Below are 57,671 nucleotides of genomic sequence, written 5' to 3'. Positions count from 1 at the left end.
CGCCCGGTGCTGATGAAGTCGTTCAAGCCGGCGTTCCTGGGACGGCTGAAAGTGGTGCCGTACTACCCGATCTCCGACGAGGTGCTGGCGCAGATCATCGCGCTGAAGCTGCGTCGCATCCGCGACCGCGTCGCGGCCAACCACAAGGCGGCGTTCGAGTGGGACGAAAGCCTGGTCGAGGCGGTGCTGCAGCGTTGCACCGAGGTCGATTCCGGCGCGCGCAACGTCGATCACATCCTCAATGGGACCTTGCTTCCGGAGATCGCCGAGTCGGTGCTCGCACGCATGGCCGAAGGCGGCAAGATCGAGCGGATCAAGATCGGCGCGGCCAAGAGCGGGGAGTTCAAGTACAAGATCGCCTGAGCGCGTCCAGCATCGCTCGGGCCGGCGAGACGCAGCGCGCGGCCGGTGCGGGCGCACAGGGTGCAGCGGGGTCGGGGCGGGAGGCCCCGGCTGCGCCGTCGCGGTGCCCGCGTGGGACCGTCCAGTGGCCCCAAAGGGACCGCCGGGTGGCCGCGGGACGTCCAATTCCGCCGCGTCGCGACAGCCGCTGCGGGCGGAGCTATGATCGACAGGCAAAGGAAGATCCGGCTCCGCGCGGGCCGGAACGCATGCAGGGGCAGTTCCCGAACCACCGCCGGCGCGGCTGCGACGGCGGGAACGCACGGCCCAAGGAGATTGCAGGAGGCAACGCCATGGACGTCCTGACCACGTTACTCAGCGCGCTGAGCGCGCCCCGCCAACACGAACGCCTGATGCGGCTGCACACGTCGCTGGGCCCGGACGCGTTGGTCGCCGAAAGCCTGGACGGCCGCGAATCGCTCGACGACGGCGGCCTGCGTTTCGAACTCACCGCCTTGTCGGTGAACGCCCACCTCGACCTGGCCGCGCTGCTCGGCGAGCCGGTGCGGCTGGATCTGATGTCGGCCGATGCGGTCGACGACCTGCGCAGTTTCCACGGCCACGTCACCGCGTTCGAGCGCATCGGCAGCAACGGCGGCCTGGCCCGCTACCGCCTGATCGTCGAGCCCTGGCTCGCGTTCCTGCGCCAGCGCGTGGACTCGTTCGTGTTCCAGGACATGAGCGTGGTCGAGATCGTCGAATCGGTGTTCGCCGACTACGCCGACCAGGGCCGGCTGGCGCCGGACTGGCGTTGGGACCTCAAGGATCCGGCGGTCTACCGCAAGCGCAGCCTGACCACCCAATACGAAGAATCCGACTACGACTTCCTGCACCGCCTGTTGGCCGAGGAAGGCATCCACTACCACGTCGAACACAGCGACGAGGCGGGGCAGGCGCAGCCGGGCGCGGACGGAACCGGCGGCGAAGCCGCCGCCGACGAATCCAGCCTGGGCCGGCACACCCTGGTGCTGGCCGATCACAACGACGCCTTCGCCGACCTCGGTTCGATCCGCTTCCACCGCAAGGACGTGACCGAACCCGGCGACAGCGTCCAGCAATGGTCGAGCGCGCGGCGCTGGCAGACCGCGCGCCTCCAGCGCGGCAGCTGGGACTATCGCAGCCTCGACCTGCGTCCGGCCGAAGCCCTCGGCACCGGCTACGGCGACGTCGCGCCGCAGGACCAGGACATCGCCGGCCCCTACGCCTATCCTGATCGCGCCACCGGCGAGCGCTACGCGCGCCAGCACCTGGAAGCGCTGCAGGTCGAGGCCGACAGCGTGCGCGGCGAAGGCAGCTGGCGCCGGCTGCGGCCGGGCGGCCGCTTTGTGCTGACCCAGCACCACGCCTATCCGGACGCCGACAGCGGCCGCTTCACCTGCCTGCGCGTGCACCACCGCGCGCGCAACAACCTCGGCGCCGACGTGCTCGACCTGGCCGAGAAGCAACTCGGTCCGGCGACGTTGGCGGTGCCGACGCTGCCCGAGCCGCTGAGCGGCCTGGCCACGCCGTCGCACGACGGTTTCGCGCCCGACCTGGGTGAGGCCGGCGCGAGCGTCGGCAACGACAAGCCCGGCGGCGAAGGTTTCTATCTCAACCGGTTCGAAGCGTTGCCGGCGGCGGTGCCTTACCGCAGCCGCACCCGCGACGGCCACGGCCTGCGCCTGCACCCCAAGCCGACCGTGCACGGCACCCAGACCGCGATCGTGGTCAGCGACGGCGCGCCGCTGCAGACCGACCGCGATCACCGGATCAAGGTCCAGTTCCCCTGGCAGCGCGGCGCCGACGCCAGCAATCGCCTGGCCCATCCCTGCGGCGACGACAACGCGCCGGGCCGGGCCCAGGCCTGGACCTGGGTGCGCGTCGCCGGCCCGTGGGCGGGCGACAACTGGGGCGGGGTGATGCTGCCGCGCAAGGGCCAGGAAGTGGTGGTCGCGTTCCTGGAAGGCGACATCGACCGCCCGGTGGTGATCGGCGCGGTCTACAACGGCCGCGGCCAGGCCGATGCCGCCCACAACGGCGTCGCCGGCGGCGCCGGCGGGGCCACCGGCAACGCCGCGGCCTGGTTCGACGGCAACGAGCACGCCTCGGTGTTCACCGGCTTCAAGAGCCAGGTCCTGGCCGACAGCCAGGGCGGCAGCGGCGGCTACCAGCAGCTGCGGCTCGACGACACGCCGGGCCAGGGCCGGGTCCAGGCCAACACCACCCAACACCTGAGCGCGCTCGCGCTGGGCCACCTCAAGGGCGGCGTCGACAACCTGCGCGGCGCCGAGCGCGGCTTCGGCGCCGAACTCAGCACCCAGGCCGGCGGCGCCCTGCGCGCCGGCGCCGGCCTGCTGCTGACCACCGAACCCGGCCAGCAGCACCTGACCGCTACCGGCGCCCAGGCCCAGCTCGGCCAGGGCGAGCAACTGATCCAGGGCCTGGCCAAGGCGGCCGCGACCCAGCAGGCGACGCTGCCGGACGACCCCGAGGAACTCGCCGCCCAGACCGCGCTGCAGACCACCCAGGACACCATGGCGGCGACCCAGACCGGCACCGCGCCCGGCGACGGCATCGGCGGCGGCGACGGCAGCGCGCCGGGCTGGGACCGGCCGCTGTGGCTGGCGAGCAGCCCCAAGGGCGTGGTCAGCGTGACCGCGAAGAACCAGGTCTGGGTGTCCGGCACCCAGACCGTGCTCAGCGCCGACCAGGACCTGCAATGGCTGAGCCAGGCCGAAAGCGTGGCCGCGGTGGCCGGCGGCATCGCCTTGTTCACCCTCGGCGCCGCCGCGCCGGCCGGCAAGCCCAACCAGGAGCGCGGCATCGCCCTGCACGCCGCCAAGGGCGCGGTGACCCTGCGCGCGCACAAGGAACTAGCGCGCGCGGCGGCGCAGACCAGCGTGCTGATCGCCAGCACCCAGGCCGACGTGGAGATCGCCGCGCCGAACAAACGCCTGCTGGCGACCGCGGCGGGCGCGTATCTCAAGCTCGAGGGCGGCGATATCGAGCTGGGGGCGCCGGGAACGATCGAGTTCAAGAGCAGTCGGCGGGATTGGACGGGGCCGGCTTCGGCCAGTACGCAAGCGAAGTTGCCGAGCGCGGGTTACAAGGGATGCGATTACAAAATGCAGACCGCGGCCCAGGGGGGCGCGGCCCTTGTCTGAGCGAGAATCCATGCAGTCGGGACTGCGCGGGCAACTGCTCGACCTGACCTTGCGCTCGCCCGATAGTTCGATCTATCTGCTGGTGGACACCACGCTCGGCGATCCGCTGGCCAATGTCGCTACGCGCGCGACCGCGGTGGCGGTGCCGATACGGCATCCGGATCTGAAACACGATCACCATCCGTACCTGTTGCGATTGGGCGAGATCGGTCGGGATCCGGCGATCGATACGTCGCTTGCGTTGGGCCTGGCGCAAGCGCTGCGCTCGCCGGAGAGTCTGGCGCTGGGGCGCTCCATCTGCCTGTGGCTGGTTTCCGATTCGGGCATCGACGTTGTGGCCCGTCACCTGGCTGCGCGGGCGAGGGTTCGGGTCGGGAGCGAAACCAAACTGTTCCGCTTCTGGGACCCCCGCGTCATGGATGCGCTCGAACACTTGCTTCGCCCGATGCAGGCCGGCAGTTTGCTCGGGCCCGTGTCGAGCTGCCTGTGGCTGACGCGAAGCGGCAGCCTGGCGACCTTGCGGGCCGTCGATGCGAAGAGCGACGAGGCCGTTGTCGATGGCCTGCGATTGGACCAGCGGCAACTCGATCATCTCGCCCGCGTCGAGCTCATCAACCGTGCGCTCGATGTGCTGCAGGACATGGCGCGCCCGGTGTTGGGGGCCGAAGTTCGAACGGTATTGGGCGGGCTCATCGAAAAGGGCGCGCGCGAATGGACGTTGCGAACCGATCGGGAGTTGGTGACTTACGCGATGTATGGAGTTCTGGTCCATCAAGGATTCGATCGCGAGCCCGAAGTGGCCGAAGCCATGGAGCAGGCCAGGCGCGCCGGAATGTCGCCGATCGACGCGCTCGAGCAGTTCGACGAGAGTTACTGGCAGGCGCTGGCCGGTAAAGCGGATGGGTGCGCCGAAGCAGCAAGAACCGCTTAAGGAGAAGAGCACATGGCAGACACAGGGATCAGTGCCGCACGTCGCGGAGCAGCCGCCAACACCACCGGGGCGAAGGCCGGAGCGCCTTGCCCCAACTGCGTCAAGCAAGGGCTGGCGATTCTGCCGGTGGTGTCCGGCATCATGCCCAATTCCGAAACCACGCCCAGCTTTTTGCCGCTGTCGTCCGCGTTGTTGTCGCTTACCGATCCGATCGTCGCCAATGAGCTGGCGGCGCTTGCCAAAGGCCTGACCAGCAAGGATCTGAGCGCCCACTGGTACTTCATGCGTGCCCTGCCAGCCGGCTATCTCTACGTTTACAAGCCCAATGGGTCGTCGGGGCAATGGGATGTGTACTTGGTCGACCGCTCGGGCTTGTTGCGGAGCGTCGCTCCGAACGACAAGACGCTTTCGCCGGCCGATGCCGCGCCGCTCGACCAGCCGGCCGCCTGCAGCCGTTCCGAACACAACAATCTGGCGCTGCAGTATTTCGTCGTCGATCCGGGCAAGCATCCGGAGATATGGCTCGCTTTCAGTCGGCATCGTTGGACGACGAAGGTCATGGATGCGTATGGCCGCAACGAAGGGAACATCCGCGGCCAGCGGATGACCAGGCTCGACGTCACGGCGGCCGCAGCTGGAAAGCTCGGCAATTACGAGGGCAGCCCGGTGCCGCACGGCATGAAGATGACGGCGGGTATCGGTGGCTATGTGGCCGATTACGCATCGTCGGCGACCCGCGCCAAGATCAACGGCACGCAGGTCGAGCGACTCTACGATCGTGGCGACAGCATGACCATGGTGCCCAGAAAACCGACGGGCGCCGCCGCGGCGCTGGCCGAGGAAATGCGCAAGAGCTCGCAGAATACCGAGGCCAAGCTGGGCGCGGTGGTGCTCCTGCACGACGTCGTCGGCGTCACCCAGCAGCTCAACGCATACCGCAACAAGGTGGCGGCCGAGGCTTGCGTGGTGTCGGGCATGGGCGATCCGGTGCAGACGCGCAAGCGCGCGATCGCCGACATCATCGAGGGCATCCGCGCGAACGCGGAAACCAATCCCGGCCCGTGGTGGGACCGCAACTACGGGCCGGAACGGTATCTCAAGCACATCAACGAATCGGACTGGTCGGCCGCGAAACAATCGTCCGCGCAGTTCAAGTCGCTGTTGGAAAAAGTGAAAACAGTCAGCGCCGACTATTGCGCGGTCAAGGAGTCGGAAGCCTGGAAGCTCGTCAATCGGCTCGACTTCGACGAGACCGATCACGAATCCGCGCTGGACCACGGACGGATGGTGGCGCATTGCGTGGCCGGATCGGGGCGGACCAAGCTCGAACGGGATTTGGTCTGGTATCCGGCGCTGGAGATGGATCCGACCAATCGCGACAACTGGCTGATGCGCGCGCTCAGCGGCGATCACAAGGCGTTCCTGGAGTACCTCGCGGGAAACCCCGGCGATCAGGACGAAGCCTTCGATACGGTACAAGAAGCGCAAGAGCTGTCCGGCAGCTATATCGGAAAAGGCCTGACGCAGATCAACGCGATCAGGGTCGGCATCCGCAACCAGCGGGCGGCCAACGAGGCATTGGCGACGGTCATCGAAACCAGCGCGGGCATCTTGTACAACCTGCGCCGGGACAATCCCAAGGCCTACCGGAAATTGCTGCGCTCGGTGACGCTGGCCCTGATCACGCGAGACGACGTGATCCCGCAGCCGGTCGTGGTCAAGGGCGCCTGGAGCCGCATTTCCGCCAAGATCATGGAAGTGGCGACCGGGGCACCGCGGATCAGCGCGAGGGCGCCTCTCGGCCTGGTCCCCAATGCGGGACGCGGACCGTACCTGGCGACCAAGGGCAATCTGGGCGCTACCGGTTGGGGCCTGTCGGAAGGGCTTGAGGGCGCGGTCGTCATGGAGGCGCCCACCAGCAAATCCGGGCAGGCGCAGACCGTGGCCTGGGTGGTGCACAAGCTGGAAGACGGCGAGCAGCTCAACCGCGCCACGCTGCGCAGGCTGGGCTTGGACGAATTGGACCTGACGACCGCGGCGGGGAATGCCGACAACCCGTTCCAGCGCAACCACCTGAAGGTCGTCGGACAGAAGATCACCATAGGAATGAGCGCGGGCGCGCTGTTCTTCCAGGGGAATGCCCTGGTCGGCGCGATGTGCGATTACTTCGGGGCGGACAAGGAGGATCGCGACGGCGGCGCGCTTGCCGACGCCAGCGTCGGTGTCGGCGTCGCGATCATCGCCGGCATCGGGGCCGCCATCGATTTGAAGATCGCGGTCCAGTCGATGCGCGGATTGGGCGAGGCGGCGACAAGCGTCGCTGAGCGCCAAGCCGCGCGGTGGGGCTTGGTGGCGGGCATCATCGAGGGGCTTTATGCCATCGGCAAAGGCGCGTCGAAAGTCAACGAAGGCGACGTCGATTCCGGCATGTGGACGATGGCCTCGGGGGCGGCGTTGATCGCGGGCAGCCTGGCGGCCTATGGCGCGACTACAGGCACGGTGCTTGGAATCGGCGTATCCCTGGGGCCGGTCGGCTGGGCGCTGTTGATCATCGGCTTCCTCGGACTGGCGCTCTATTGCGCCTGGCAGGCGTTCGGCACCGACGAAGAAAACATGCTGCCGGTGGAGTACTGGCTCGACAACGGAATTTTTGGCAAAGGCGAACACAAGACCGGCAAGATCGCAAAAAACAGCCCTTACTATTCGGCGAAGAGCAAGTCGGTTCAGCCGTTCGCTTCGTTGCAGGACGAGATCTACGGCCTGCAGAAGGTCACCCTGGTGGCGCAAGCGCGCTTTGGGGTGACCAAGGATCGCGGCAACTACAGCCTGCACTTCCGCTATAACGTGACGCTGCCCCGTTATGCCAAGGGCAGCCGTCTGGAGCTGAATTTCACCGCTATCTACAAGGGAAAGCGGATCTCGGTGGGCGGAGTGGTCTGCGAAGACGGAAAAGACAGGTTCTCCCGCTCCGACATCAGCAGTAAATTCACCGGCATGCGCGAAGATCCCTCGATGAGGATCGACAAGTCCGGCGTGATGGAACTCAGCGGTTACTTTTCGACATTGCAGGACGAGGTGTGGGTCGAAAAGCTGATCGAATGGCTTTCCGGCACCGAGGCCAATCCGGACGCACAATACGCCGATGCGATGGAATTGAGCGGTACCTATTGGCCCGATAAGTCCAACCTGCCAGCCCTGTCCTCGACGTTCGAATATCCGCCGAAAAAGTGACGGATGAGCTCGATCCTGCCTTTTCAGCGGTTGCCGGAGAGAAACGGTCTGTGGGGGGTGATTCTTCCTCGCCTGGGCGAGGGGGAGCGAGGGCCGCTCGGTCCGGCCGGGCAGATCGCGCGGATCGACCCGGCCGCGGTCCGGTTCGTGCGCGTCCAGCGCGTGGGATGGCGCGGCGCGGGCTGGGTGCTTGGAGCGGGAGGCGGCTTGATGGCGGCGCTGATGTTCGCGCCGTTGATGTGGTCGTTTCTCCACGCGGGGCAGCGGCTCGGCCCGCTCGTTGCAGCGGGCATGTGCGCGATACTCCTGTTGCCCGTACTCGCGGGAGCGCTGACGGCCTATCGGGCCCTCACGCTCGAGTTGCCGCCGCCGGTGGTTCTGAGCCGGCGTCTCAGGCGCTTCTACCAATGGCGCGGAAACAAGCATGGCTGGGTTTCGGTGGCCGCCGACACGGGTATCGCGGTGATCCACGCTGCGGCCGTGGTGACGCAGGCGGGCGGCGACATGGGATACCGTCTGCATGTGGTCGAACTCGACGCCGGCAGCCGCACGATCTGCGAACAAATCGCGATATCCGAGGTGGTCGGCGACCCCGACGAGTTGGCCCAGCTTTGGGATTTCCTGTGCCGCTATCTCGATGAAGCGCCCGAGCGCTTGCCCTCGGTTCGCAATGCCGACCTCCAGGGAGAGGCCGCATGGCTCGCCCGGGCGGATCGGTATCTGTTCAGCAGCCTGGTCGACGACGAGCACCGGTTGGTTCCAGGCCGGTTCAATGCGTTCCGCTTCTATTTCGCGGCAGTGCTTGAGTACTGGTACTTGCGTTGCGGCGCCTGGATCGAGGGCAAGGCATCCACACCCGCCTATCCGCCGGACTTGGCCGATGCCATGCGCTGGGACGGCGCCAATCCCTACGCGCGCGAGGCCGCGAGCCCGGCCCAGCAGGCCGCATCGCGCGGAGATCTCGACCACTTTCGCCGCCGATGGCGCATCGTCGCTGTTCTGTCGACTTTGCTGTATGGCGGAATATTCGTCGGAATGGTCGCTATCGGATGGTTGGTCTTCGTATAGCCTAGGCGCCGGGGCCGACCCACTCCGCGAACCGAAGAGAGCCGCATGTCCTACTTCCCGTCCTTGCGTCCCGATTGCCGTTTGAAGGGATATGGCTGGCTTCTCATGCCGATGCTGATCGTCGCGTCGGGCTGTTCCAGGGCCAGCGGCGATGCCGGGCCCGACTGGCGCAGCATCGATGCCAGCATGAAGAGCTCGCCGCAAGTGGACATCGCCTCGGTGGCGCCGCACGAGAATGGTTGGGCCGCGTGGACGCGATCGCCTGTCTATGCCGTGGATATCCCGAAGGGACTGGCGGTGCCGCCCGACAGCAAGAAGTGGGTGAGGATGCATGTCGATTGTCGCGAATCGTCCGCGGATGTCGCGTTCATCGAGGCGCGCTTGGTGGCGCCTTCCGGGTCCATCTTGCAGACGGTGAAGAAAGGCGAGGCCGGCGCCGAAGACTATCCGTCGGCGGGCCGGATTCCTTATGCGATCAGCCCGCCCGCGATGATCTGCGCCGCCGCGGCGGCTCGGTGCCGGGGCGATGCCCTGACCTGGCCGCTGGAGCGCGGCGAGCAAGCGGCGTTCGTACCGTCCTGCCGGCGGCTTTGACCACGGCATGAGCCTCCCGGCCGGACGTCGGACCTAGTCGGCCTCGGGCCTTCGGCAACCAGGGCCGCGCGACGCCTGGGCCGTTGCGACCTGTTCGGGGACGCTTCAAGCGTGTCGTCGATGAATCCGGTGCGACGCTGACGCAATCCGCACGTCGTTTGCTTGCATTCGCGAGCGCAGAGCCGGGGCGCCTCGCGCCGCCGCGCAGTCTTTTGTCCGAGGGCTGGGCGATATGCCTGGTCGTGGAGACGCTCACTTCATCCCACTTGCCGGCCTACCGGGGCGATCGCTCCGGCTGGCGATGAGTCTTGGCTGCGGCTTGAGGGAGGCTTGACTGTGTATCTTAAGATATATATCGTAAGACCTATCTTAAGATAGGTCAGGTGTCTCCATGCGCCGTTTCTTCGAGTTCGACCCCAGCCGCGCCTTCGGCCGCGGCGACTTCTTCGGTTTCGAGTGCTTCACCCGTCACCTCGAAGCCCACGCCGGCGGTCATCCGCGCGGCGGCGGCCGCGGCGGGCGTCGCGGCGGTTTCGCCGGCGGGCCCGGCGGGGCGGGATTCCCGGGCGGTTTCCCCGGCGGCTTCGACGACGGCGAGGGCTTCGCGCGCGGGCGCAAGTTCAGTTCCGACGACCTGCAGTTGCTGCTGCTGGCCCTGCTCGAGGACAAGCCCAGCCATGGTTACGAGTTGATCAAGGCGCTGGAGACGCGTTCGAACGGCTTCTATAGCCCGAGCCCGGGCATGGTCTATCCGGCGCTGACCTACCTGGAGGAGCTGGGCTACGTCACCGTCGAGCTGGAAGGCAACCGCAAGCGCTACGCGCTGGACGCGCCGGGTGCCGAACATCTGGCCGCGAACCGCGAGCGGGTCGACCTGATGCTGGCCAAGCTCAGCCACATCGCGCGCAAGATGGATTCGGTGCGGCGCGCGCTGGCCGGCGAGGATCCGGCCGATCCGTCCGAGGGAGGCTGGTTGCCGGAACTGATCCAGGCGCGGCGCGCGCTCAAGACCGCGCTGTTCCGCCGCGACGACGTGCCCGCCGACGAGCAGCGCCGCATCGCCGCGATCCTGCAGCGCGCCACCCGCGAGATCGAGGGCGGCGGCGACTGATCGCCGCCTGGCCGCTCAGCCGTCTCGCCGGCCCGCGGCGTGCGCCGCATCGGATTCAACACACCTCCGATTCAACACACCTCCGATCCGACGCATCCGATTCAAAAGATTCGATTCAAAAGATTCGATTCAAAAGATCCGGTTCCACCGATCCGACTCAACACAGCCAGCCCGCCGCGCCCGGCACCCGGTCCGCGCAGCCCGCCGCCATCGCATCCGACAACCGCGAACGCCGCCGCGCGCGGCGCTCGCACGAATTCCAGGACTTCCCATGCAAGACACATCCAGCGAACTGGCGGTCGTGCGCGTCCGCCACCCATTGAAACTGCGGCTGTTGCGGGTCGACCGGGTGGAACCGGTGACGCCGCATCTGCTGCGCGTCGTCCTGAGCGGCGAGGACCTCGCCGACTTCGTTTCGGCTTCGTTCGACGATCACGTCAAGGTGCTGTTCCCCGCGCCCGGCCAGGAGCGCCCGACGATGCCGACGTTGGGTCCGGCCGGCTTCGTCTTCGCCGACGGCGTCGAGCGTCCGGCGGTGCGCGACTTCACTCCGCGCCGTTTCGATCCGGTCGCGCGCGAGCTCGAACTGGAGTTCGCCCTGCACGAGGCCGGCCCGGCCAGCGACTGGGCGCGTCAGGCCCGGGCCGGCCACTGCCTCGGCGTCGGCGGGCCGCGCGGATCGCGGGTGGTGCCGGCCGGATTCGCCTGGCACCTGCTGATCGGCGACGACACCGCCTTGCCGGCGATCGCGCGCCGCCTGCAGGAACTGCCGGCTGCGGCGCGCGCGATCGCCGTGCTCGAAGTCGAAGACGCGAGCGCGCGCATCGACTTCGCCAGCGCGGCCGCGCTGCAGACTCACTGGTGTTATCGCAACGGGGCCGATCCGGCCGGCGATCCGCCGCTGCTGCGCGCGGTGCGCGAGTTGCAGTGGCCGCACGATCGCGACGCCGGCTATGTCTGGGCCGCGGGCGAAACCAGTGCGATCCGCGCGGTGCGCCAGCATCTGCTGAGCGAGCGCGGAGTCGACAAGGCGCGCCTGCATGCGGCCGGTTACTGGAAGCGCGGCGCGCCGGGCGCGCACGAGCCGCTGGACGACTGACCCGCCGACGGGCGCCGCGTGCGGCGGCCGTCGCGGCGAACCAACCGACGATTCCTCCCCCATCGACGCGGTCGCCGCGACCGCAAGGCCCCATCCCCCATGTACTCGATCGATCCCACGCGCGAGCGCCGCCTGCTGTGGCTGCTCATGCTGACCCAGTTCACCCTGATCATGGACTTCATGGTGATGATGCCGCTGGGCCCGCAGATCATGCGCGCCCTGCACATCTCGCCGGCGCAGTTCGCCGCCGCGGTCTCGGCCTATTCGATCTGCGGCGGCCTGTCGGGCCTGCTCGCGGCCACCTACATCGACCGCTTCGACCGGCGCAAGCTGCTGCTGGCGATGTACGCGTTGTTCGCCCTGTCGAACCTGGCCTGCGCGCTGGCCGGCAGCTACGAGCTGCTGCTGGCCTCGCGCGCGTTCGCCGGCGTCAGCGGCGGCGTGCTGGGCTCGATCATCATGGCGATCATCGCCGACGTGATCCCGGCCCAGCGCCGCGGCGCCGCCACCGGCACGGTGATGACCGCGTTCGCGGTGGCCTCGGTGATCGGCGTGCCGGTCGGCATCCTGCTCGGCGCGCATTCGCGGTGGTCGGCGCCGTTCTGGCTGCTGGTGGCCTTGTCGCTGCTGATCTGGCTGGCCGGCGCGCGGGTCGTGCCGCCGCTGGACCAGCACCTGTCGCGCCAGCGCGAGCCGCTGGCGCGTGCGTTGCCGAACCTGATCGGGCTGTTCGCCAACGCGCGCCACCTCAACGCCTTCGCCCTGACGCTGATGCTGACCACCTCGCAGATGCTGGTGATTCCCTTCATCTCGCCGATGCTGGTCGCCAACCACGGCATCGAACCTTCGCAGCTGTCGTGGATGTACATGGCCGGCGGCGTGGCGGCGTTCTTCACCTCTCGCCTGATCGGGCGCCTGGCCGATCGCCACGGCAAGCAGCGGGTGTATCGCATCGCGGTGGCGGTGTCGCTGTTGCCGGTGCTGTTCGTGACCCACCTGCCGGCGGTCGGATTCCTCGCGATGCTGTTGTTCTTCCCGTTCTTCATGGTCTCGATGAACGGCCGCATGGTGCCGCTGCAGGCGCTGCAGACCACGGTGCCGCAGCCGCAGCAGCGCGGCGCCTTCCTCAGCGCGAACAGCGCAGTGATGTCGCTGGGCACCGGTCTGGGCGCGTGGTTGGGCGGGCTGATGCTGAGCACCGATGCGAGCGGACACATCGCCGGTTACGGCACGGTGGGCTGGGTCGCCGCGGGTTTGGCGCTGTGTTCGGCGCTGTGGGTGGGACGCGTGAGCGCGGCCGATGCGCCGGCGGTGGCGACAGCGACGGAGCCTGCGCAGGCGGACGCGCGCGGCGACGCGGCCTGAGATCGACGCCGCCGCTTCGATCCGTCCGACGATCCCTTCGATCCCGCAAGGCGCCGACGCATTGGCCTGCGTCGGCGCCGTTTTGCGTAGTGAAACCTAATCACCGAGCGAACGACCGAAGGCGCCTCGTCTTCGCGCCGCCGCTTGCGCGCCGAGCTACGCAACCAGGAGACCGACCGTGTCCGATCCCAATCCCAAAGTCCCCAAACCGTCGTTCGCGGATCGGATCAAGGGCTTCGCCGAATCCTTCGCCAAGCATTCGGCGAACGAGTTCGATCTGTCGGGCACCGGGCAGGATTTATCCCACAGCGCGCCCGAACCCCCGACTGCGAAGCCCTCGTTCGCGTTCAAGCCCATGGCGCCGCAACCGGTGCCCGTGCCGACGTTCTCGATGCCGTCGTTCGGCGCGTCCCATCACGGCCCGACCGGTCGCCCGGCGCCGCTGCCGCCGATGTCCGCGCCGTCGTCGTCTTCCTCCGGCACCGGCGGCATCGAACTCGATCCGCTGACGGCCGCGGCGATCATGCACGACGGCTACAAGGACAAGAGCACGCGCGACCTCAACGGCTGGACCCGGGTCGGCGACGAGGAACTGCGCGCGTTGCCGCAGCCGCTGAACCCCGACGATTTCCACCGCCATCCCAGCGGCATGCGCGCGGACCTGTATCGCAAGGGCGACGCCTATACGCTGGAATTCCGCGGCACCCAAGTGGCGGCCGACTGGCCGCACAACATCAGCCAGGCCACCGGCTACGGCAGCGGCCAGTACGACGCCGCGGTGGAGTTGACCGAACAGGTGAAGGCGTCGCTGCCGGACGGCCTGAAGTTCGTCGTCGGCCATTCCAAGGGCGGCGGCCAGGCCTATGTGAGCGGGCAGGCCAACGGCGTCGATAGCGTCATCGCCAACCCGGCGTGGCCGCATGTCGCGACGTTGGAAAAATACGGCGTGGTCATGGACGCGTCCGAGTTGCGGCCGAAGAACACCACCTTGCACGTGAACGGCGAGCCCTTGACCGCGCTGCAACAACTCGGCGCGACGTCGCTGGTGCAGCCGCACGGCCCGATGATCGACTTCCAGCCGCCGCCGCACGTCCCGCGCCAGTCGCCGCTGCTGCGCCACTATGTCGAGGGGATGGAGCCGGACATGGACATGGCCAAGAACATCATCAGCGGCCTGGACCGCATGGGCTACCAGACCTTCATCCACGGCGCCAAGGTGTTGGAGAACGCGTGCGCGGACCAGCGCGCCGGCGAGCTGGCGACGCTGGCCAAGAGCCAGCACATGCCGCAGGTGGACGCGATCGTCAAGGGCGAGAAAGGCGGCGGCTTCCTGGTCTGCGGCGACGTGCACGACTCCAGCGCGCAGAGGATCCATTTCGGAGGCGCGGTGCCGGAAGGCGAACTGGCGCGCGACACCTGCAAGCGGATCAACGATGCGCTGCAGGCGAACCCGACGCAGACGCAGGGCGGCGCGCCGCAGCAGGCGCAGACGGGACCGGGTTTCGCGCGCTGAGCGAACGCGGCGGGAGCCGCGGCGAAGGCAAGCGCCGGTCCGCGGACCTTCGCGCGCCGCGAACGCATCGGTGCCACAATCGGGACCGCCAGAACGCTAAGGAGAGCTGTGATGGGTGATCCCAACCGCGTCGCGAATCCGCCGCCGCCGCCGAATCAGGTGCCGCCCGAGCCGAACCCGGCCGGCATCCTCGGCCCGGGCCGCGCCACGGCCGGGGTCGATCCGCCGATTCCTCCGCTGGCCGGATCGGGACAGGGCACCGCGCTCGGCGGCCTGTTCATCAACGACCGACTGTTCACCTATCGCTTCGAACGCGACCTGTTGCCGGTGCCGGGCGGTCACGTGGTGTCCACCGGCGCCGCGCTGACCGGCCTGGACGGCGCGACCACCCGGCTGGAAGCGGGCAGCAGCACCGGCCGGTACACGCTGGCGGTATCCGGCGATCCGCGCATCGGTTCGGCGGTCGGCGCGCTGCGCATCGGCGACGGCGTCGATTCGGCGACCCTGGGCGGCGCGATCAATCCCGCCACCGGCGCCAACATGGTGTTCGGCGGCCTGCAGTTCGATCGCGACTCCATCGCCGCGCGCTATGGCTGGGACCGCAACGGCAGCACCGTCGGCGTCGACGGCCGCCTCGGCCTGTCCGGCGGGACCGCGCTGACCGGCGCGTACGAATACGCCAGCGCCGCCGACCGCCACCGCGTCTCGCTCGGCTACGAAGGCGGCAACGCCGGACCGAACCTCGGCACCGGCGCGGCCTGGGCGCCGAACGGGGTCAATTTCAACGCGTTCGCCAATGTGCCGGTCGGCGGCGGCGAACATCCGTGGCGGCTCGGCGCCAGCGGCGCCTACGACACCGGCACGCGCCAGGGCAACGCGCTGGCGACCCTGACGGCGCCCAATTTCCTCGCGCCGAACCTCAACCTGGATCTGGCGGCCGGCGCGGACATCCGCGACGGCCGGATCGCGGGGCCGCAAGTCGATGCGCGCTTGCGCTATGCGCCGCCCGATGCTGGCGGCGCCAATGCCTTCATCCGTTTCCAGGGCAACCAGGACCGCGAGGCCGTCACCTTCGGCCTCAGTTTCCCCCTCGGCGGCGACGCGCCGCGCTCGCGTCCTTCCGGCGAAGGTCTGCCGGGCTTGCAGGTGCCGCCGCCGCCGGATCGGCGCAGCGCGAACGAACCGCAGACGCGCGGACTGGATGCGGCGCCGGGCGAACCGCGGATCGGCCCGCCGGCGCCGGCGGACGGCGGCGCGCGCCGTCCGGGCGATCTCTCTTCGCTGCTGCACGACCTGGGCAACGGCGACCGCACCGCGCTGGCGGCCGCGGCCGCCCTGGGGCCGGGCCAGGAACTGCGCCGCGCGGCCGTCGCCGAAGCCGACCGCCAGCAGGCGCAGCACGCCACGGCCGCGCCGACCCAGACGGCGCAGGCGCCGGAGCAACCGGACGCGCCAACGCGCGGCGCGCGTTCGCTGGGGTGAACCTGCGGCGCGCCCGGCTGGCCGCGTCGCGCGCATGGTTCGCGGGCGCGGATCGGACGGGATGCGTCGGCAGCCTTCGATAAAGGCAGCGTTCGCAGCGCGTCGAACCGACGCAGCCCCGCCGCGCGGAGCTGCGTCGGCCGCCTCGCGCGGCCCCGATCAGTTCACGTCGATCGCCCGCGGCGACTTGCCCAGCGGGCCGTAGCCGCTCAGGCCGAAATCGCTGACCGTGCGGCGCACGCCGGTGGCCGGATCGACCTGCAACAACTGGCCTTTGCCATCGCTGCCGCTGTCGCCGTCGACCACGTAGATGACCTGCTGGTCGCGCGACCAGCGGATCGCGACCGGCCGCGTGCCGAGCGGGCCCTGCGCCTGCGCGCCGAGATCGCTGATCAGGTGACGATAGCCCGAGGCCGGATCGACCTTGACCACGGCGCCGCGTCCGTCGCTGCCGGCGTGGGCGACCAGCACATGGATGCTGCCGTCGCTGCCGGCGATGACCGAGTTCGGAGCGCTGTCGCGGCTCGGATCGACCCAGCCCTGCAGCACATCGCCGAAGTCGCTGAGCACCGAGCGGCCCTTGTTGATCGGATCGATGGCCAGCAGCGCGCCTTGTCCGTTGGTGCCGGTGGTCATGTCGGTCACCAGCATCTTGCCGCCGAGGCCGAGCGCGCCCGGCCGCCAGGTCAGGGCGACGGCCTGCGCGGCGCGCGCGCCGCGGCCGTCGCCGAGGTCGGAGAACACGCTCCGGCGGCCGTTGCCGTCGAGCTTGAAGATCGCCGCGCGGCCGTCGGTGCCCGCGCGCCGGTCGAGCACGAAGAAGCCGCTGAGCGGCCCCAGCAGCACCGGCGGCACGTAGATCACGCCCTCGGGCTGGCTGCCCAGCGGGCCGCGCGAGGCGTCGCCGAAATCGCTCATCACCGTGCGCTTGCCGTTGGCCAGGTCGATCTCGAACACCGCGCCGCGGCCGCCGGTGCCGGCTTTGGCGTCGGTGGCGACCCAGCGGTCGTCGCCGCCCCACAAGCCGGTCGAGACGCGGGCCAGGCCGCTCGGCGTCGCGCCGAGCGTGCCCTGGGCGATGTTGCCGAAATCCGACAGCGTGCGCCGATAGCCGCTGACCGCGTCGATGGCGTACAGCGCGCCGCGGCCGGTCGCGCCGCCCGCCTGGTCGAGCACGATCAGGGCGCCGGGCGCGGGATAGGTCGATTGGGCGTTGGCAACGGCGGCGGTGCCGAGCAGTACCGCGAACAGCAGGTGTCTTGCGCGCATGGACGATCTCCGTGGGGTGAGGGCTGCGGCACCGCCGCGCCCGCCGCGGACGCGCAAGCGCGAGCGGCGTGCCAGGGAGAAACTCACCACGGTCGCGCCGGCGATGCCGTGATCCATCGCGTGCGGTGAGCGAACGATAGAAGCGGTGAGCGCGAAGCGCGGCCGCGCGCAACGCCGCAGCGTGAAACCGGTCGCGCCGGTTTATCGAATTCGGGCCGTCGGGGTTCGGTCGACGAAGTTCGGTCGTCGTTGTTGGATCATCGGCGCGCGGTCATCGACGCCGGTTGGCGATGTCGGATCGCGGCGTCGGAGTCTCACGCCCGAAGCGCACGCGCGCTCCGCGATCGCCGTCGCCGGGCGCGCGAACAACGCGCAAACAAAAAGCGGAGCCCAGGACTGGACTCCGCTTCCCGTCGCGATCCTGTCCGCTCGTGGCGAGCGTTCAGATCTCCACGATCGGACCGCCCGGATCCGGCGCCGGCGGGCAGCCCGCGCTCTGGCTGCAGACCGCGATCAGGCGCCAGGCGCCGCCGCGGCACTGGTAGTAGTAACCGGGATCGCGCGGATGATCGTAGGGCACCAGGAACATATGGCCCTCGGCCGACGCCGTGCATTCATAGGTCGGCTCGGCCGCGGCCGGCGCGGCGGCGATCATGAGTCCGACGAAAAAAGCCGACGCGGCCCCTTTGCCAATCCATCCCTTCATGCGGTATTCCTCCGTTGAAAGCCGCCGCGGCTCATTCCCTTTGCGGGGTCATGACGACGCGCGTCCTTGCGGTACCGCGATGCGCGCGCGTTCCGGAAGCGGCGGTGGCTTCCGGACATCCTGGCAGGCGACGCTAGCACATGATGCGGCGCGTCATGGGATGCGTACTGAGCCTCACTATCGAGCGCAGGCCTGTCTCGGATTTCGGCACGAATGTTCGGCCGCCGCCACGCGCCGCACGCCGCGGCGTTCGCGCGCGCAAGGCGCTGGAAATGCGCGTGGTCCGGCATCGGCGCGGCTCATGCGACGCAGTCGCGGCGCGGCAATTTGCGGTCGCGACCCGGCACGAAACCTCCTTGCGCTTCGCGATTCGGCCCGCGCTGTCGCATTGACTTGCCGGCGAGGCCGGTGCAAGGCTGAAACGGTGTCTGGAACGGCACGGACGGGACGAAACACCGACGCGGCGATCTCGCCGCTCCGTCCATCGGGGTTTTCAGGCGCGTGCGCAAGTGTCCTCGCAACGTACCCGAACGCAAAAGGAGGGCGTGCTGTTAACGATAGCGATCTGGTCGCGATGGCGGATCCATTTCCATAGCGACTTTCATCCGCACGGGGTGCGGCACGATCCGGTGCCGCCGAATCGTTGAATTCCGATAATGCTCCACAAGGAGGAATCGTCATGGCAATGGACAAGCAGGCCGCGGATCTGACGATCGCGTGGCGTAATCAGGCCGGCGCCGATCACCCGGCCGGGCCGTTGTTCTCGAGCGGCGAGTTCGCGCAGGCGGATTTGGTGTTCGACAGCGTGGACGGCTGCACCGCGTCGCTCTGCACGGGATCGTGCACGGTCATGTGCTGCATCCTGGGTTGATATGGCGTCTGTAGCGGACGCACGCGGTTTCGAAGCATCGCTGGGCTGCCTGACCTCGTCCGCGCTGGACGATCTGGCAGCCCAGCTTCGTTCCAGCCCCGGCCTGGGCGAGCGCGAAGCCGAGCGGGTGCTGCAGGCGACCGGCGAATCGCTGACCACGGTGGTGCACGCCAAGGTCGGGCGCCTGCTGTTGCTGGAGCTCAACGCCGCGCGCGTGACCGGCCGGCTGGGCGAGGACGGCAGCGCGCAGGAACGTTGGCAGCGTTTCATCGAACTGGCGTCGCAACGCGAGTTCTGGGACGGGCTGCATCCGCACTATCCGACCCTGCTGCCGCGGGTGCGGCGGATCGTCGAGCATCGCTGCGCGGCGTCGCTGTCGTTCGCCCGGCGCTGGAGCGAAGACCGATCGCGCCTGGCCGAACTGTGCGCGGGCGAACCCGGCGAATTGCAGTCGCTGCGTTTCGGCGCGGGCGACAGTCATTGCCAGGGACTGACCGTGGCCGTGGTGGCCTGCGAAGGCGGCCAGGTGGTGTACAAGCCGCGCTCGCTGGCGATCGACATCGCGTTGCGCGGATTCCTGCGGACGCTCGAACACGCGCACGGCGCAGCGTTGCCGATCGCGGTGCCGCGAGTGGTGGATCGCGGCGGGCACGGCTGGAGCGAATTCGTCGCCCATCGCCATGCGGCCGGCGAAGACGAATTGCGCAGCTTCTACCTGGGCATCGGCCACTGGCTGGCGGTGATGCGCCTGCTCGGCGGCACCGACCTGCACGCCGAGAATCTGATCGCGCACGGCGGTCGCCCGGTGGTGGTGGATTGCGAAACCCTGTTCACGCCGAGACTGCCGACGCTCGCGTCGGGGCTGGGCGATGGCCACGACCGCGCCGTCGACCTGGTCTCCGGCACCGTACTCAACATCGGCCTGCTGCCCACGCGCGGCGCCGGCCTGGGCTGGCGCGGCGTCGACAATTCCGCGGCCGGCATGCTGCCGGGCCAGCAGCCGATGATGAGCCTGCCGGGCATCGTCGACGCGGGATCGGACCGGGCACGGTTGGGCCAGCAACTGGTGGCCGCGCCGGTCGCGCAGAACCACCCCAGCGCCGAGCCGGTGCTGCATCGTTATTGGCCGCAGGTGTTGCAAGGCTTCGATGCGTCGACCTCGACGCTGCAGCGAATGGATGCGGACGGCACGCTGCGCGCGACGCTGGCGGCCTTCGCCGATTGCCAGGTGCGGGTGGTGCCGCGCGCCAGCGAGGCCTATGCCGAGATCGGCCGCATGCTGTGGCATCCGGTGTCGTTGCACGACGAGGCCAAGGCGCGACGCACCGCGCACGAACTGCTGGCCAAGATGGCCGCCAACGTCTCCATCGCGCCCGACGATCCGCACGTGATCGACGCCGAGATCGACGACTTGCTCGACGGCGACATTCCGCTGTTTTCCACCCGGGTCGGCGAGGGACGCCTGCACGGGCCGCGCGGCACCCGGTGGCTGGCGCCGGGCGATCTGGCGGAGCAATCCTGGCGCCGCTGGAAAGCGGCGGATTTCGAGATGGAGCGGCGCTTCATCGGCGCCTCGCTGATCAGCGCCTACGCCAACGACGGCTGGATGCCCGATATGCCGCAACTGCGGGTCGAGCCGCGCGTCGAGGATCTCGACCGGCGCCGGCGCGAGCAGGCCGCGCGCATCGTCGGCCGCATGATCGACAACGCCATATTCGGCGACGACGGCACGGTAGCCTGGGTCGCGCCGGGTTTCACCGCCGCCGGCTGGGCGGTGCAGCCGCTGGGCGTCGACGTCTACAACGGCGTGTCCGGCATGGCCTTGCTGGCCGGCGCGTACCTGCGCGAGGTCGCGGCCGGACGCGCGGACCGGCTCGACGGAGTCGAGCCCTTGTTCGCCGCCAGCGTGCGCACGCTGGCCTTCGCCGAGACCCGGCGCGCCGAGCAGCGACGCGGACGGCTGAAGCTGCGGCCGCGCACGCCCGGCGCGTACGTCGGCCTGGGCTCGCAGATCTGGACCTGGCTGCAACTCGCGCGTTGGGGACTCGATGACGGCGACGGCCTGGCCCGCGCGCGCGCCCTGGCCGAGGAACTGCCGGAGTCCGCCGCGGCCGACGAGGTCAACGATGTGCTGATGGGAACGGCGGGCGCGATCGCGCCGCTGTTGATGCTGGCGCGCGCCAGCGGCGACGCCGGCTACGCCGATCTGGCCAGCGACCTGGGCCGGCGCCTGGTCGAGCGCGGGCGACGCGAGGACGGCCGCCTGTTCTGGACCCACGAGCGCTGGCCGCAAGGCCTGGGCGGGTTCGCGCACGGCGCCAGCGGCATGGGCTGGGCGTTGACGCGGCTCGCGCGCGAGACCGGTCGCGGCGAGCATCACGACGCCGCGCAGGCCGCGTTCGCGTTCGAAGACGCCTTGTTCGATACGCAGGAGGGCAACTGGCGCGACCTGCGCATGCTGCCCGGGGTGACCGCCTCGACCGCGTGGTGCCACGGCGCGACCGGCATCGGTTTGGCGCGCGCGGACCTGGACCGGCGATACCTGCAACCGCGCACGCGCGAAACCTTGCGCGCCGCCGCCGCGGCCACCTGGCGCGCAGGCTTGGGCTGGAACCATTGCGCCTGCCACGGCGATGCCGGCAACGGCGAATTGCTGGCGCATGCGATCGATGCCGGGGTCGGCCCCGAGGGCGTGAGCAAGACCGACCTGCTCGCCGCGCTGGTGACCGGCCTGGAACGGCACGGGGCCTATTCGGGCGGCCCGCGCGAGGTGTTCTCGCCGGCGCTGTTGCCCGGCATCGGCGGCATCGCCTATCAGTTGCTGCGCGCGCACGCGGACAGCGATTTGCCGACGATCCTGGTGCCGGCGGTCGACTAGCGCCGCCAACGCGGCCGGCGGCCGCCGAGCGCACGGACGCGTCCGCGTCCGCGCGCGCGACGCATCACCAGATCTTGATCCGCTGCTCCGGCGCCAGATACAGCGCCTCGCCCGGCTTGGCGCCCCAGGCGTCGTACCACGCGTCGATGTTGCGCACGGTCTGCGCGCGCTGCGCGGCCGGGGCGTGGCCGTCGGTGAGGATGCGCTGGCGCAGGGCGGCGTCGCGGATCTTGCTGCGCCAGGTCTGGCCGAACGCGAGGAAGAAGCGCTGGTCGCCGCTGAGGCCGTCGATCACCGGCGCATCCTTGCCGCCGAGCGACTTGCGGTAGGCCATGTAGGCGATGGTCAGGCCGGAGACGTCGGCGATGTTCTCGCCGGAGGTCAGCTTGCCGTTGACGTGCAGGCCCGGCAGCGGCTCGTAGGCGCTGTACTGCGCGGCGAGCTTCTGCGTGGCTTCGGCGAAGTGCTTGCTGTCTTCCGGCGTCCACCAGTTGTGCAGTTTGCCCTGGCCGTCGAATTCGGCGCCGGTGTCGTCGAAACCGTGGCTGATCTCGTGGCCGATCACCGCGCCGATCGCGCCGTAGTTCGCGGCCGGGTCGGCGTCGGGATCGAAGAACGGCTTGTCGAGGATCGCCGCGGGGAAGTTCATCGCGTTCTGCAGCGGCAGCTGCACCGCATTGACGGTCTGCGGGGTCATCCACCATTCGCCGGCGTCGACCGGCTGGCCGAGCTTGCCGATCTGGTGGCGGTATTCCTGCAGTTCCGCACGCAGGCGGTTGCCGAGCGCGTCGTCGGCGCGGATCTCCAGCTTGGCGTAATCGCGCCAGCGCTCGGGATAGCCGACGCCGACCCGCATCGACTTGGCCTTCTCGCGCGCCTTGGCCTTGGTCTGCGCCGACATCCACGCCAGCGAGTCCACGCGTTCGTCGAACGCGGCGAGGATGTTGTGCACCATCTCCTCGACCTTGGCCTTGGACGAGGCCGGGAAGTATTTCTCCGCGTACAGCTTGCCGACCGCGTCGCCGAGCGCGGCGCTGGTCGCGTCGAGCGCGCGCTTGCCGCGCTCGCGCGCCTGCGGGGTGCCGGCCAGGGTGGTGCCGTGGAAACCGAACGCCAGATCGGTATAGGCCTTGGGCAGTTCGCCGGGGCCGCGCAGGGGTTCGTTCCAGGCGGCGTGGTCGAGCGCGTGGAAGGTCAGGTAGTCCTGCCACGCCGGCAGCGGTTCGCTGCCGACCAGGCGGGCGATGCCGGCGATCGCGCCGGGCTGCCAGGCGACGACGGTTTTCTGCGCCGACAGTCCGGCCGCGTCGAAGAACGCGGTCCAGTCGATGCCCGGCGCGCGCTGCGCGAACGCGGCGGCCGGCCACGGGTTGTTCGACTTGTGCACGTTCTGCGAATCGATCACCGGCGCGTGCGCCTTGGCGATCTTGGTTTCCAGCGCGAGGATCGCCTTGGCCTTGGTGTCGGCGTCGGCGACGCCGGCCTGCTTCAACAGCGCGGCGATGTAGGTTTCGTAGGCGGCGCGGGTCGCTGCCATGTCCTTGTCCTGCGACAGGTAGTACTCGCGGTCGGGCATGCCCAGGCCGCCCTGCATCAAGGTGGCGACGTAGGCCGCCTCGTCCAGGCTCTTGGCGACGAACACGCCGAACAGGTTGTCGGTGTGGAAGTTGGTCGCGTTGAGCGGATCGGTATCGGCGCGCACGCCGGCGCCGAGCACGCGCGAGAGGTCGGCGCGCGAGGCGATGGCCTTGATCGAATCCAGTTGCGGTTGCAGCGACTGAAGGCCGCGCTTCTCGATCCCGGCCTCGTCCATGTAGGCGGCGTGGAAGTCGGCGATGCGGCGCGCGTCGCTGCCGTCGGCGGGCTTGCTCGCGGCCAATTGCGCGATCAGTTCGGCGTTGCGCTTCTCCGCGGTTTCCAGCAGCACGGTGAACGCGCCGTAGTTGGAGCGGTCGGCGGGAATCTCGAAGTTCTTGCGCCAGCCGCCGTTGGCGAAGGCGTCGAAGTCGTCGCCGGGCTTCACCGACTTGTCCATGCCGGCGAGATCGACGCCCGACACCGGCGTCGCCGCTGCGGCGGGCGCCGCGGCCGCGGGCTTGGCGGGCTCGGGCGCGGACGCTTCGTTGCCGGCCGGCTTGCACGCGGCGAGGCCGCCGGCGAGCGCCAGCGCCAAGCCGAAGGAGAGGAGGTTGGGACGCAGGGACATGGGCGTGATTCCGTGGCGGAAGCATAGGGACGCGGCCGACGGGCGCTTGCCGGCGTCTCGCCGCCGCCGGTGCGGGCGGCGCTGGACCGGCGGTCGGCGCGCGGCCGGTCGCGGGGAACGGGGAACGAGGAGCGGGCCGACAGGCGACGGCCTTCGAATAGCCGGCGCATTGTGCGCCAGCCGGTCCCGGGGCTGGAAGTGCGTGAAGTCCGCGGGCCTTTTGCCGGCGCGCGCGCGACCGGCGGCCGGCGGCGCGGTGGCGGCCGCGATGGCGGCCGCCACGGTCGTGGCATGACGACGCGGTAGCGCTGCCGCGCAGGCGACGATCATGGGCGCCGCGGCGAAACCGACAGACCCGGCAAAACGCGGGCCTGCCGATCCCCGTCCCGATGTCGCGGCGGTGCGAGGATCGGCGAACGTCGCCGCGGAGCGCCGGCGAGGGGACGTTCGGGAGCGTCGGGTCGACTTCGACCCATCGCGCCCGCGAGCCGCGCGTTCAGTCGCCGTCGGAATCCTGCGACAGATCGCAGAAGCCGCCCTGGGCATCGCACAGGTTCGGATACCACTTGCTGGCGGTGCCCTTCTCGATCTCCGGCCGCATCTCGGAGATCACGCTGTCGACCAGCTTCTTGATGTTGTCCGCTTGGGTCAGGTCGAGCTTGCAGTCCTGGCCGTCGTTCTTCTTCTTCATGTAGCGGGCTTCGATCTCGGCGCTGTACTTGATGTGGCTGCCGCGATGGATCGGCAGTGGCGTGGCCATCGCGCTCTGGGTGACGGCGTCGGATGGCAGCGCGATCAGGTTGGCCGCGCTGTCGGAACTCCAGACCTGGTTGAGCGGGGTCTTGTACGCATCGGGCAGCGCCCGCACCTGCGCCATCGGAAACACGTGATGGGCCTGCATCTTGTCGTTGACGCTCAGGCCGAGCAAAGACCTGCGCCGGTCGCCGTTGGTCATGAGGTTGGGATAGCTCTGCAGGCCCGCGTTCTGCTCGGAATCGCCGAGCGGGCCGACGTGCGCGCGCGGGTGCGGCGAGGCGGCTTCGCGGTCGAGGGCCGCTCGTTCGGCTTCGAGCAGGTTCAACGGCGAGGGATCGCCGGTGGCGGGCCAGTCTGCGCAGTTCACTTGCGCCGAGGCGGTCGCGCACGCCATCGACAGGGCGAGCGCGGCCAGCGCGGTGGCGGTCTTGCGGGGTGGGGGAATGAGGCGCATGTGATCTCCTTTCACATAGGGTCGATGGCGAGCCGGGGCATCGGCTCTGGCGGCGGACCGGCATCGATTTACGCTTGCGGCGCATGCATCGCGGCGCCGATCGCAGGATGCGATCGGTCCGCGGTCATGCATTGCATTGCGTCGTGCTGCGCATGCGCCGCGATGCGCGATGCCGTCCGGCCATTCGTTATCGGCAAGCGCGCGGGAAATGGCAACGACGTAGTTCACTCATTGGCGATCGGCATCATGAAGATCGTGACTGTCATGACGTGGCGCGCGGATTCAGGCACGCAGGCGATGTTCGCTTCGCGTTGTCTTCATCGAGCTGAAGACGCGGTGGCCCACGCGAGGGTCGCGACATCGCGGTGCGCAACCATGGCCTCGCTTCACCTTGCAACGCGGGGCGTCGGTCTGCAGACGCGCGCCCGCAGTCAGGTCCGTCAATTCGTTGCGATGAGCAAACGCGGCGCGCGGCGCTCAACGCGCGGCGCGCGGGCGATTCGTGCGCGGTTGCGCTTGCCGCAGGCGCATCGGCTCGTACGGCGTCCAGTCCACGCACATCAAGGTGAAGTCCTGGTCGGCCGGCACCAGCGTCGGGCCTTGAGTGGCGGCGAAGGTGCGCACGGTGTAGACGATGTTGGCGTCGTAGTCCGGGCCAACGGTGTCGGAGTACTGGCTGGGCTTGATGCTGGGCTGCATGGAGATGCTTGAGGCCTGCGCGGCGCCGTCGCTGAGGCTGGCGTTGCAGATGCCTTGGGTGAACGAGTAAGTGTAAACCCCGGATTCCTCGTCGATCTCCGAGTCCAGCGGATAGCCGACGCTGACCCGGTAGACGCCGGGAGCGACGCGTACGGAAGACGAGCCGGCGTAGCAGTCCGCGCCGTAGCGATAGGCCCGCAGCGAGCCGTCGGCATTGATGTACGCGGCGCATTTGGCGTGCGCGAGCGGCGCGGCGATGGTCGCGGCGACAAGAACGGCGAGCGCGGCCCGGGCGCGAAGTCCGCGGCCGGTGCGTCGCGTCGATGGCGTCGATGGAGTGTTCATGCGCGTGAGGCTCCTCGCCGAAGCGGCGGCAGCGCCGGCTCGCCGGCCGATGCCCGCCATCAGTTGATGCAGAGCATCGAGAAATCTAGGTCGGCCGGGACCAGGGTCGGGCCCGTGCCGGCGGCGAAGGTGCGCACCGTGTAGGTGACGCGGCCGTTGTGCGTCGACGGGACCGGCTGCGGCGACATGGGCGGCTTGAAGTCCGGAACCATTTTCACGCTGGCCGCGCCGGCGTGCTCGCTGCCGGCGCTGATCGTGCAGATGCCGGGGTGGAACGTGCGGATCGGCGCGCCGGTGGCCGGATCGGTGTCGTCCATGAGCGGATAACTCACTCCGACCGTATAGACCCCGGTGGCGATGCGCGTGGGCCAGCCGATCCAGCAGTCGCCTTCGCCGCGTACCGCCTGGACGGTGCCGTCGGCGTTGATATAAGCGTTGCAGGTGCCGTATGCGGACGCGAGCGCCGGCATCAGCGCGGCCAGTGCGAGGCCGCATGCGGCGTAGCGGCGAAGCGCGGCGGCGGTGTCGCGCTTCGGCCCGGGTGCGGCGTGCGTGGTTTTCATGCGCGCGGATCTCCCATCGATATCGCCGCATCGACGGCGTCGGCGCGGCCACCAAGGTGCGCGGCGATCATGGTCGCGGGCGTTGCCCGTGTCTGTGATCGAGCGCCTCGTTGTCCGCGGCGGATTGCGCGTTCTGGGAGGCCGCTCGCCGTTTCTCGGCGCGTGCCGATACGACAACGCAGCCGCGGCGATATCAGTCCGGCACGACCTGATGGATCTCGAACCAGTCGTCGAACTCGTTGTCCTGCGCGGTCGGGAAATCCGCGGGCAGGTCGGTCAGCAGCTCGCCGCCGGTGGCGTTGTCCGCCGGCAACACGTGGCGGTCGTACATCGGCGTCGGCAGCGCGGGCAGGCGCAGGTCCGAGGAAAACGACGCCACCGGCTGGATCGGATAGCTGTCCATGTTCTTCAGCGCCTGCAGCGGCGTTCGATCGACGGGCTTGTCGATGCGCACCGCGCGCCAGTCGATGCGGATGAATTCCGGCGCGTAGGCGTACAGGTGCGCGTCGTCGGTCTCGGACGGATCGGACAACGGGTTCTTCGACGCGCGCACGCAGTAGTACACGCCGTACCAGTGATCGCGCTGGGCCTGTTCCTCGTAGCGGCGGCAGGCGTCGAGGTAGTTGTCGATGTATTGCTCGACGGTGGCGTGGTTGGGATTGGCGATGGTGGTCAGCGGCACCAGGTTGCGCCAGGTGTCGCCGCGCCCGTGCCAGCGGCCGTTGACCAGATGGCCGCGGATCCAGCCCGGCGGGCGGTCGCCGACGAAGGTGTCGGGCGGGCCGCCGGCGAGCACGCGGTCCCACGGCGCGCCGCCCACCGACGGATAGTTGGTCTGCTGCGCGTCGGGCATCTTGAGGTCCGGTCCCAGCACCGCCGCCGCCCAGCTCGCGCCGAAGTCGGCGATCTGGCGCCGGGCGAGCGCGCCTGCGCCGGCGCGGATGTTGAGGAAGATCGGCGTGTTCGGGCTCCAGCGCTTGCGGTCGTAGACGATGCGGCTCATGGCGTCACCTGGGGTGTGTGCGATCGGCCCGGCGGGCGATCGGTGCGGCGCTACCTGCGCGGGAAACGGCGCGCGGCCCGCGTCGTCCCGCGCAGCGTCGCGGAGCGAGGGCGCCGCGGCGGGGCGCCGGATGGGCCGGCACAGGGAAAACGCGCGCGGCGTCGCGGCGTGAAAGCGGCCGGGTCCGGCGCCGCCGGTGTCGGGCGCGGGCGGCGGGGCGATGGGCGCCGCTCGCGGCGGGGTGACAGCGCGAAGCCCGCCACTACAATGCCGCATCGCACCCCCGGAACGCCGCAATGGAACCCCACGTCGATCCTGCCGCGGCACCCGGCCCCGGCGCCGTTTCCACGCTTGCGGCGACGTCGCTGAGAGCGCCGCCGGCGCGCATCGCGGCCTGGCTGTTCGCCGCGGCGGCGCTGTTCCTGGTGCTGAAGTTCGGCCTGCTCAGCGCGCTGCTGTCGGGGTTGCTGGTGTTCCAGCTGGTGCATACGCTCGCGCGCCTGGCCGACCGGCGGATCAAGGGGCAGTGGGCGCGGCTGTTCGCGGTGATGCTGATCGCGGCGCTGGTGGTCGGCGGCCTGACCCTGGCGACCCTGGGCCTGATCGCGTTCTTCCGCGCCGACACCGGCGGCGAGCAGGCGCTGCTGGCGCGGCTGATGGACGTCATCGACGCCTCGCGCGCGCAGGTGCCGGCCTGGGCCCAGCCCTACCTGCCGGAAGACCTCAGCGACCTGCAGCGCGCGCTGAGCGCGTGGCTGGACGAGCACCGCGGCGAGTTGAGCCTGGTCGGCGCCGAAGCGGTGCAGCTGGGCGCGCGGCTGGTGATCGGCATGGTGCTCGGCGCGATGATCGCGCTGCAGGACGAACTGCAGCCGCTCAAGCTCGGTCCGCTGGGCTCGGAAATGCTGGCGCGCGCCGCGCGCCTGTCCGACGCGTTCCGCCGGGTGGTGTTCGCGCAGATCAAGATCTCCGCGCTCAACACCGCGTTCACCGCGGCCTTCCTGCTGATCGTGCTGCCGTTGTTCGGCGTGCACCTGCCGATGGCCAAGACCCTGGTGGTGCTGACCTTCGTGGTCGGGCTGCTGCCGGTGGTCGGCAACCTGATCTCCAACACCCTGATCACCGTGGCCGGTCTGTCGGTGTCGGTCTACGTCGCCGCGGCGGCGCTGCTGTATCTGGTGCTGATCCACAAACTCGAATACTTCCTCAACGCGCGCATCGTCGGCGGCGAGATCCAGGCGCGCGCATGGGAGCTGCTGCTGGCGATGCTGATGATGGAAGCCTTGTTCGGCATGCCGGGGCTGGTGGCCGCGCCGATCTACTACGCCTACCTCAAGCGCGAACTGGTCGAGCAAGGCTGGATCTGAGGCCGCGCGGGCCGCGCCCGCGCCGTTGATCTGCGACGCGGCACCGAACAGCCGGGCCGCGCGGCTCGCGCCTGCGCGCGCAGGCGGTTGCATCCGAAACGAACCGATGCGCGTTGGGTCCATCGCGCGGCGACGCGTGCGCGGCCGACGTCATCGCGGTCCGCGCAGCGTGCGCGGGAGCGCTGCGAATCGCCAAGGCGTTCAGTTTCTGTTTCGCAAAAACGCCTTGTATCGAGTGGGGTGTCGCGGAGAAAAAACGTTCTGGATATTAGACGGGTCGCATTTTCTGTGACCTACGTCGCTGGTACGCGCGGCCCGGTCGGCGGCGCCAGTTCATCGCGTTGCGCCGGCCGCACGATCCGTGCGGCGCGGCCGCAAGGAGAAGCAGTGAATCCGAAAGCGCTCATCGCAGCGAGGGCGGTGCGGACCGGCGCGGCCGCGCCGCGCGCATTCGCGGACGAATCGGCGGGAGGTCGGATGTTGGCGGCGGCGCGTTCGCGCGCGAGCGGCGACGATCATCCGCATCCGCGCTCGGCACAGACGCGGACCCGGCTCGACGACGCGCAGTGGCGGGCCATCGCCGCGCGCCTGCCGCCGACGTTGACCCGGCGCGCGCAACGCAACGCCCCTCGCTATCGGCGCTTCGTCGAGGACGTGCTGCAGGTCGCCGCCGGCGACCTGCGCTGGCGCGAACTGGAGCCGAACGCGGGCAGCTGGCGCACGGTGTACATGCGTTTCCTGCGCTGGTGCGAGGACGGCGTGTGGGACGGCGTGATCGATGCGTTGCAGGCCGAGCCGGAGCTGGCCCGGGCGCTGCGCCGGCGCGTGGACGAGCATCGGCGCGCGAGCGGACGGCGCCGGCAGACCGCGGCGCCGAAGACCGACGCCGCCGCGCGCGCGCACCGACGCGGCGACCGCGCGCGCTGACGCGCGGGCCGGCGCGTTCATGTACCGCCGCGCAAGCCGGCGCATCCACGCGCCGCCGCGCAAGCCGGCGCATCCACGCGCCGCCGCGCAGCGCGGCGCGAAATGTTACCCGGAATACATTTGCATCCCGATGGTGGGGAGCGAGCGGAGCCGGCGCGTTTCTAATGAGGACGACGCGCGCTTCGCCGGCGCGAGTGGTCCGGGCCGCGCACGCGGCACCGTCCCGACCAACGCCGACGCGCGCCGCGATGCGCGGCCGCGGCGCGGACCCAATCCCCTGGAGATCAGCAATGAAGCGTGCTTCCGCAATCGCGTTCGCCCTCGCCCTGGCCGTGCCCGGCGCGTGTTTCGCCGCCGACGGCACCGTCCACTTCGAAGGCTCGGTGATCGCGCCGACCTGCGTGCTCACCAACGGGCCGTCGCCGGCCGACATCCGGGTCAAGCTGCCCGCGGTCGCGGTGTCGGCGCTGTCGGCCGCCGGCGAAGTCGCCGGCCGCACGCCCTTCATCATCCGCGTCGCCGACTGCGATGCCAGCACCACCCAGATCCAGACCTTCTTCGAGCCGGGTCCGACCATCAACACCAGCAACAACAACCTGACCCTGCAGGGCGGCGCCGGCACCGCCGGCAACGTCGAGCTGCAGGTGCTCAACGCCGATTACTCGCAGGTGCTGCTCGGCAATCCGCTGGCGCTGCAGAACAGCCAGCAGGTCGCGGTCGATACCGGCGGCGCCGCGCTGCGCTATTACGCGCAGTATTTCGCGACCGGCGCGGCGACCGCCGGCTCGGCGAACAGCAGCGTCACCTTCACCATGATCTACCAGTAAGTCCCCCATCCCATCTGCGTGCCGCCGACGACGGCCGGAGCGACGCTCCGGCCGCGACGGGCGCGGCATGTCCGGAACAACCCGAGGAGTTGGCGGTATGCGACAAGATTGGAAGAAGCAGACGGCGCTGTGCGTGGCCACCCTGGCCGCGCTGTCGGCCGGCGCGGCGCAGGCGCAGCAGGGCGACCCGCTGTATCGGTATCAGTGGCACCTGATGAACTACGGCCAGGCGGTGATCGGCGATACCCGGCCGGTCTCGGGCATCGACATCGGCATCGACGACCTGCACGACTACAACATCCGCGGCAAGGGCGTGATCGTCGGCGTGCTGGATCGCGGCATCGAGATCGCCCACCCCGACATCGCCGCGAACATGGTCCCCAACGGGTCGTGGAACTTCATCAACCAGACCCACGACACCACCCCGACCAACGGACAAGCGCATGGCATGGCCGTCGGCGGCATCATCGGCGCGGTCGGCTGGAACGGCATCGGCGTGCGCGGCGTGGCGCCGAGCGCGCGGCTTAAGAGCTTCAACTTCCTCGATGCCGGCGGTTCCAACGACCAGGTCCGCTATGCGTGGTGGGATGGCGCGCTGGCCAAGGACCAGGACGTGTCCAACAACAGCTGGGGGCCGGGCTTTCCGATCTTCCTGCCGACGATCTCCGAGAACGAGCTGGCGGCCTGGGAGAACCCGATGTCGGCCACCCGCGGCGGACGCGGCGTGGTGTACGTCAAGGCGGCGGGCAACAGCTTCAGCTACGTGGGCGGGTCGTCGTTCCGCAACGGCGAAAACCTGTGCGCCGCGAACCGCCCGGCGGTCGGCTGCAGCCAGTCGATCTTCGCCAGGGAATCCAACTTCTTCAACGTCATCACCGTGGCCGCGGTCAATGCCGCCGGCAGGCGCTCCAGCTACTCCACGCCCGGCGCGTCGATCTGGGTCTCGGGCCTGGGCGGCGAGTACGGCTGGGAACGCGCGACCCTGGCTGCCCAGCAGACCACGCCGGAGGACCAGGCGGCGCTGGCGCGGTTGTCGGCGGTGAACTTCGACCCTGCGATCATGACCACCGACCTGTCCGGCTGCGCCCTGGGCTACAACACCAATCAGGTCCGGCCGGCGACGACGTGGTCGCACGACAACGTCAACCGCCTGGAGTCCGACCAGTCGGCGATCGACAACACCTGCAACTACGCCGCGACCATGAACGGCACCTCGGCCGCGTCGCCGACCGTCAGCGGCGTGGTCGCGTTGATGCTGCAGGCCAATCCCAAGCTGAGCTTCCGCGACGTCAAGTACATCCTCGCCACCACCGCGCGCCAGATCGATCCGCAACAGGCGCCGGTCGTCGACGCCGCCGGCAACGTGCTCGCGGCGGGCTGGACGGTCAACGCCGCTGGACGTCCCTTCAGCGCCTGGTACGGCTTCGGCCTGGCCGACGCGACGATGGCGGTGACCCGCGCCACCGGCTTCAAATCGCTCGGGACGTTGCTCGACAGCGGCTGGCAGCGCGCGGCGCTGGCCCAGGCGCAGCCGATCGGCAACACCGCGGCGCCGGCGCGCGCGACCATCCGCATCGCCGGCGGCGCCGCGCGCATCGAAGGCGTGCAGATCGGCTTCGACACCAGCGCGCCGGCCCGCAACGCGTATCCGTATGTCGCCACGACCGTGCGGATCACCTTGATCTCGCCGAGCGGAACGCGCGCGATCGTGCTGCCGCCGGGATCGCTGCCGGTCAACGACGGCGGCACCCTGAGCGCGTCGCTGGCGTCGGTCAACGCCTTCCTCGACGAACCCGGCAACGGCGACTGGACGCTGGAAGTCGCCGACACCGCGTTGGCGGCGGGTGCCGCCGCCAACGCCAACCTGTCTTCGTTCAAGATCCGAGTCCTGGGGCGCTGAACATGAAAATCCAAACCCAAACCTTGTACGGCGCGCTGCTGGCCGTCGCGTTCGCACCGGCCCTGGCCCAGAACGCCGCCTCGCCGGCCGAACTGACCCAGGCGGCGACCGGCCCGGCGTTCACGGTCGGCTCGACCGAGTTCCGCCTGGCGCCTTCGGCGGTGGTGCGCCCGGCCGACCCCAGCGCCGCTAGCGCGGGCATCGGCCTGCCCACCGCCGGCTACACCGTGGACCTGCCGGCGAAAGCCACGGCCGCGCGCGCGCAGGCGCAGTCGACCAGCAACCCAGGCGGGCTGGTCGCCGCGGCGCCCGCGGGCGGCGGCGAGAATCTCGCCGTCGCGGTGTCCGCTTCGGGCGGCACGGTGATCGTCAAGCCCGAGCTCGACGTCTACATCACCCACATCGGCGTGGTCGATGCCCTGGTCAAGGACAGCGGCGGCACGCTGCTGTACTCCTCCGACATCGGCGGCAAGGCGACCATCGGCTTCGGCTCGGTGGATCAGGCGATGGCGGCGCGCGAGCGGATCCTGGGTCGCGCGGGCGTCAAGGACGTGGCCCCGGTCTTGCTCGAACAGCGCCAGGTCGCCTGGTAAGGCGCCTTCCGCGGCGCCGGCCGTAAGCCCGGCGCCGCGATGAAGGCAAGGCGTTCGCGGCGCGCCGGCGACGGCCCGCGCATCGGTCGTGGTGCGCGGGTTCTCGACGGCGCGGCGCGTGCGCGCGGCGAAGAGATCGATCGAAATGCATTCTCCGATCCCAATGCATGGCCCGCTCGAAAAGCCGGGCGAAGCGCGGGCCGCGGCGCGCGCGCCGGCCGACGATGAGGCCGGATTCGTGCGCTTGAGCGAACACGAGTGGGCTCAGTTCGTCGAGGTCGCCCGCACCCTGATCCAACTGCGCCCGGCCGAAGAGGACAACACCCGCCGCTTCGTCGAGGCGGTGTTGACGGTGATGTCCGGCCGGCGCTTCTGGGCGCAGCTGCCGAGCGAACGCTTCGGCAAATGGTATCTGCACCATCACCGCAACCTGCGCTGGCTGGAACGCGGGGTGTGGCTGGCGCTGGCGCAGCGCGGCGCGTTCGGGTCCGAACGTTCGCGGCAGATGATCGGGTTCGTCGAGCGCCAGCGCGCGAGCCTGCAGCGCCAGCGCGCGCGCAGGCGGGCGCGGCTGTTGTCGAAGGACGGTTGAATCGCGGCGCCCGCGCGGGACACGGCGCGGGACAACGGCGGTTGCGGCGTGCCGGCGTTGTCGCGACCGCGCTGCCAGGCCTCGCGACATCGAGCGTATGCGTTGAGCGCGGCGGCGAGAGCCGCCGGCGTTCAGCACGGCAGGTTGCACGAACTCGCGCAGTACGCGGCCTTCTGCGCGCGCGAGTAGAACGTCGACACGCAAAAGCCGTTCGCGACCCAGGCGCCGCAGCGACTGTGCTTGTCGTGGCAGGCCGGCATCGGATTGGGCAACTGCAGCCCGGGATAGCCGCCTTCGGCCGCGTCGGCGTCCGCGCGCGCCGTGTTCGCGGCGTGCGCCCTCGCGCCGCGCCGGGACATGCCCGCTTCGGCCGGGCCGATGCGATACGCCTGCCGATAACCGGAAGCGGTCGTGGACACGCCGACGATCCAGGCGCCGTTCGGGCTCATCGCCGCGGGCAGGTTGGTGTGGCCGCCGAGCGTGCCGAGATCGCGCATGTCGTCCTCCGGCGTCCACGAGAACGCGATCTGCGCGCCCTGCGCGGTCTCGGTCATGCCGAGGATGCGGCCGTCGTCGGCGATCTGGCGCGCGTAGGCCTGGCTGCCGCCGAGCAGGCCGAGGTCGAGGCCGTCCTCGTGCGCCGGCGCATCGGCCGGCGCCCAGACGAAGCTGCGCGCGCGGCCGTCGCTGGCGATGTAGTTGCCGGCGACCAAGCCGGCGGCGTTGATGTCGGCGGCGAACACCTGCTGGCCCTGCGCGGCTTCGCGCGGCAGGCCGCGCAGCAGCGCCGGCGCGGCCAGCGTCGGCAGCCAGCGCACCGCGGCCATGTCGCCGGCCGCATCCTCGCAGGTACCGGCGATGTGGCCGGACGCGGCCACCGCGACGGCGATGCAGCCGCCGCCGCTGGCGATGCCGGGCAGCATCGCGACGCCGTATCCGCCCAGCGCGTTCGGCGTCCAGCGCACCGCGACCGTACCGCCCTGGCGCAGATCGCAACTGCCGACCGCGACCGGCGCGGGCGCCGGGTCCAGCGCCATGACCCGGCATTGGGTCACCGGCGACAGCAGCGGCGGCAGCATTCCGGGCACCGGCAACGCGGTGGCGGCGGTGCGGTCGCTTTTCCAGATCACCGGGAAGTCGCGGCCGCCGGGACTGGTGCTGACGCCGACGACGGCGCCGGCCGGGTTGATCGCCGTCGCCATCGCGCGGTCGTCGCCGATGCGGCCGTTCAACAGTTGCGGCGCGGCCGCCGGCAGCGACGGCGTGCGCCACGCCACCGGCCGCCGTTCGCCGGCGTCGCCGAGTTCGCAATTGCCGGCGATCTGCCCGTCGCGGGCGATGCCCAGCGCTTCGCAGACGCCGTCGAGTTGCAGTCCGCGCAGCGGCAACGCCACGACGCTGCCGGCGGCCCAATAGGTCGGCAGGAAATCGCCGGCGGCGTTGCGGCATTGGCCGGCGGCCGCGCCGCTGTCGTTGACGCTGGCGGCGGTGCAGGCGCCGCCGCCGAGACCGCCCAGCGCGGTCGGCGCGGCCTGCGCGGCGGGGATGGCTAGCGCGGCCAGCAGCGCGGTTTGCAGGAACGGATGCGAGGCGAATCGGCGCATGGACGTTGCTCCAGCGAAGCGGTTGCGGGAGACGAAACGGGGCGGTGCCCGCGGGTGCTGCGGAACGATCCTAGTCGGCGTCTGTGCGGGCGCTCGAAAGCGCATCACAAGGTGAGGGTGGGTGAGGGCGCGAAGGCGGGCCGCGCTCGGCGACGTGTTCGCGCCGTGACGGTTGCTCGCGTACGAGGCGCGGCTTCGTCGCGGTGCGGCAACGCGGATGCGCACGCATGACGCGCCCGCTTCGCGCGCAGCGTCGAAACCGACGCGATCCGCCATGCGTTGTGCTCGCGCTCAGCAGGCGGCGCCGCGCCCGGCCGTCGCCGCATCTGCGAACGATTCAGCCTCGCCGGGGCTTTTTCGCGCCGCGCTAACGCCGGCCGCTCCAGTTTGTAGCGGTACGCATTCGAACGCGCCCTACGGCGGGCGCCCACTACGGCTTCGACCGGTTCATTCAAGGAGAAACGGCATGACCATGCGCATTGCAGGCATCGCAGCTCTGGCGTTCGCGTTGGCCGGCGCTTTCGCCGCCCAACCGGCCCGCGCCGCTGGCGCCGAGACCAAGTGCCACATGACCTTCGACACTTCGGGCTGGGCGGTCATCTACAAGCACATCAACGGCAGCGGCCGCGTCACCTGCGACAACGGCGAGACCGCCAAGGTCAAGATCCACGTCCGCGGCGCCGGCCTGACCGCGGGCAAGTACAGCATCGAGAACGGCAAGGGCGAGTTCACCAAGCTCAACAGCATCAGCGAGATCTACGGCACCTACGTCACCGCCGGCGCCAACGCGGGCGTGGTCAAGAGCGCGGAAGGCCTGGTCATGACCAAGGGCCAGGTGTCGCTGGCGGTGAGCGGCACCGGCCGCGGCTTCAATCTCGGCGTCGATGTGAGCGGCTTCGAGATCGTGCGCGCCAAGTAAATCCGGCGCGCATCTCCGGCGACGCGGCCGCGCTGGCTGCCTCGCCGATCGCAGCAACCAGGGCGCCGCGAGGCGCCCTGGTCGTTTGCGGTGTGCGAGCGCGGGATCGCGCTCGGCGCGCGCCGTCGCGCCTTGCGTCGGATCGCCGTCGTTGCGCGGTGGGCGCCGGCCGGCCGCGGCGAATACTGTATCCGCGCCGGCCGTGCGCTGGCGCGCGTTTGTTTCAACGCCCGCGTCCGCGGCTGGCGCGCACGGCGATATTGCCCAGCAACATCGCCGGGTGCCCAGCCCAATCGCCTTCACGCCGCGAGCGTGCGCGCGTCACGCATCGGCGCGAAAAGCGCCGAAGTGGCGGCCCGGCGCGCGCGCGCGGCCTTGCGCTCGCCTAGGATCGGAGCGCCTCCAGCGCGCCCGGGACAGCGTCGCCGGAGGAAGGCGGGAACCGCCATCGCGAATCCTTCCGGTGTGTTCGTGCGCCGCACAGCGTTGCGGCGCGCGGCTGCGTCGTGTCCCGCCTGTGTGGGGTGTCCTCCACCCCGCAAGGAGAAGAGCCATGAAACAGCTGATGCGGGTCGCCGCATTCCTGGTCGCGTCCCTGTTCGCCGGCGGCGCCTGGGCGCAGAACTGGCAATTGGTCTGGAGCGACGAGTTCAACGGTTCGATCGGGCCGGACTGGGTGTTCGAGACCGGCAACGGATCGGGCGGCTGGGGCAACAACGAACTCGAATACTATCGGCGCGAGAACGCCGGCATCGAGAACAACGCGCTGGTGATCACCGCCAAGCGCGAGGACTTCGGCGGCTTCCGCTACACCTCGTCGCGGATGAAGACCCAGGGCATCCGCAACTTCCGCTACGGCAAGATCGAAGCGCGCATGCGGCTGCCGTCGTTCATGGGCGCGTGGCCGGCGTTCTGGGCGCTGGGCTCGAACCTGCCGCAGGTCGGCTGGCCCGATTCGGGTGAGATCGACATCATGGAGCACGTCAACAACGAAGACCGCACCTACGGGACGATCCACTGGCGCGACCACAACGGCAACTACGCCCAGTACGGCGGCAACACGCCGGTCAACGTCGCCGACTGGCACGTCTACGCGATCGAGTGGGACGCCAACGCGATCCGCTGGTACGTCGACGGCAACAAGTTCCACGAGGCCAGCATCCAGGGCAGCGTCAACGGCACCGAGGAATTCCACCGCGACTTCTTCTTGCTGCTGAACTTCGCCATCGGCGGCAACTGGCCCGGCTTCAACGTCGACGAGAGCAAGCTGCCGGCGAAGATGCACGTGGACTACGTGCGCGTGTACAGCGGCGGCGGCAGCAACCCGGGCCCGAGCACGACGCTGGAAGCGGAGAACTTCAGCGCGCAGAACGGCGTGCAGGTCGAGGCGTGCTCGGAAGGCGGCTACAACGTCGGCTGGATCGAGGCCGGCGATTGGATGGCCTACAACAACGTCAACTTCCCCAGCAGCGGCAGCTACCGGATCGAGTACCGCGTCGCCAGCCCCGGCGGCGGCGCGCTGTCGGCGGATCTCAACGCCGGCGCCACCGTGCTCGGACAGTTGAACGTGCCGGCGACCGGCGGTTGGCAGAACTGGACCACGGTGTCGCACACGGTCAACGTCAACGCCGGCACCTACAACTTCGGCGTGTTCGTCCAGCAGGGCGGCTGGAACATCAACTGGATCCGCATCACCAAGCTGTAAGCGCGACGCGCTAGCGCAGCCAGCGCAACGGGCGCCGCCGAGGCGGCGCCCGTTGTCGCGCGCGCGGATCAATCCCGGGGAACGCGGCGGACGAAATACAGCAGTCACGGGAACGGCGGATGAGGCAGGTGCGCATCGCCCTGAGTCGGCTGCATCGGGGCTCAAGCCCCCCGGAACGCCCTGCGTGCGTTATCGTAACTTTTGTGGTTACATGTAGTTTCCGGCCCGGGCCGAAACTCCTGCACGCGCATGAATACCCCCGATTCCGCGTTTTCCGATGCCGCCGCCGTGGCCGGCTATGCCGAACGCACCGCGCGCCTGGTTCCCGGCCTACGCGACCTGCAGCGCATGGCCGCGCTGCTGCTGGCCGAGCGCGCGCCGGCCCAGGCGCGGGTGATGGTGCTCGGCGCCGGCGGCGGGCTGGAGCTGAAGGTGTTCGCCCAGGCGCAGCCGCAGTGGCGCTTCGACGGCATCGATCCGTCGGCGGAAATGCTGCGGCTGGCGCGCGCGGCGCTGGGGCCGCTGGCCGCGCGCGTGGCGTGGCACGAAGGCTATGTCGACACCGCGCCGACCGGGCCGTTCGACGCGGCGGCCTGCCTGCTGACCCTGCATTTCCTGGCCGAGGACGAACGCCGCCGCACCGTCGCCGAAGTCCATCGCCGGCTCGCGCCGGGCGCGCCGTTCGTCGTCGCCCACCACAGCTTCCCCAACCAGGACCCGGCGATGGACCGCTGGCTGGCGCGCAACGCCGCGTTCGCGATCGCCAACGGCGTCGCCCCGGCGCAGGCGCTGGGCGGCATCGAGGCGTTCAAGCAGCGCCTGCCGGTGTTGCCGCCGGCCGTCGACGAAGCGATCTTGCGCGAGGCCGGTTTCGCCGACGTCGAGTTGTTCTATGCCGGGCTCACGTTCAAGGGCTGGGTCGGCTACAAGGCCTGAGTACACGAGGTAGCAGCCGAACGCCGCAACCGGCCTCGGGTATCCTGCATCGCGACACGCACGAGGCCGGGAGCCGCGCGATGCACAAGCCAGCGCCCGCCAGCGGGCCCGATGCGCACGCCGTTGCGGCGGATGCAGCGTTCGCACAAGGACAGGCATGAATCCGAAACCCGAGCGCGCGCGCCCGGCGCCGTGGATCGCGCCGCTGGCGTACGGCGTTTTCGGCCTGGTCGCGGCCGGCGCGCTGGCGTTCGCGCTGGCGCTGGCGCCGTTCCAGGCGCGGCACCTGCTGGCGAACCTGTCGATGTCGCCGACCATCGAGGCCAGCGACAGCTTCCTGGTTTCGCGCCTGGCCTACCTGCGTTCGCCGCCGCGGCGGGGCGACGTCGTCGTCTTCGTCGTCGCCCCGCGCGCCAACGGCAAGCGCTACTACGCCGCGCGCATCGTCGGCGTGCCCGGCGACCGGGTGCAGATGATCGCCAGCCGCCTGCATCTCAACGGCCGCGCGGTCGCGCGCGAGCCGGTGGCGCCGCCGGGTTCGCCCGAAGCCGATTCGCCGGGCTATCGCAACAGCTTCCGCGAGCGCCTGCCCGACGGCGCGAGCTACGAAATCTACGACGCGTTCGACGATGCCCCCGGCGACGACACCGCGGCCTATCCGGTCCCGCACGGCTGCTACTTCGTGCTCGGCGACAACCGCGACAACGCGGTCGACAGCCGCGATGCGCGCACCATCGGCTGCGTGCCGCGCGAGGCCATCGTCGGCCAGGCGACCTACATCTACGATGCGGTCTGGCGGCCGCGGGTGGGGCGCAAGATCCGCTGAGCGGCGGATGCGCCTCGCGCATCGCGCCGCTCCGGCCGGCGCGCGCTGCACCGGCCGAAGCGGGAATCACAGGGTCATGCGCCAGGCCCGGTGCGGGTTGGGCACTTCGGTGAAATCGCAGGCGTATTGCTTGAGCCCGCTGCCGTTGTGGCCGGGCGCGGCGTCGACATAGCGCGAGATCACGCACAGGTTGCTGTAGTTGCTCTTGATCACCCGCCGGTCGTATGGCGCGCCGTTGTTGAGCAGCACCCATTGCTGGGTGATCGAGCCGTTACAGGTCGCCTGCTGCAGGCCGATGCCGGCCGCGGTGGAGACCGATTGCAGGTCCAGGCACAGGCCGCTCTTGACGTTGACCAGCCGCGCGATCGCCGCGGCGTTGTCGCCCTGGCGCGAGGACACGCCGATCATCTGGGTCTCCCATTGCTGGCTGGGGTCGCCGCCGCAGGTCCACAGATACACGGTGGCGCCCGGCGCGGTCGAACCGCCCGCGGCGCTGAAGCAGTAGCCGCCGATGTTGGCCTGGGGGCTGGCCATCGCGATGACGGTGGAAGCACCCGCGACCGCGTCCTGGCCGAGGCCGGCGCAGGCGAGCAGGGTGGTGGCCAGGGCGAGCGCGGCGCGGCGCGCGCAGAATCCGTCGGTCATGTCGGTCTCCGTTGACAGTGAGTGAGGCGGCGGCCTGGCGGCGCGCCGCTGTTTTCTCACTCGGGAAACGGCATGGGAACGGCTCATGCGCGCGGGCGCGGGACTGGGATCGGCGACGTCGGCGCGGCGCGCTTCGATGGTGCGCGCATCGATTGTGCGTGCTTCGACGGGACATGCGTCGATGCGGCGCGCCGCGATGCGGATCGCCTCGTTGCCGGTGCGGCGTATCGGAGTTAAGGCGCGGCGGATGGTTCTTCGCGGCGGTTGGGGTTTACCCAGCGCCTTCGGGGAGGCGCGCAATTATCTTGATCTCGAAGTCGAACCCGGCCAGCCAGTTCACTCCGATCGCGGTCCAGTTCGGATACGGCGGCTCGCCCATGACCTGCAGGCGCACCTGCTGGATCGTGTCGAATTGTCGCTGCGGATCGGTGTGGAAGGTGGTGACGTCGACGATATCGTCGAACGTGCAGCCGGCGGCGGCGAGCACCGCGGTGAGGTTGTCGAAGGCCAGTCGCACCTGCGCGGCGAAGTCGGGCTCTGGCGAGCCGTCCTCGCGACTGCCGACCTGGCCGGAGACGAACAGGAAGCCGCCGCTGCGGATCGCCGGCGAGTAGCGGTGCTGGCGATAGAGGTCGTGGCGGGTGGCGGGAAAGACGGCGTCGCGTCGGGACATGCTGCGGTTCCAGTGGGGGAGGGGCGCTGCGCGGGGCTTGCCAGCAGGCTGCAGCGCGGCCACTGTAATTCGTGCGATCCGCGGCGATAATCGTCGCCGGAACCAATTGACTCATGCATCCCATGCACGAACGCAACGGCAGCGAACTGCAGCAGATCGAAGCCTTCGCCGCGGTCGCCGAACACGGCGGCTTCGCCGCGGCGGCGCGCGCGCTCGGCCGCGACGCCTCGGTGGTGTCGCGGCGCATCGATGCGCTGGAGGCGCGGCTGGGCGTGCGCCTGCTCGCGCGCACCACCCGGCGCGTGGCCTTGACCGAGGTCGGCGCGACCTACCTGCAGCGGGTGCAGGCGATCCTGGGCGAACTGTCGGCGGCCGACATCGAGGCGCGCGAAGCCGCGGCAGCGCCGCAGGGCCTGCTGCGGCTGGCGTTGCCGGCGGCGTTCGCGCAGCGCTGGATCGCGCCGTGGCTGCCGCGGTTCCTGGCCGCTTATCCGAAGCTGCGGCTGGAGCTGTCGCACAGCGATCGTTTCATCGATCTGGTCGCCGACGGTTTCGACGCGGCGGTGCGCATCGGCGAGCTCGCCGACAGCCGGCTGGTCGCGCGGCGCCTGGCCGGGTTCGAGACGATGCTGTGCGCGGCGCCGTCCTACCTCGCCCGCGCCGGCCATCCGCAGCGGCCGGACGAACTCCAGCGCCACGCCTGCCTGGGCATGCCCAAGGCGCGGTTCTGGCCGGAGTGGAAGCTGATCAAGGGCAAGCAGCGCAGCGTCCAGCGCATCGACGCGGCGATCGTCTCCGACGACGGCGAGGGCCTGTTGGCCGCGTGCATCGAGGGCGCCGGCATCCTGCCCGCGCCGCAGTGGCTGGTCGGGTGCGAACTCGCGCAGGGACGGCTGACGCGGGTGCTGCCGCAGTGGCGCATGGACTACGACGGCGCGATCCACGTGGTGCTGCCGCCGGGACGGCTGGTGCCGGCGAAGACGCGCGCGTTCGTGGACTGGCTGGCGCGCGAGTTCGAGCCGCAACCGCCGTGGTTGCGCGCGCCGCGCGCGCGCGGACGACGCAAGGCGTGAGCCTGCGCGCGCGGCGCGCCGCCGCGCGGGTGCCGCGCCGGTCGCGCGGCCGCTGGCGTCGCGGTGTTTACCCGTCGACCGCGCGCCATCGCGCCCGTGCCGACGATCCGGCGCGCGTGAAGCGCGTGAAGCGCGAGTAGCGCGAGTAGCGCGGCAGGAGCGGGTCGCGACCGAGGCCGATCAGGGCGGCCGCCCGCGAATCGGCGCCGGTCCTGCGCCCGCGCGCGGCGGCCGCACGCGCCGCGATAAAACGACGGCTTCGTCGCCCGCGCCGATGCGCCGGCGACGAAGCCGCGGCGGCTCAGCGCTTGGACACGCCGCTGCCGATGCCGGTCACCGACGAGGCCGGGCGGCCGTTCTTGGTCGGCGCCGACTTGTAGTAGACCTTGCTGCCCGCGCCGGTGATCTCCACGCGCTTGACCGAGTCCACCTGGACGGTGTTGCCGGCGCCGTCGACGGTGACCGAGGTCAGCGGGCCGGACACGGTGATGCGGTTGTTGGAGCCGACGATCTGCAACTGGCCGCCGGTGCCGACGAAGCTGCGCTCGATGTTGGTGCCTTCGATCGAGATGTTGCCGTCGGATTCCTCGACGGTTCCGGTGTCGCCGATGCCGGCGGCATGCGACGGGCCGGCAAGGCCCAGGGACAGCAGCAGGGCCAGCGAAGCGATCTGGTTCTTCATGAATTCCTTCCTTGATTGGGTTGCGGCGCATCGCGCGGCCGTGCGATGCACGGTCTTGGGGGACAGGGGAAGCGCGGATGCCCGGCGATTCTAGCCAGCCGGCGACGACGGGTTTGCGACCGGCGTTGCGCCGCCGCCGCAACCGTTAAGCCAAGAGCGCGGCGGCGCGCCCTCCGACAGAGCCCGTCGTGGAAGCGGCCCTGGCCGGCCGTGGAAGGGGCCCAAGCCCAACGGCTGTTGTGGGAGGGCCTTCAGGCCCGACGCTTTCGTACCCGCTCGCCGCGCGCCCTCACCTCGCACCCGCCATCAATGCGCCTGCGGCTTCCCCTCGCCGCGATGCCGCAGCCCCGCCAGCTTCTGCGCCACGCGCCGCACCAGCAGGTAGAACAGCGGGATGTAGAACACCGCCAGCACCGTCGCGGTCAGCGTGCCGCCGACCACCGCGGTGCCGATCTCGATGCGGCTGTTGGCGCCGCCGCCGGTCGACAGCGCCAGCGGCAGCGCGCCGAAGATGAAGGCGAAGCTGGTCATCAGGATCGGCCGCAGGCGCAGGCGCGCGGCTTCCAGCGCGGCCTCGACCGTGCCGGCGCCGCGGCGTTCGGCCTGCTCGGCGAACTCGACGATCAGGATCGCGTTCTTCGCCGCCAGGCCCATCGTGGTGATCAGGCCGATCTGGAAATAGACGTCGTTCTCCAGCCCGCGCAAGGTCACCGCCAGCACCGCGCCGACCAGGCCCAGCGGCACCACCAGCAGGACCGCGATCGGGATCGACCAGCTCTCGTACAGCGCGGCCAGGCACAGGAACACCAACAGTAGCGCCAGCGCGTACAGCAGCGGCGCCTGGCCGGTGGACAGGCGCTCCTGGTAGGACAGGCCGGCCCAGGCCACGCTGACGCCGGGGATTTCGCGCGCGAGTTCTTCCATCCGCGCCATCGCGGTGCCGCTGCTGACGCCGGGCGCGGGCGTGCCCTGCAGCTCGGTCGCCGGTACGCCGTTGAAGCGCAGCAGCGCGGTCGGCGCCTGCGCCCAGCCGAGCGTGGCGAAGGCCGAAAACGGCGTCATCTGCCCGTCGGCGCCGCGCACATGCCACTGGTACAGGCTGTCGGGCTCGTTGCGGAACGGCGCGTCGCCCTGCACGTACACGCGCTTGACCCGGCCGCGGTCGATGAAGTCGTTGACGTAGGTGCCGCCCCAGGCGGTGGACAGGGTCGAGTTCACCGCGTCCTGGGTCAGGCCCAGGCTGGAGAGCATCTGCGCGTCGCTGTTGACCCGCAGCGTCGGCGTGTCCGGCAGCAGGCTCGGGCGCACCGAACCCAGCAGCGGATCGCGCTGGGCCGCGGCGATCAGCCGCTCGCCGGCGGCGGCGAAGTCCGCGCGCGACATGCCGCTGGTGTTCTGCAGTTCCAGGGTGAAGCCGGTGGTCTGGCCGAAGCCGCGGATCGGCGGCGGCGCCAGCACGAACACGCTGGCGTCGCGCAGGCCCGACAGGCCCTTGCTGACCCGGTCGATCATCGCGTCGGCGCTGCCGGCGTCGGTCTCGCGCTGCGACCAGTCGGTCAGGCTGATGAAGCCCTGGCCGGAATTCTGCGCCGCGGTCGGGCCGCCGCCGCCGGCGACGATGAAGGCCGCGCTGATGAGCTCGGATTCGTTCTTGCTCAGGTATTGGTTGACCTGGTCGCGGACCTCGGTGGTGCGGCCGAGGGTGGCGCCGCCGGGCAGGCGGAACTGGACGTTGATGCGGCCCTGGTCTTCCGACGGCAGGAAGCCGGTGGGCAGGCGCAGGAACAGCAGCGCGAGCAGGCCGGCGATGCCGGCGTAGACCAGCAAGGCCAGCCAGTGGCGGCGGAACATCAGTTGCACGCTCTGCAGGTAGCGGCCGGTGGCCGCGTCCATGCCGCGGTTGAAACCGCGACCCAGCCGCGCCGGCAACGCCGCCAGCCCCGGCGCGCGCCGCGCCAGCCAACCCGGGCCCTGCGCCGCCTGCGCGTGCGGCGACTTCAGCAAGGTCGCGGTCAGCGCCGGGCTCAGCACCAGCGCCACCAGCACCGACAGCGCCATCGAGGAGACGATGGTCAGCGAGAACTGGCGATAGATCACCCCGGTGGAGCCGCCGAACATCACCATCGGCAGGAACACCGCCGACAGCACCAGCGCGATGGCGATCAGGGCGACGTTGATCTCGCGCATCGAGGCGATGGTGGCTTGGCGCGGGGTCATGTTCGGGTTCTCGTGCATCAGCCGCTCGACGTTCTCGACTACGACGATGGCGTCGTCGACGAGCAGGCCGATCGCCAGCACCAGGCCGAACAGGGTCAGCGTGTTGATCGAGAATCCGGCGGCGTAGATGATCCCGAACGTGCCCAGCAGCACCACCGGCACCGCGATCGCCGGGATCAGCGTGGCGCGCCAGCTCTGCAGGAACACGAACATCACGATCACCACCAGCACGATCGCTTCGATCAGGGTCTTGACCACCTCGCCGATGGAGAGCTTGATGAAGTCGGTGGCATCGTTGAGGTAGGCGACCTTCCAGCCCTGCGGCAGGTTGGCCGACAGCCGGGTCACCTCGGCGCGGACCAGTTCGGCCGATTCCAGCGCGTTCGCGCCGGGCGCCAACTGCAGCGCCATGCCGGCGGCGGGGTGGCCGTTGAGCAGGCTGGAGGAGTTGTAGTTCTCCGAGCCGATCTCCACCCGCGACACGTCGCCGAGCCGCACCGCGGCGCCGTTGGCCTGGGTCTTGAGCACGATCTGGCGGAACTGGTCGGCGGTCTGCAGGCGGGTCTGCGCGGTCACCAGCGCGTTGAGCATCTGGGTGGCCGGCTGCGGCTGGTCGCCGATCTGGCCGGCGGCGACTTCGGCGTTCTGGCTGCGGATCGCCGCGACCACGTCGCTGGGCATCAGCTGGAACGAGGCCAGCTTGGCCGGGTCCAGCCACACCCGCATCGCGTACGGGCTGCCGTAGACGTTGGCGTCGCCGATGCCGGCGATGCGCGAGATCGGGTCCTGGAAGTTGGTGGTGAGGTAGTCGGCGATATCGCGGTTGGTGACGGTGTTGTTCTCGTCGTAGATCGCCACCAGCATCAGGTCGTCGGGGTTGGCCTTGCGCACCACGATGCCCTGCTGCTGCACCTGCTGCGGCAGCCGCGGGATCGCCTGCTGGACCTGGTTCTGCACCTGCACCTGGGCGATGTCGGGATCGACGCTGGTGTCGAACGTGACCGAGATGGTGACCTGGCCGCGCGAGGTCGAGGTCGAGCTGAAGTACAGCATGCCGTCGATGCCGGTCAGCGTCTGCTCGATCACCTGGGTGACGCTGTTCTCGATGGTCTCGGCCGAGGCGCCGGGGTAGTTGGCGCGGATGCTGACGTTGGGCGGGGCGACGTTGGGATACTGCGAGATCGGCAGCGAGCGCATCGCGAACGCGCCGCCGAGCATCACCACGATGGCCAGCACCCAGGCGAAGATCGGGCGCTCGATGAAGACGCGGGAGATCATGCGCGGCCCTCAGCCTTGCTTGGTCGGCTGGGCGGACGCGGCGCCGGGAGGTTGCAGCTTCTGCGGGGTCGAGGCCGGCACCGCGCGCACCTGCGCGTCGCGGCGCAGCGAACCGATGCCCTGGGTGACGACCTTGTCGCCGGGATTGAGGCCGGTGGTGACGATCCAGTCGCTGCCGTCGACGCGGTCGGCGCCGATCGGGCGCTGCACCGCTTTGTTGTCGGCGCCGACCACCCAGACGAAGGCGTCGCCGGTCGGTCCGCGCACCAGCGCCTGCTGCGGCAGGCGATAGGCCGAGGTCTGGGTGGCCTGGGCCAGGCGCGCGCGCAGGAACATGCCCGGCAGCAGGGTGCCGTCCGCATTCGGCACGCGGATGCGCAGGGTCACCGTGCCGGTGGTTTCGTCGACCAGCACTTCGGAGAACTGCAAGGTGCCCGGCTGCGGATAGGGCTTGCCGTTGGGCAGGAAGATGCGCGCGTCGGCCTGGCTGGCCTGGACGTTGCCCGACGACAGCTGTTCGCGCAGCGTCAGCAACTGCTGCGCGGACTGCTGCACGTCGACGTAGATCGGGTCCAGCCGCTGGATCGTCGCCAGCGGCGCGGCCTGGTCGGGCGTGACCAGCGCGCCGACGGTGACCAGCGAACGGCCGATGCGGCCGTCGATCGGCGCCGGCACCGTGGCGAAGCGCAGGTTGATGCGCGCGGTCGACAGCGCGGCCTCGCGCTGGGCGACGTTGGCGCGCGCCTGGTCGGCGGCGGCGACGGCGTTGTCGTAGTCCTGGCGGCTGATCATCTGCGCGCCGACCAGCGACTTGTTGCGCTGGGCCAGCAGGTCGGCGGCGTTGAGCGCGGCGCGCGCGTTCTTCAGGTCGGCTTCGGCCTGCTCGACCGAGGCGCGGTAAAGGCTGGGATCGATCTGGTACAGCGGTTGCCCGGCGCGCACCTGGCTGCCTTCCTGGAACAGTTGGCGCTGCACCAGCCCGCCGATCTGCGGGCGCACCTCGGAGCTTTGGAACGCGACCGCGCGGCCGTTGAATTCGCTGGTGATCGCCACCGTGGTCGGCTGCATCACCACGTAGCCGACCTCGACGGCCGGATTCTGGCCCTTGCCGGGTTTGTCCTTGGCGCCGCCGCAGGCCGCCAGGGCCAGGCAGGCGAAGGCGATCAGGGGCAGGCGATGGGTCGATCCGGCGCGGTTGGCGGCACGATGGGCAAGAGGTGCGTCGAACAAGCGGGTGTCCATGGGTCCGGGGGGCGCCGTGTCGGCTAAACCGTCGCCGACCTTAGCATTCTCACCCGGTCGCGACGCTGACATGAAAATGACAACGCGCGGTCGGCGGATCGGTGTACACGGCGCAGCCCCGTGGACCTTGCCGACCTTGTCGGATGGGCGTGCGCAGCGGCGGCCAGGGGGCTGACGGGTTCCGGCTCGGAATGGCCGCAGATCGACGCTGGCGACGGGGATACCCATGCAGCGAGACCCCTCGCCGCACTTTCTTGGCGCATGTGATGTGCAGGCGATATGCGTTGCATGCATACAAGTTGGCAGCCCTCGCCACCAGCCGTTGAAACGCAACCGGCGCCGCGCCCGCGCGGGCGATTTGCGCACCTATACTCGATCCGGCGCCGGCACTGAGCCGGCGTCGGGTCTTTAATCCAAGGAGATATGGAATGAAGCGAAACGCTATCGGTTGGACGGCATTGGCGATGCTCATGTTCGGTATGGGCTTCGGTGCGTCGGCGACGGTGCCCGACCCGCAGGAATGCCAGGACTCATGCAATTTCTGGTTCGACCAGTGCCTGTTGGAGGGTCATCCGTCCAAAACCTGCTTCAAGGAGAACGTGGCCTGCATCCGCACCTGCCTGCTGTTGAGCGGTCAGGACGGCTGAACCTGGCGGGCGCCGGCAGCGCTCGCGCACCGTATCGCATTCCGGCCGCGGCGATCCCGCGGCCGTTTTCGTCGCACGGCACGCGCGGCCGATACCGGCCGGAACGACGCGCGCGCTGCGGCGATGCCGGCGTCGCGTTCGCACTTCGCGCGGCGGTGGGGGGCTGCCTGCGCGGCGCGCCCGTCGCGATCGCCTGCACCTCCCGCTCAACTACATGAACGCGGGCACTTAGGGGCGGCCCTAGTTATCGCCGCGGCGTTGCGCGGCTACCGTGCGCCCAAACCCATCGCAGGGCGCCGCCATGACCGACATCCAGCAAAAAGCCAGCGAAATCCTCGACAAGGGCTACCGCTGGCTCATCGCCGACAACTACGAGCAGCGAATGGATTTCTTCGCGCAGGAGCTCGACAAGCTCGATCCGTCCACGCGCGAGTCGTTGTTCCAGGAGATCCTCAAGCAAGACTCCGGCGCGACCCGTTCCTGGCTGACCGTCGACCGGCTCAACTCGCTGGTCGGCGAGGGCACCATCACCGATCGCGAGCGCCAGTCGATCTTCGACTCGTTCGGCCAGGCCTATGTCGACGGCCAGGTATCGTTCGAGGACGCGCTGTCGTTCACCAACATCTACGGTTCCGGCGCGGTCGCCGGCGGCGGCATGCTCACGCCCGATCCCGACCAGCTCAACGACCTGATCGGCACCCTGACCTCGAGCAACTCGTCCGCGTCCAGCGCCTTCATCGAGAAATTCGCCGGCGACATGCTGACCCAGCGCCTGTACGTCGACGGCCATCCGCAGATGCCGGAAACGCCGGCCTATGCCGGCATCCTGCTCAACGCCCTGGACCAGTCCGGCGGTTCGGACGCGGTCAACGCCGCGCTGGGCCGGCTCAGCCCTGACCAGCGCAACCAGTTGCGCGACGACGTGTCCCAGTATGGCATGGGCCTGCAGGCCAAGCACGACGCCGACGGCAGCAACGTGCGCGATCCGATGGCGATCCTGATCGAGAACACCTCGCGCCACGGCACGCCCGAGCAGGTGCGCGAACTGGTCGACTATGTCGGCGAGCACTCCAAGGGCGACGGCCTGGAGAACCAGTACTACACCTACGACAACAAGCCGCTGGACGCCCGCGCCGAAGCCCTGGGCGAGCTGATGCAGACCCATGGCGACACCATCCTCAAGGACGCGCTGGTGCCCAACCCGCAGCAGACCGCCGGCTCCAGCAACGAGAAGAGCACGGTGATCGGCGAGAACCTCGCCGCGCTGTCCAATCTGGTGCGCCTGACCGGTTTGAATCCGGACAACAGCCATAGCGCCGCGATCATGGACCAGCTCGGCCGGTTCACCGCCAACGACGTGCGCGTGAGCAACCGCGCCGAAGGCACCGACGTCACCGGCGACGGCAAGATCGACGAGGCCGACATCGAGGCGGTCGACCTGAGCACCACCCGCCTGGCGATGATCGGCGCGGTGATGCAGGACGCGGTGTCCTCCGGCTACGTCGACCTGCGCGCCGACCAGGCCGCGCGCGACGCCTTCGTCGGTTACCTGATCGACCTGGGCGTATCGGCGATCCCGGTCGGCGGCGACTTCGCCGCCAAGGCGATCACCAACAAGCTCGACGGCGTGCTCGGCGGCCTGAGCGAACAGGCCAAGACCGCGGTCGAGGACGCGCTGACCGCGATTCCCAAGCAACTGCTGACCGACGGCCAGGGCCAGCTGACCGACCAGGCCAAGCAGGCGATCATCGACGCGCTGCCCGAGGACTATCAGTACCTGGAAGGGCTGAAGAACGAATCCAACAGCTTCATCCAGGACGCGATCCTGAGCTCGTCGGCGCGCGACGGCGAGATCACCACGCAGATGGACAGCTACAAGAACTACATCGCCGGCGCCAAGGGCGGGTGACGGGTGAGCGCGCGCCGCTGCGGCGGCGCCGCTGCGCGGTAGCGTGAAGACGTCGCGCGTGCGCGCGGACCGACGCTGCGACGGCGCAGGCCGCGCCGTTGGGCGCGGCATCGTTCAAAGCCGCAGCGCTTCGGTCGCGGCCTCGCGCAGCGCGGCGCCGATGCGCTGCAACACCGACGAACGCACCGCCGCGTGCTGCCAGTACAGCGGCACGTCGAGCGAGCGGCCTGGATCGACCAGCACGATGCGTCCGCCGCGCAAGGCCGCGCCGGTCAGCGATTCCGGCGCCAGGCACCAGCCCAGGCCGAGCGCGGAGGCCTCGACGAAGCCGGTCGAGGTCGGCACGTAGTGCACCGGCGGCGCCAGCCGCGCGCGGGTGATCCGGCGCACGTAGCGCCATTGCAACTCGTCCTTGCGGTTGAACACGATCATCGGCGCGCGCGCCAGCGCGGCGGCGTTCATGCCGTCGGCGAAGTGGCGCGCGGCGAACTGCGGCGAGGCGATCGCGCGATAGCGCATGACGCCCAGCGGATGCACGTTGCAGCCCTGCAGCGCATTGGCCTCGGCGGTGATCGCGCCGAGCGCGGTGCCGTTACGCAGCAGGTCCAGGGTGTGGTCCTGGTCGTCGACGCGGATGTCGAACAGATAGCCGTGCTGGCGGTGCAGGCGCGCCATCGCCGCCAGGAACCAGCTGTCGAGCGAATCGTCGTTGACCGCGACCACGACCGGCCGGGTCGGCGCGGCTTCGCGGTCTTCGGGCAGGAAGTCGGCCAGCGCCTCGGCCTCCAGCGCCTGCATCGGCCGCACCCGGCGCAGCAGCCGCTCGCCGGCGCGGGTCGGCCGGCACGGCGCCTGGCGCACCACCAGGACCTGGCCGAGCCGGTCCTCCAGCGCCTTGATCCGCTGCGACACCGCCGAAGCGGTGACCGACAGCCGCCGCGCCGCGGCTTCGAAACTGCCTTCCTCGAGCACGGCGGCGAAGGCGGCGAGTTGCGGATGGAGCAGGTCCATGGCCGGCCCTTCATTAGAAATTCTTCATAGAGTAAAGGAAAATTAGCTGGCCTTAAGCGGTACGCGCCGGCAGGATGCCGCGTCCCCGCCGCTTTCCCGGAGTTTCGTCATGCTGTCCGCCGCCGCCCTCGCCGGTTTCCTCGCCAGTGCCGGCCTGATCATCGCCATCGGCGCGCAGAACGCGTTCGTGCTGCGCCAGGGTCTGGCCCGCCGCCATGTTGGCCCGGTGGTGGCGATCTGCGCCTTCAGCGACATCGCCCTGATCCTGGCCGGCGTCGCCGGCATCGGCGCGCTGGTGCAGGCCTGGCCGACCCTGCTGCAGGTGCTGCGCTTCGGCGGCGCCGCCTTCCTCGGCGTCTACGGTTTCCTGGCCGCGCGCCGCGCCTGGCAGGGCAGCGGCGGGCTGGCCGCGTCCAACGCCCAGCAGCAGACCCTGCGCACGGCGGTGCTGACCTGCCTGGCCTTCACCTTCCTCAATCCGCACGTGTACCTGGACACCATGGTCCTGCTCGGCAGCCTGTCGACCCGCTACGACGGCGATCTGCGCTGGGCCTTCGCCATCGGCGCCTGCCTGGCCAGCGTGGTCTGGTTCGCCTCGCTGGGCTTCGGCGCGCGCCTGCTGCAGCCGGTGTTCCGCAACCCGCGCGCGTGGCGGGTGCTCGACGGCGGCATCGCCTTGTTCATGTGGGCGCTGTGCCTGATGTTGCTGTTGCAGCCGCTGGGCTGAGCGCTTCGGTGCGGCAACGAAAAAGGCGCGCCGCGGGGCGCGCCTTTTTCGTTCGCGCGGCGCTCAGACTTCGTTGTTGATCTCGGTCTCGCGCTGTTGGCCGGCTTCGCGCGCGGCCTGGGCCAGGTCCGGACGGCCGGCGTTTTCGTAGCGCTGGGCGATCTTTTCGCCGATCGCGGCCGCTTCCTTGCCGAAGTCTTCGCGGCTGTTGCCGCTGTAGGTCATGCTGGCGTCGATCTCGGCCTTCACCGCCTGGGTGAACTCGACCTTGGCGTCGGTCACCGCCTTGGACTTGGTTTCCCATTCGCCGTGGGTGGCGGAGGGCTGCTCGCTGTCGTCGAGCGCCTGGGCGTACTTGGCCGCGGCCGCGTCGCTGGCCCTGGCTTCGTCGCTGGGCACGAACACGGTTTCGCCCGGATAGATCAGGTCGGCGCTGCGGGTGTTCGGATTCGACGCGGGGTCCAGGCTGAATTGAGGATTGGCCGCCAGCAGCTGCGCCAGCGGGATGTCGTTGGCCTCGGCGATCTCGCTCAAGGTGTCGCCGGGTTCGACCACGACCGGTTTATAGCCGACGGGTACGGCCACCTGCCGGTTCTCGATCTCGGCCTTGGTGTTGACCAGGTCGCCCAATTGCGGGCCGGAATAGGACGGGCCGTTCAGGGTCGTCATCGCTTGCCTCGGTGCGTGCGGGGGATGCCGGGGCATTGCAGCCGATGACGGGGACGGATCACAGCTGGGGCTGACCCTAATGCTTGCGTCGCGGTGTCATGGCGTGGGCATGACCACCCGCGCGCCGTCGTCGCCGCGCCGCGCCGCGCTTATTGCACTTGATAGTCGACGCCGATGACGCCCAGGTCCGGATTGGCGATGCGCAGGAACGCGCCGTAGGTCAGGTCGATGCAGACCGCGCCGCCGAAGCCGCCGCGATCGTTGATGCGCACCACCACCGAACGGCCTTGATAAGTCACGCGCACATTGGTGCCGAACGGCAGCGAGTTGTGCGCGGCGGCCAGGGCGAAGCGGTGGAACGGTTCGCCGCTGGCGGTCGGCCAGCCTTCCGGAATCTCGCCTTCGGCGCCGTACCAGGTCGCATTGCACACCGCCAGCGTACCGCTTTGCGCGGAGGCGCCGGGATCGAGCAGCTCGACGGTGGGCACGGACGGGTAGTTCGGCGACAGCGGTTGCTGTGCGAACGCGGTTGTGGACGCGCACAGCGCGCCGGCGACGAACAGGACGCGGACGAACGGACGCAGTGCGGTAGCGGGCATCGCGGTTTCCTCTGGCAAGGGGGCGGGCGAACGGCGCGCGCGCGGTGCCGCCGGATCGCGGCACCGCGCGCGGCCGCGCGGACGCGCGTCCACGCCGCATGGGGGAGGTCATGCATGAGGCCGGCGCGCAGGCGCATTGGACGTTGCGTTTGTTCAAGACCGCGCGAAGCCGCGCCGGCATTCGCTCGCAGTTTTCCGGCGCCGCGCGTCACGCACGGTGAGCGTCGGTGGAGCCCGTGCGGTCTTGTGTGGCGGGGCTCGCAACGCGGCGGGTGCGCGCATCACAGACGGTGTTCACGATCCTGACGCAATGGCGCGCGCGGCGCCCCGGGGAAGGCGCCGCACGCGGTAGCGGAGTGTGCGGTGCGACGTTGTTTGCGCGGATGGAGACGTGGCGCTTGGCGGGCTGCGGATGTTGGAGCGGGCGTGCGAGGTGTTCCGCTCGGCTGCGAGGGCCGACGCAGGCGTTCGAGTTTTCCGTTCGGCATTCGGATGCCGATGCAAGCGTTCGAGTTTTCCAGTCGGCTCCGGACGCTTTCGCCGGCGTCCGAAGTTCTTCGCCGGGGCTCAGAGCTCGAGCACCCAGTCGTTATAACCGGGGAAGTAGGTCGGATGCTTGTCCATGTACTCCTCGACCTCGTCCATGTGCTCCTTCTCGCGCTTGAAGTCGGCCTTGCGCTTGTCGGGGTCGAGGAACTCGACATAGGTGTCGGCGCCGCGGTCCTTCTCCCACTTGCCCTTGAAGTCGGCGAATTCCTCGCGGTGGAAGTCGAAGATGCTGCGGTCGCCCGGCGCCTGGCGGCCGCCCCAGTCGGCGCCGCGCAGTTCGCGCAGGTTGTTGATGTAGTCGCGCGCGTTGCCGAAGCTGTTGAGCGTGGTCACCGCATAGTCGTACTTGAGGTTCCAGTCGCCGTGGGTCACGCCGTCGTCGCCGAGCTTGCTGAACCAGTCGTACTGTTCGCTGGCTTCCTTCTTGTCCTTGGCGTTGTTGACGAACACCGAGACCAGTTCCGAGGCCACGCTCAGCAGCATGCCGACCGGCCCGAGCCCGCGGGTGATCGCGCCGACCACGCGCTCGGCGACCGCGCCGGCGGCTTGCCCGCCGACCGCGGAAACGAAGCGACTGCCGGCCTTGAGCACGTCCGGGGCGAGGTCGAGCGTGCCGGAGACCACGTTGAGCACCGCCTCGGCCTTTTCCGCGCTGGAGCTGTCGCCCTTGAACGCCTCGGCCGCGCCCATGCCGCCGGTGACCACGCCGAGCACGCCGCCGGCCTTGCCGGAATAGTCGGACAGCACCTTCAGCGTCGACTGCGAGATGCGCGAGAGATTGCCCTGGGCCGGATCGCCCGCGGTCCGCTCGATGCCCTCGACGATCTGGTCGCGGTTGGCGATATCGGTCGGCGGGATGTCGGCGGCGCCGACGTTGTCGCCGATCGCCGACACCGCCTGGTTGCCGTAGCGCGTCTCCACGCCGATGTTCTCCTTGACCGCCTTGTCCACGTCGAGCAGGTCCAGCGCCGAGCCGTCGATGCCCTTGCCCAGGTTGGACAGCAGCTTCTTCGCATCGGGCAGCGAGCCGACCATGCCGATGATGCCGCCGGCGACGGCGAGCTTTTCCTCCGGCGTCTCGCCGAACCCGTCGTTGACCAGCCCGCGCACGGTCGAGGCGATGCCGATGGCGCCGCTGACCGACGGCAGCAGGCCGCTGGAATCGAGCTGGCCGATCAGGCCGCGGATGCTGTCCTTCCTGTCGCTCTTGAAATCCACATCGGCGAAGGCCTTGTCGATGTCCTCCGGCGCGTAGCCGTTCGCGCGCAGTTCCTTCGCCACCTGGGCGAAATCGCGCTTGGCGTCGTCGCCGCCCTTGTCGAGGAATTCCTTGACGCCTTCGGTCAGGTCGACCGGCAGCTTGGCCTTCTCCATCGCGGTGGTGATCGCGCCGAGGCCGGCCTCGACGCCGTCCACGTCGGCCTCGGGCGTGAATTCGCCGTCGGCGAGGCCGGCATCGATGTCGCGCGCCAATGCGTTCATCGCGAACGTCTGCCCGGCGGACTTGGCCCGCTCGGGATCGAGCAGGCCCAACTGCGAGACCGCGTCCTCGACATCGGCCTGCGCGCGCGGCTGGTCCCACTTGGGCAGCTTGCCGATCTCCTGCACGTAGTCCGGGCTCTCCACCACCTTGGCCAGCTTGTCGGCCATCGACTTGCGGTCTTCTTCCGGAACCTTGCCGACGGCTTCCTTGAGGCTCTTCTCGTAAAGCGCCGACACCTGTTCGTCGCGCATCAGCGCGTCCAGCCGCCGGTTGATCTTGCCCTCGTCGAGCATTTCCTTCATGTCGGCCGGTTCGAGCTTGAGCAGGTTCTCGGTCTCGGTCTTGGTGCGGCCGCCGACGTTGATGTGGCGGTTCTCGTAGACCGGATGGACGAACTTGCCGTTGGTCACCGCGCTGCGCGCCTCGACCATGCGCAGGAACTCGGCCTGCGGGCTGCCGTCGTAGAGATCCTTCTTGCCCTTGATCTCGTCGATCATCAGTTTCATCGCCGCGTCGCCGACTTTGAGCTTGTGGCCGTCGACTTCCTCGCTGGTCTCCAGCGAGAACACGTCGGTCTTGGCGGTCGGGTCGAGCTTGGCGCGCTCGCGCGCGTTGTCGATGGTCTGCTGGCCGACGTCGAGATAACTGCGCTCGGCCAGCGCGTACACGTCGGGCGCGCTGGCCTTGTCGACCGCGAACTTGCCGCCGTCCTTGGTCTCGAAGCGCAGCCAGCCGTCCTTGTATTCGCCCGGGTAGGAGACGTTCTTGATGTCGTCGTAGACGACGCGGTCGTCCTGGCCGAATTCGCGGAAACCGTCGTTGAGGATGTCCTTGGGCGGCTCGGCCGGCTTGTCGTCCTTCGGTGCTTCCGGTTCGGGCGCAGGCTCGGGCTTGCGCCCGGTGTCGACGAATTCGGCGGCCTTGTCCTTGGGGATATGGTCGTCGCCGAAGCCGCGGCCGACCGCGTCGAGCAGACGCTTGCGGTCGCTGTCGTCGAGCCGTCCGTTGTCGACGAGTTTGTCGAGCCGGTCTTTCTGCAGCCACGAATCCAGCGCGCCCTTGTCCTTTTCCATCACCGTGCCGATGAAGCGGCCGCGGTCCTGCGGGCTCAGGGTGGGCAGGAATTCGCTGGCCAGCGATTCCAGGCGGCGGTCGTAGTCGTCCTTTTTGGCTTTCTTTTCGCCGACGTCGTGCAGCTTGTCGGCGAGTTCCTCCAGTTCGGCCTTGGTCGGCGATTTGTAGTCGCCGTTGCCGGGCACGTAGGTGGCGGCCTTGTTTTGCAGATTGAGGGCGGGAACGGACATGGCGGGCTCGCGGGTCGTCGATTCGAGTGGGGTTCGGATCGCGGGCGCCGTGCGGTCGCTGGGTCGGAGGCGCAGCGGCGATGCGTCGTGCGTGGGATGCGTTCCCAACATGGAACCGGCGTGCGCGGCGGTGAACTGGGGCAAACCCGAGGTCGGTGGCGGCGAACTGCAAACCCGACGCGCAGATTCGCGATGCTGCAGGCGTATACGCTTGCGTGCGTCGGTGGCGATGCGGTCAATCTTTCAACGCGTGCGTCGGTGCGCGCAGCGCCGCGCGAGGCCGGCGCCGCGCGGTCGGCGCGACGCTCAGCGCGAAGGCTCCCAGAACCTCATCGAGCCGTATTCCCAGCGATACGGCGCGCCGGTCTCGCCGAGCACGAACGCGACCAGATGCGCGAACGCGGGTTCGGCGCGCACGTCGTTGGACAGCAGCACGACGCAGCGGCGGCCGCGTTCGATGCAGACCAGGGTGTTGCCGGTGTTGTCGTCGTGGCCGCCCTTCATGAAGCCCGCGCCCTGCGGCCCGCGAAACGCGACCACGCCCAGGCCGGCGGCAAGGTCGGGACGGCGCTGCGCGGCGGGCAGGTCGGGTTGCAGCACCGGGAACTGCGAAGCGCTGGCGATCGGCAACTGCGCGCGGACCATGTCCTTGCGCGAGCGCGGCGACAGGCCTTCGCCGCGCACCAGCGCCGCGGCGAAGCGGGCGATGTCGGCGATGCTGGTGTCCATCGAGCCGGCGGCGCGCACCCGGCTGCGCTCGTCGTGCGCCACCGCGGTTCCGTCGAGGGTCCAGCCGTCGGCGAGGTTGGCGGCGAAGCGCGGCTGCCAGATCATGCCGGTATCGCGCATGCCCAGCGGCGCGAACACGCGTTCGTCCATTTCCCGGCCCAGGTCCAGGCCGAGTCCGCGTTCGAGCGCGAACTGCAGCAGGATCAGGCCTTCGCCCGAATACGAATAGCGCGTGCCCGGTTCGAAATGGATGCGCAGGCGGCGGTCGGGTTCGAGGAAGGCGAAGTTGGCGAAGCCGCCGGAATGGGTGAGCAGGTGGCGCGCGGTGAGCTTGCGCCAGCGTTCGTCG

General features: G+C 69.8%; 45 protein-coding genes and 1 pseudogene (2 of these 46 running past the window's edge). 27 read left to right on the top strand and 19 right to left on the bottom strand.

The window, feature by feature from the left end; genetic code table 11:
* The 11 genes from tssH to RDV84_RS04035 all read left to right on the top strand — a co-directional run.
* A protein-coding gene (gene tssH / locus RDV84_RS04085) for a type VI secretion system ATPase TssH (protein WP_309152565.1) crosses the window boundary here: on the top strand, positions 1–363 show its 3' portion. Its footprint begins 2,469 nt before the window's first position; the window shows 363 of its 2,832 coding nt (coding positions 2,470–2,832); the start codon falls outside the window, past its left edge; the stop codon is at positions 361–363.
* 332 nt (positions 364–695) lie between these two features.
* A complete protein-coding gene (locus tag RDV84_RS04080; RefSeq protein ID WP_309152564.1) occupies positions 696–3,545 on the top strand; it encodes a type VI secretion system Vgr family protein in 2,850 nt (949 codons plus the stop codon).
* Between the two features lie 10 nt (positions 3,546–3,555).
* Positions 3,556–4,476 carry a DUF4123 domain-containing protein gene (locus RDV84_RS04075; RefSeq protein WP_309152563.1) on the top strand — a complete coding sequence of 307 codons (921 nt, stop codon included), beginning with the start codon at positions 3,556–3,558 and terminating at the stop codon, positions 4,474–4,476.
* 12 nt (positions 4,477–4,488) lie between these two features.
* Entirely contained in the window at positions 4,489–7,707 is a 3,219-nt protein-coding gene (locus RDV84_RS04070) for a toxin VasX (protein WP_309152562.1), read from the top strand.
* A gap of 3 nt (positions 7,708–7,710) precedes the next feature.
* Positions 7,711–8,775, top strand: a complete 1,065-nt coding sequence (locus RDV84_RS04065; RefSeq protein ID WP_309152561.1) for a hypothetical protein — start codon at positions 7,711–7,713, stop codon at positions 8,773–8,775.
* Between the two features lie 45 nt (positions 8,776–8,820).
* A complete protein-coding gene (locus RDV84_RS04060; protein WP_309152559.1) occupies positions 8,821–9,369 on the top strand; it encodes a hypothetical protein in 549 nt (182 codons plus the stop codon).
* Positions 9,370–9,760: 391 nt separating this feature from the next.
* Positions 9,761–10,480 carry a PadR family transcriptional regulator gene (locus tag RDV84_RS04055; RefSeq protein WP_309152558.1) on the top strand — a complete coding sequence of 240 codons (720 nt, stop codon included), beginning with the start codon at positions 9,761–9,763 and terminating at the stop codon, positions 10,478–10,480.
* A gap of 271 nt (positions 10,481–10,751) precedes the next feature.
* Positions 10,752–11,579, top strand: a complete 828-nt coding sequence (locus tag RDV84_RS04050) for a siderophore-interacting protein (RefSeq protein WP_309152556.1) — start codon at positions 10,752–10,754, stop codon at positions 11,577–11,579.
* Positions 11,580–11,678: 99 nt separating this feature from the next.
* Complete coding sequence (locus RDV84_RS04045; RefSeq protein WP_309152555.1) at positions 11,679–12,944, top strand: MFS transporter; 1,266 nt, start codon at positions 11,679–11,681, stop codon at positions 12,942–12,944.
* Positions 12,945–13,122: 178 nt separating this feature from the next.
* A complete protein-coding gene (locus tag RDV84_RS04040) occupies positions 13,123–14,457 on the top strand; it encodes a Tle-like phospholipase domain-containing protein (RefSeq protein WP_309152554.1) in 1,335 nt (444 codons plus the stop codon).
* Positions 14,458–14,568: 111 nt separating this feature from the next.
* Complete coding sequence (locus RDV84_RS04035) at positions 14,569–15,939, top strand: hypothetical protein (RefSeq protein WP_309152553.1); 1,371 nt, start codon at positions 14,569–14,571, stop codon at positions 15,937–15,939.
* 159 nt (positions 15,940–16,098) lie between these two features.
* Here the strand turns inward: RDV84_RS04035 and RDV84_RS04030 are convergent, their stop codons facing one another.
* Positions 16,099–17,208, bottom strand: coding sequence for a hypothetical protein (locus tag RDV84_RS04030; protein ID WP_309152552.1), 1,110 nt, complete (start codon positions 17,206–17,208; stop codon positions 16,099–16,101).
* 442 nt (positions 17,209–17,650) lie between these two features.
* Positions 17,651–17,863, bottom strand: coding sequence for a hypothetical protein (locus RDV84_RS04025; protein WP_057946060.1), 213 nt, complete (start codon positions 17,861–17,863; stop codon positions 17,651–17,653).
* Positions 17,864–18,593: 730 nt separating this feature from the next.
* Between RDV84_RS04025 and RDV84_RS04020 the strand changes: the two genes are divergently transcribed.
* Positions 18,594–18,785, top strand: a complete 192-nt coding sequence (locus RDV84_RS04020; RefSeq protein WP_057946061.1) for a DUF6229 family protein — start codon at positions 18,594–18,596, stop codon at positions 18,783–18,785.
* A gap of 1 nt (position 18,786) precedes the next feature.
* Complete coding sequence (locus RDV84_RS04015) at positions 18,787–21,663, top strand: type 2 lanthipeptide synthetase LanM family protein (RefSeq protein WP_309152550.1); 2,877 nt, start codon at positions 18,787–18,789, stop codon at positions 21,661–21,663.
* A 64-nt stretch (positions 21,664–21,727) separates the two neighbouring features.
* Here RDV84_RS04015 and RDV84_RS04010 read toward each other — a convergent pair whose 3' ends face one another.
* From RDV84_RS04010 to RDV84_RS03990, 5 genes are all read right to left on the bottom strand, one after another.
* Positions 21,728–23,869 carry a M13 family metallopeptidase gene (locus RDV84_RS04010; protein WP_309152549.1) on the bottom strand — a complete coding sequence of 714 codons (2,142 nt, stop codon included), beginning with the start codon at positions 23,867–23,869 and terminating at the stop codon, positions 21,728–21,730.
* 496 nt (positions 23,870–24,365) lie between these two features.
* Positions 24,366–25,079 (bottom strand): AHH domain-containing protein, encoded by a 714-nt coding sequence (locus RDV84_RS04005; RefSeq protein ID WP_158229968.1) that lies wholly within the window; start codon positions 25,077–25,079, stop codon positions 24,366–24,368.
* A 477-nt stretch (positions 25,080–25,556) separates the two neighbouring features.
* The gene (locus tag RDV84_RS04000; protein ID WP_309152548.1) at positions 25,557–26,123 is read right to left on the bottom strand and encodes a hypothetical protein; all 567 of its coding nucleotides are present in this window, start codon (positions 26,121–26,123) and stop codon (positions 25,557–25,559) included.
* Between the two features lie 59 nt (positions 26,124–26,182).
* Entirely contained in the window at positions 26,183–26,686 is a 504-nt protein-coding gene (locus RDV84_RS03995; RefSeq protein WP_309152547.1) for a hypothetical protein, read from the bottom strand.
* A 193-nt stretch (positions 26,687–26,879) separates the two neighbouring features.
* On the bottom strand, positions 26,880–27,689 hold the full coding sequence (locus RDV84_RS03990) for a hypothetical protein (protein ID WP_309152546.1): 810 nt from the start codon (positions 27,687–27,689) through the stop codon (positions 26,880–26,882).
* A gap of 296 nt (positions 27,690–27,985) precedes the next feature.
* On the opposite strand from RDV84_RS03990, the gene RDV84_RS03985 reads away from it, so the two are divergent.
* The 6 genes from RDV84_RS03985 to RDV84_RS03960 all read left to right on the top strand — a co-directional run bounded on the left by RDV84_RS03985 (position 27,986) and on the right by RDV84_RS03960 (position 33,895).
* Positions 27,986–29,056, top strand: coding sequence for an AI-2E family transporter (locus tag RDV84_RS03985; protein ID WP_309152545.1), 1,071 nt, complete (start codon positions 27,986–27,988; stop codon positions 29,054–29,056).
* A 240-nt stretch (positions 29,057–29,296) separates the two neighbouring features.
* Positions 29,297–29,983, top strand: a complete 687-nt coding sequence (locus RDV84_RS03980) for a transposase (RefSeq protein ID WP_309152544.1) — start codon at positions 29,297–29,299, stop codon at positions 29,981–29,983.
* Positions 29,984–30,273: 290 nt separating this feature from the next.
* Positions 30,274–30,810, top strand: a complete 537-nt coding sequence (locus tag RDV84_RS03975; RefSeq protein ID WP_057946068.1) for a fimbrial protein — start codon at positions 30,274–30,276, stop codon at positions 30,808–30,810.
* 97 nt (positions 30,811–30,907) lie between these two features.
* Positions 30,908–32,710, top strand: coding sequence for a S8 family serine peptidase (locus RDV84_RS03970; protein ID WP_309152543.1), 1,803 nt, complete (start codon positions 30,908–30,910; stop codon positions 32,708–32,710).
* A gap of 2 nt (positions 32,711–32,712) precedes the next feature.
* Entirely contained in the window at positions 32,713–33,303 is a 591-nt protein-coding gene (locus tag RDV84_RS03965; RefSeq protein ID WP_309152542.1) for a hypothetical protein, read from the top strand.
* 244 nt (positions 33,304–33,547) lie between these two features.
* Positions 33,548–33,895, top strand: a complete 348-nt coding sequence (locus RDV84_RS03960) for a transposase (protein ID WP_309152541.1) — start codon at positions 33,548–33,550, stop codon at positions 33,893–33,895.
* 131 nt (positions 33,896–34,026) lie between these two features.
* On the opposite strand, the gene RDV84_RS03955 is transcribed toward RDV84_RS03960, so the two are convergent.
* The gene (locus tag RDV84_RS03955; RefSeq protein WP_309152540.1) at positions 34,027–35,499 is read right to left on the bottom strand and encodes a hypothetical protein; all 1,473 of its coding nucleotides are present in this window, start codon (positions 35,497–35,499) and stop codon (positions 34,027–34,029) included.
* 466 nt (positions 35,500–35,965) lie between these two features.
* On the opposite strand from RDV84_RS03955, the gene RDV84_RS03950 reads away from it, so the two are divergent.
* The 4 genes from RDV84_RS03950 (at position 35,966) to lepB (ending at position 39,885) form a co-directional block, all read left to right on the top strand.
* Entirely contained in the window at positions 35,966–36,418 is a 453-nt protein-coding gene (locus RDV84_RS03950) for a hypothetical protein (protein ID WP_309152539.1), read from the top strand.
* A 553-nt stretch (positions 36,419–36,971) separates the two neighbouring features.
* Complete coding sequence (locus RDV84_RS03945; protein ID WP_309152538.1) at positions 36,972–38,123, top strand: carbohydrate-binding protein; 1,152 nt, start codon at positions 36,972–36,974, stop codon at positions 38,121–38,123.
* Between the two features lie 249 nt (positions 38,124–38,372).
* Positions 38,373–39,059: a class I SAM-dependent methyltransferase gene (locus RDV84_RS03940; RefSeq protein WP_309152537.1), complete on the top strand. Its 687-nt coding sequence runs from the start codon at positions 38,373–38,375 to the stop codon at positions 39,057–39,059.
* Positions 39,060–39,216: 157 nt separating this feature from the next.
* The gene (gene lepB, locus RDV84_RS03935) at positions 39,217–39,885 is read left to right on the top strand and encodes a signal peptidase I (RefSeq protein ID WP_309152536.1); all 669 of its coding nucleotides are present in this window, start codon (positions 39,217–39,219) and stop codon (positions 39,883–39,885) included.
* A 66-nt stretch (positions 39,886–39,951) separates the two neighbouring features.
* On the opposite strand, the gene RDV84_RS03930 is transcribed toward lepB, so the two are convergent.
* Both RDV84_RS03930 and RDV84_RS03925 read right to left on the bottom strand, forming a co-directional pair.
* Positions 39,952–40,530, bottom strand: a complete 579-nt coding sequence (locus tag RDV84_RS03930) for an RICIN domain-containing protein (protein ID WP_158229869.1) — start codon at positions 40,528–40,530, stop codon at positions 39,952–39,954.
* A gap of 271 nt (positions 40,531–40,801) precedes the next feature.
* Positions 40,802–41,203, bottom strand: a complete 402-nt coding sequence (locus RDV84_RS03925) for a RidA family protein (protein WP_309152535.1) — start codon at positions 41,201–41,203, stop codon at positions 40,802–40,804.
* Between the two features lie 113 nt (positions 41,204–41,316).
* Here RDV84_RS03925 and RDV84_RS03920 point away from each other — a divergent pair, with 113 nt between their 5' ends.
* Positions 41,317–42,276: a LysR family transcriptional regulator gene (locus RDV84_RS03920; RefSeq protein WP_309152534.1), complete on the top strand. Its 960-nt coding sequence runs from the start codon at positions 41,317–41,319 to the stop codon at positions 42,274–42,276.
* A gap of 301 nt (positions 42,277–42,577) precedes the next feature.
* Here the strand turns inward: RDV84_RS03920 and RDV84_RS03915 are convergent, their stop codons facing one another.
* From RDV84_RS03915 to RDV84_RS03905, 4 genes and pseudogenes are all read right to left on the bottom strand, one after another.
* Positions 42,578–42,958: a DUF3060 domain-containing protein gene (locus tag RDV84_RS03915; protein WP_078997652.1), complete on the bottom strand. Its 381-nt coding sequence runs from the start codon at positions 42,956–42,958 to the stop codon at positions 42,578–42,580.
* Between the two features lie 145 nt (positions 42,959–43,103).
* A pseudogene (locus RDV84_RS25825) lies at positions 43,104–43,241 on the bottom strand (DUF6053 domain-containing protein); the annotation flags it as partial.
* Positions 43,242–43,264: 23 nt separating this feature from the next.
* On the bottom strand, positions 43,265–46,453 hold the full coding sequence (locus tag RDV84_RS03910; protein ID WP_309152532.1) for a multidrug efflux RND transporter permease subunit: 3,189 nt from the start codon (positions 46,451–46,453) through the stop codon (positions 43,265–43,267).
* 9 nt (positions 46,454–46,462) lie between these two features.
* Positions 46,463–47,695, bottom strand: coding sequence for an efflux RND transporter periplasmic adaptor subunit (locus RDV84_RS03905; RefSeq protein WP_309152531.1), 1,233 nt, complete (start codon positions 47,693–47,695; stop codon positions 46,463–46,465).
* 428 nt (positions 47,696–48,123) lie between these two features.
* Here RDV84_RS03905 and RDV84_RS03900 point away from each other — a divergent pair, with 428 nt between their 5' ends.
* Positions 48,124–48,342, top strand: coding sequence for a hypothetical protein (locus tag RDV84_RS03900; protein WP_309152530.1), 219 nt, complete (start codon positions 48,124–48,126; stop codon positions 48,340–48,342).
* A 301-nt stretch (positions 48,343–48,643) separates the two neighbouring features.
* Positions 48,644–50,251, top strand: coding sequence for a hypothetical protein (locus tag RDV84_RS03895; protein WP_057946082.1), 1,608 nt, complete (start codon positions 48,644–48,646; stop codon positions 50,249–50,251).
* Between the two features lie 114 nt (positions 50,252–50,365).
* Here the strand turns inward: RDV84_RS03895 and RDV84_RS03890 are convergent, their stop codons facing one another.
* Positions 50,366–51,262: a LysR family transcriptional regulator ArgP gene (locus RDV84_RS03890; RefSeq protein ID WP_057946083.1), complete on the bottom strand. Its 897-nt coding sequence runs from the start codon at positions 51,260–51,262 to the stop codon at positions 50,366–50,368.
* Between the two features lie 109 nt (positions 51,263–51,371).
* Between RDV84_RS03890 and RDV84_RS03885 the strand changes: the two genes are divergently transcribed.
* Positions 51,372–51,989 carry a LysE/ArgO family amino acid transporter gene (locus tag RDV84_RS03885; RefSeq protein WP_057946084.1) on the top strand — a complete coding sequence of 206 codons (618 nt, stop codon included), beginning with the start codon at positions 51,372–51,374 and terminating at the stop codon, positions 51,987–51,989.
* A gap of 63 nt (positions 51,990–52,052) precedes the next feature.
* On the opposite strand, the gene RDV84_RS03880 is transcribed toward RDV84_RS03885, so the two are convergent.
* The 4 genes from RDV84_RS03880 to RDV84_RS03865 form a co-directional block, all read right to left on the bottom strand.
* On the bottom strand, positions 52,053–52,658 hold the full coding sequence (locus RDV84_RS03880) for a LysM peptidoglycan-binding domain-containing protein (RefSeq protein ID WP_158229870.1): 606 nt from the start codon (positions 52,656–52,658) through the stop codon (positions 52,053–52,055).
* A gap of 149 nt (positions 52,659–52,807) precedes the next feature.
* Entirely contained in the window at positions 52,808–53,257 is a 450-nt protein-coding gene (locus RDV84_RS03875) for a septal ring lytic transglycosylase RlpA family protein (RefSeq protein ID WP_250447220.1), read from the bottom strand.
* Between the two features lie 567 nt (positions 53,258–53,824).
* The gene (locus RDV84_RS03870; RefSeq protein ID WP_309152529.1) at positions 53,825–56,593 is read right to left on the bottom strand and encodes a hypothetical protein; all 2,769 of its coding nucleotides are present in this window, start codon (positions 56,591–56,593) and stop codon (positions 53,825–53,827) included.
* A gap of 306 nt (positions 56,594–56,899) precedes the next feature.
* Positions 56,900–57,671, bottom strand: the 3' portion of a protein-coding gene (locus tag RDV84_RS03865; RefSeq protein ID WP_309152528.1) for a serine hydrolase domain-containing protein. It continues 443 nt past the right edge of the window; 772 of the gene's 1,215 nt are visible here — the last part of the coding sequence; its start codon lies off the right edge, out of view; the stop codon is at positions 56,900–56,902.

This window comes from Lysobacter yananisis (genome assembly GCF_031199375.1).
In the GTDB taxonomy this organism is placed as follows: Bacteria; Pseudomonadota; Gammaproteobacteria; order Xanthomonadales; family Xanthomonadaceae; genus Lysobacter; species Lysobacter yananisis.
This window is presented reverse-complemented; position numbering and strand designations above follow the sequence as displayed.

Coding starts and splice junctions, on each gene's coding strand:
- RDV84_RS04080 (WP_309152564.1), top strand. CDS start 696: ATGGACGTCCTGACCACGTTACTCAGCGCGCTGAGCGCGCCCCGCCAA.
- RDV84_RS04075 (WP_309152563.1), top strand. CDS start 3,556: ATGCAGTCGGGACTGCGCGGGCAACTGCTCGACCTGACCTTGCGCTCG.
- RDV84_RS04070 (WP_309152562.1), top strand. CDS start 4,489: ATGGCAGACACAGGGATCAGTGCCGCACGTCGCGGAGCAGCCGCCAAC.
- RDV84_RS04065 (WP_309152561.1), top strand. CDS start 7,711: ATGAGCTCGATCCTGCCTTTTCAGCGGTTGCCGGAGAGAAACGGTCTG.
- RDV84_RS04060 (WP_309152559.1), top strand. CDS start 8,821: ATGTCCTACTTCCCGTCCTTGCGTCCCGATTGCCGTTTGAAGGGATAT.
- RDV84_RS04055 (WP_309152558.1), top strand. CDS start 9,761: ATGCGCCGTTTCTTCGAGTTCGACCCCAGCCGCGCCTTCGGCCGCGGC.
- RDV84_RS04050 (WP_309152556.1), top strand. CDS start 10,752: ATGCAAGACACATCCAGCGAACTGGCGGTCGTGCGCGTCCGCCACCCA.
- RDV84_RS04045 (WP_309152555.1), top strand. CDS start 11,679: ATGTACTCGATCGATCCCACGCGCGAGCGCCGCCTGCTGTGGCTGCTC.
- RDV84_RS04035 (WP_309152553.1), top strand. CDS start 14,569: ATGGGTGATCCCAACCGCGTCGCGAATCCGCCGCCGCCGCCGAATCAG.
- RDV84_RS04030 (WP_309152552.1), bottom strand. CDS start 17,208: ATGCGCGCAAGACACCTGCTGTTCGCGGTACTGCTCGGCACCGCCGCC.
- RDV84_RS04025 (WP_057946060.1), bottom strand. CDS start 17,863: ATGATCGCCGCCGCGCCGGCCGCGGCCGAGCCGACCTATGAATGCACG.
- RDV84_RS04020 (WP_057946061.1), top strand. CDS start 18,594: ATGGCAATGGACAAGCAGGCCGCGGATCTGACGATCGCGTGGCGTAAT.
- RDV84_RS04015 (WP_309152550.1), top strand. CDS start 18,787: ATGGCGTCTGTAGCGGACGCACGCGGTTTCGAAGCATCGCTGGGCTGC.
- RDV84_RS04010 (WP_309152549.1), bottom strand. CDS start 23,869: ATGTCCCTGCGTCCCAACCTCCTCTCCTTCGGCTTGGCGCTGGCGCTC.
- RDV84_RS04005 (WP_158229968.1), bottom strand. CDS start 25,079: ATGCGCCTCATTCCCCCACCCCGCAAGACCGCCACCGCGCTGGCCGCG.
- RDV84_RS04000 (WP_309152548.1), bottom strand. CDS start 26,123: ATGAACACTCCATCGACGCCATCGACGCGACGCACCGGCCGCGGACTT.
- RDV84_RS03995 (WP_309152547.1), bottom strand. CDS start 26,686: ATGAAAACCACGCACGCCGCACCCGGGCCGAAGCGCGACACCGCCGCC.
- RDV84_RS03990 (WP_309152546.1), bottom strand. CDS start 27,689: ATGAGCCGCATCGTCTACGACCGCAAGCGCTGGAGCCCGAACACGCCG.
- RDV84_RS03985 (WP_309152545.1), top strand. CDS start 27,986: ATGGAACCCCACGTCGATCCTGCCGCGGCACCCGGCCCCGGCGCCGTT.
- RDV84_RS03975 (WP_057946068.1), top strand. CDS start 30,274: ATGAAGCGTGCTTCCGCAATCGCGTTCGCCCTCGCCCTGGCCGTGCCC.
- RDV84_RS03970 (WP_309152543.1), top strand. CDS start 30,908: ATGCGACAAGATTGGAAGAAGCAGACGGCGCTGTGCGTGGCCACCCTG.
- RDV84_RS03965 (WP_309152542.1), top strand. CDS start 32,713: ATGAAAATCCAAACCCAAACCTTGTACGGCGCGCTGCTGGCCGTCGCG.
- RDV84_RS03955 (WP_309152540.1), bottom strand. CDS start 35,499: ATGCGCCGATTCGCCTCGCATCCGTTCCTGCAAACCGCGCTGCTGGCC.
- RDV84_RS03950 (WP_309152539.1), top strand. CDS start 35,966: ATGACCATGCGCATTGCAGGCATCGCAGCTCTGGCGTTCGCGTTGGCC.
- RDV84_RS03945 (WP_309152538.1), top strand. CDS start 36,972: ATGAAACAGCTGATGCGGGTCGCCGCATTCCTGGTCGCGTCCCTGTTC.
- RDV84_RS03940 (WP_309152537.1), top strand. CDS start 38,373: ATGAATACCCCCGATTCCGCGTTTTCCGATGCCGCCGCCGTGGCCGGC.
- lepB (WP_309152536.1), top strand. CDS start 39,217: ATGAATCCGAAACCCGAGCGCGCGCGCCCGGCGCCGTGGATCGCGCCG.
- RDV84_RS03930 (WP_158229869.1), bottom strand. CDS start 40,530: ATGACCGACGGATTCTGCGCGCGCCGCGCCGCGCTCGCCCTGGCCACC.
- RDV84_RS03925 (WP_309152535.1), bottom strand. CDS start 41,203: ATGTCCCGACGCGACGCCGTCTTTCCCGCCACCCGCCACGACCTCTAT.
- RDV84_RS03920 (WP_309152534.1), top strand. CDS start 41,317: ATGCATCCCATGCACGAACGCAACGGCAGCGAACTGCAGCAGATCGAA.
- RDV84_RS03915 (WP_078997652.1), bottom strand. CDS start 42,958: ATGAAGAACCAGATCGCTTCGCTGGCCCTGCTGCTGTCCCTGGGCCTT.
- RDV84_RS03910 (WP_309152532.1), bottom strand. CDS start 46,453: ATGATCTCCCGCGTCTTCATCGAGCGCCCGATCTTCGCCTGGGTGCTG.
- RDV84_RS03905 (WP_309152531.1), bottom strand. CDS start 47,695: ATGGACACCCGCTTGTTCGACGCACCTCTTGCCCATCGTGCCGCCAAC.
- RDV84_RS03900 (WP_309152530.1), top strand. CDS start 48,124: ATGAAGCGAAACGCTATCGGTTGGACGGCATTGGCGATGCTCATGTTC.
- RDV84_RS03895 (WP_057946082.1), top strand. CDS start 48,644: ATGACCGACATCCAGCAAAAAGCCAGCGAAATCCTCGACAAGGGCTAC.
- RDV84_RS03890 (WP_057946083.1), bottom strand. CDS start 51,262: ATGGACCTGCTCCATCCGCAACTCGCCGCCTTCGCCGCCGTGCTCGAG.
- RDV84_RS03885 (WP_057946084.1), top strand. CDS start 51,372: ATGCTGTCCGCCGCCGCCCTCGCCGGTTTCCTCGCCAGTGCCGGCCTG.
- RDV84_RS03880 (WP_158229870.1), bottom strand. CDS start 52,658: ATGACGACCCTGAACGGCCCGTCCTATTCCGGCCCGCAATTGGGCGAC.
- RDV84_RS03875 (WP_250447220.1), bottom strand. CDS start 53,257: ATGCCCGCTACCGCACTGCGTCCGTTCGTCCGCGTCCTGTTCGTCGCC.
- RDV84_RS03870 (WP_309152529.1), bottom strand. CDS start 56,593: ATGTCCGTTCCCGCCCTCAATCTGCAAAACAAGGCCGCCACCTACGTG.